General features: G+C 29.5%; 67 protein-coding genes and 1 pseudogene (2 of these 68 running past the window's edge). 57 read left to right on the top strand and 11 right to left on the bottom strand.

Features of this window, described 5'->3' with window-relative positions; translation table 11 throughout:
* Positions 1–213 carry the 3' portion of a phosphoenolpyruvate carboxykinase (ATP) gene (locus tag OCU47_RS10285; RefSeq protein WP_261828512.1) on the top strand. It extends 1536 nt beyond the left edge of the window, so only the last 213 of its 1749 coding nucleotides appear in the window; the start codon falls outside the window, past its left edge; it ends in the stop codon at positions 211–213.
* Positions 214–296: 83 nt separating this feature from the next.
* On the opposite strand, the gene OCU47_RS10280 is transcribed toward OCU47_RS10285, so the two are convergent.
* The 3 genes from OCU47_RS10280 to OCU47_RS10270 all read right to left on the bottom strand — a co-directional run bounded on the left by OCU47_RS10280 (position 297) and on the right by OCU47_RS10270 (position 2019).
* Positions 297–1130, bottom strand: coding sequence for a putative ABC transporter permease (locus OCU47_RS10280; RefSeq protein WP_261828511.1), 834 nt, complete (start codon positions 1128–1130; stop codon positions 297–299).
* 72 nt (positions 1131–1202) lie between these two features.
* Complete coding sequence (locus OCU47_RS10275; protein ID WP_261828510.1) at positions 1203–1409, bottom strand: DUF378 domain-containing protein; 207 nt, start codon at positions 1407–1409, stop codon at positions 1203–1205.
* Positions 1410–1524: 115 nt separating this feature from the next.
* A complete protein-coding gene (locus OCU47_RS10270; protein WP_376778034.1) occupies positions 1525–2019 on the bottom strand; it encodes an Lrp/AsnC ligand binding domain-containing protein in 495 nt (164 codons plus the stop codon).
* A gap of 211 nt (positions 2020–2230) precedes the next feature.
* On the opposite strand from OCU47_RS10270, the gene OCU47_RS10265 reads away from it, so the two are divergent.
* Positions 2231–2584 (top strand): hypothetical protein, encoded by a 354-nt coding sequence (locus tag OCU47_RS10265; protein WP_261828508.1) that lies wholly within the window; start codon positions 2231–2233, stop codon positions 2582–2584.
* Between the two features lie 17 nt (positions 2585–2601).
* Here the strand turns inward: OCU47_RS10265 and OCU47_RS10260 are convergent, their stop codons facing one another.
* A complete protein-coding gene (locus OCU47_RS10260) occupies positions 2602–3606 on the bottom strand; it encodes a hypothetical protein (protein WP_261828507.1) in 1005 nt (334 codons plus the stop codon).
* A 75-nt stretch (positions 3607–3681) separates the two neighbouring features.
* On the opposite strand from OCU47_RS10260, the gene OCU47_RS10255 reads away from it, so the two are divergent.
* The 6 genes from OCU47_RS10255 to OCU47_RS10230 all read left to right on the top strand — a co-directional run bounded on the left by OCU47_RS10255 (position 3682) and on the right by OCU47_RS10230 (position 9400).
* Positions 3682–4179: a gamma carbonic anhydrase family protein gene (locus tag OCU47_RS10255; protein WP_261828506.1), complete on the top strand. Its 498-nt coding sequence runs from the start codon at positions 3682–3684 to the stop codon at positions 4177–4179.
* Between the two features lie 66 nt (positions 4180–4245).
* Complete coding sequence (locus tag OCU47_RS10250) at positions 4246–5220, top strand: ABC transporter ATP-binding protein (protein WP_261828505.1); 975 nt, start codon at positions 4246–4248, stop codon at positions 5218–5220.
* Entirely contained in the window at positions 5217–6020 is an 804-nt protein-coding gene (locus OCU47_RS10245; RefSeq protein WP_261828504.1) for an ABC transporter permease, read from the top strand. The genes OCU47_RS10250 and OCU47_RS10245 overlap by 4 nt, the downstream gene beginning before the upstream one ends.
* Positions 6021–6023: 3 nt before the next feature.
* Positions 6024–6806: an ABC transporter permease gene (locus OCU47_RS10240; RefSeq protein ID WP_261828503.1), complete on the top strand. Its 783-nt coding sequence runs from the start codon at positions 6024–6026 to the stop codon at positions 6804–6806.
* Between the two features lie 157 nt (positions 6807–6963).
* Positions 6964–8343 (top strand): bifunctional metallophosphatase/5'-nucleotidase, encoded by a 1380-nt coding sequence (locus OCU47_RS10235; RefSeq protein ID WP_261828502.1) that lies wholly within the window; start codon positions 6964–6966, stop codon positions 8341–8343.
* Positions 8344–8977: 634 nt separating this feature from the next.
* Positions 8978–9400 carry a YaaR family protein gene (locus OCU47_RS10230; RefSeq protein ID WP_261828501.1) on the top strand — a complete coding sequence of 141 codons (423 nt, stop codon included), beginning with the start codon at positions 8978–8980 and terminating at the stop codon, positions 9398–9400.
* A 76-nt stretch (positions 9401–9476) separates the two neighbouring features.
* Here the strand turns inward: OCU47_RS10230 and OCU47_RS10225 are convergent, their stop codons facing one another.
* Entirely contained in the window at positions 9477–11381 is a 1905-nt protein-coding gene (locus OCU47_RS10225; RefSeq protein ID WP_261828500.1) for an NAD(+) synthase, read from the bottom strand.
* 322 nt (positions 11382–11703) lie between these two features.
* Between OCU47_RS10225 and alr the strand changes: the two genes are divergently transcribed.
* The 5 genes from alr (at position 11704) to OCU47_RS10200 (ending at position 15992) form a co-directional block, all read left to right on the top strand.
* On the top strand, positions 11704–12804 hold the full coding sequence (gene alr, locus OCU47_RS10220; protein WP_261828499.1) for an alanine racemase: 1101 nt from the start codon (positions 11704–11706) through the stop codon (positions 12802–12804).
* A 94-nt stretch (positions 12805–12898) separates the two neighbouring features.
* Positions 12899–13057: a DUF1540 domain-containing protein gene (locus OCU47_RS10215; protein ID WP_261828498.1), complete on the top strand. Its 159-nt coding sequence runs from the start codon at positions 12899–12901 to the stop codon at positions 13055–13057.
* A gap of 227 nt (positions 13058–13284) precedes the next feature.
* A complete protein-coding gene (locus OCU47_RS10210) occupies positions 13285–14631 on the top strand; it encodes an MATE family efflux transporter (protein ID WP_261828497.1) in 1347 nt (448 codons plus the stop codon).
* Positions 14632–14735: 104 nt separating this feature from the next.
* Positions 14736–15299, top strand: a complete 564-nt coding sequence (locus OCU47_RS10205) for an HDIG domain-containing metalloprotein (RefSeq protein WP_261830613.1) — start codon at positions 14736–14738, stop codon at positions 15297–15299.
* A 3-nt stretch (positions 15300–15302) separates the two neighbouring features.
* Positions 15303–15992, top strand: coding sequence for a DUF554 domain-containing protein (locus tag OCU47_RS10200; RefSeq protein ID WP_261828496.1), 690 nt, complete (start codon positions 15303–15305; stop codon positions 15990–15992).
* Between the two features lie 112 nt (positions 15993–16104).
* On the opposite strand, the gene OCU47_RS10195 is transcribed toward OCU47_RS10200, so the two are convergent.
* Positions 16105–16833: a phosphatase gene (locus OCU47_RS10195; RefSeq protein WP_261828495.1), complete on the bottom strand. Its 729-nt coding sequence runs from the start codon at positions 16831–16833 to the stop codon at positions 16105–16107.
* A gap of 282 nt (positions 16834–17115) precedes the next feature.
* Here OCU47_RS10195 and pdxR point away from each other — a divergent pair, with 282 nt between their 5' ends.
* From pdxR to OCU47_RS10155, 8 genes are all read left to right on the top strand, one after another.
* Positions 17116–18558 carry a MocR-like pyridoxine biosynthesis transcription factor PdxR gene (gene pdxR / locus OCU47_RS10190; RefSeq protein WP_261828494.1) on the top strand — a complete coding sequence of 481 codons (1443 nt, stop codon included), beginning with the start codon at positions 17116–17118 and terminating at the stop codon, positions 18556–18558.
* A 76-nt stretch (positions 18559–18634) separates the two neighbouring features.
* Positions 18635–19456, top strand: coding sequence for a pyridoxamine kinase (locus OCU47_RS10185; protein ID WP_261828493.1), 822 nt, complete (start codon positions 18635–18637; stop codon positions 19454–19456).
* A gap of 1 nt (position 19457) precedes the next feature.
* Positions 19458–19964, top strand: a complete 507-nt coding sequence (locus OCU47_RS10180; RefSeq protein WP_261828492.1) for a TIGR04002 family protein — start codon at positions 19458–19460, stop codon at positions 19962–19964.
* Positions 19965–19976: 12 nt separating this feature from the next.
* Entirely contained in the window at positions 19977–20585 is a 609-nt protein-coding gene (locus tag OCU47_RS10175; RefSeq protein ID WP_309297448.1) for a TIGR04100 family radical SAM protein, read from the top strand.
* A 115-nt stretch (positions 20586–20700) separates the two neighbouring features.
* Positions 20701–21198 carry a QueT transporter family protein gene (locus OCU47_RS10170; RefSeq protein ID WP_261828491.1) on the top strand — a complete coding sequence of 166 codons (498 nt, stop codon included), beginning with the start codon at positions 20701–20703 and terminating at the stop codon, positions 21196–21198.
* Positions 21199–21432: 234 nt separating this feature from the next.
* Positions 21433–23811 (top strand): glycoside hydrolase family 31 protein, encoded by a 2379-nt coding sequence (locus tag OCU47_RS10165; RefSeq protein ID WP_261828490.1) that lies wholly within the window; start codon positions 21433–21435, stop codon positions 23809–23811.
* Positions 23812–24166: 355 nt separating this feature from the next.
* Entirely contained in the window at positions 24167–24895 is a 729-nt protein-coding gene (locus tag OCU47_RS10160) for an HAD family hydrolase (RefSeq protein ID WP_261828489.1), read from the top strand.
* 85 nt (positions 24896–24980) lie between these two features.
* Positions 24981–26774: an aminopeptidase P family protein gene (locus tag OCU47_RS10155; RefSeq protein ID WP_261828488.1), complete on the top strand. Its 1794-nt coding sequence runs from the start codon at positions 24981–24983 to the stop codon at positions 26772–26774.
* 128 nt (positions 26775–26902) lie between these two features.
* Here OCU47_RS10155 and OCU47_RS10150 read toward each other — a convergent pair whose 3' ends face one another.
* Both OCU47_RS10150 and OCU47_RS10145 read right to left on the bottom strand, forming a co-directional pair.
* A complete protein-coding gene (locus OCU47_RS10150; protein ID WP_261828487.1) occupies positions 26903–27349 on the bottom strand; it encodes a hypothetical protein in 447 nt (148 codons plus the stop codon).
* A 151-nt stretch (positions 27350–27500) separates the two neighbouring features.
* Positions 27501–28331, bottom strand: a complete 831-nt coding sequence (locus OCU47_RS10145; RefSeq protein ID WP_261828486.1) for an aminoglycoside 6-adenylyltransferase — start codon at positions 28329–28331, stop codon at positions 27501–27503.
* 186 nt (positions 28332–28517) lie between these two features.
* Between OCU47_RS10145 and OCU47_RS10140 the strand changes: the two genes are divergently transcribed.
* The 4 genes and pseudogenes from OCU47_RS10140 (at position 28518) to fic (ending at position 32283) form a co-directional block, all read left to right on the top strand.
* On the top strand, positions 28518–28811 hold the full coding sequence (locus OCU47_RS10140) for a hypothetical protein (protein WP_261828485.1): 294 nt from the start codon (positions 28518–28520) through the stop codon (positions 28809–28811).
* A gap of 615 nt (positions 28812–29426) precedes the next feature.
* Positions 29427–30455: pseudogene (locus OCU47_RS10135) on the top strand (IS1595 family transposase).
* A gap of 119 nt (positions 30456–30574) precedes the next feature.
* Complete coding sequence (locus OCU47_RS10130; RefSeq protein WP_261828484.1) at positions 30575–31204, top strand: class I SAM-dependent methyltransferase; 630 nt, start codon at positions 30575–30577, stop codon at positions 31202–31204.
* 473 nt (positions 31205–31677) lie between these two features.
* Complete coding sequence (gene fic, locus OCU47_RS10125; RefSeq protein ID WP_261828483.1) at positions 31678–32283, top strand: protein adenylyltransferase Fic; 606 nt, start codon at positions 31678–31680, stop codon at positions 32281–32283.
* Between the two features lie 189 nt (positions 32284–32472).
* Here the strand turns inward: fic and OCU47_RS10120 are convergent, their stop codons facing one another.
* Positions 32473–33330: a CAP domain-containing protein gene (locus OCU47_RS10120; protein ID WP_261828482.1), complete on the bottom strand. Its 858-nt coding sequence runs from the start codon at positions 33328–33330 to the stop codon at positions 32473–32475.
* Between the two features lie 819 nt (positions 33331–34149).
* Between OCU47_RS10120 and OCU47_RS10115 the strand changes: the two genes are divergently transcribed.
* From OCU47_RS10115 to OCU47_RS10015, 21 genes are all read left to right on the top strand, one after another.
* Positions 34150–34494: a hypothetical protein gene (locus tag OCU47_RS10115; RefSeq protein ID WP_261828481.1), complete on the top strand. Its 345-nt coding sequence runs from the start codon at positions 34150–34152 to the stop codon at positions 34492–34494.
* A 108-nt stretch (positions 34495–34602) separates the two neighbouring features.
* Positions 34603–34749 carry a DUF4177 domain-containing protein gene (locus OCU47_RS10110; protein ID WP_261828480.1) on the top strand — a complete coding sequence of 49 codons (147 nt, stop codon included), beginning with the start codon at positions 34603–34605 and terminating at the stop codon, positions 34747–34749.
* A gap of 435 nt (positions 34750–35184) precedes the next feature.
* Complete coding sequence (locus OCU47_RS10105) at positions 35185–35934, top strand: CPBP family intramembrane glutamic endopeptidase (protein WP_261828479.1); 750 nt, start codon at positions 35185–35187, stop codon at positions 35932–35934.
* 161 nt (positions 35935–36095) lie between these two features.
* A complete protein-coding gene (locus OCU47_RS10100) occupies positions 36096–36347 on the top strand; it encodes a TIGR04076 family protein (protein ID WP_261828478.1) in 252 nt (83 codons plus the stop codon).
* Between the two features lie 67 nt (positions 36348–36414).
* Positions 36415–37176 (top strand): nucleoside phosphorylase, encoded by a 762-nt coding sequence (locus OCU47_RS10095; RefSeq protein ID WP_261828477.1) that lies wholly within the window; start codon positions 36415–36417, stop codon positions 37174–37176.
* Positions 37177–37221: 45 nt separating this feature from the next.
* On the top strand, positions 37222–37545 hold the full coding sequence (locus tag OCU47_RS10090; RefSeq protein WP_261828476.1) for a DUF3795 domain-containing protein: 324 nt from the start codon (positions 37222–37224) through the stop codon (positions 37543–37545).
* Between the two features lie 43 nt (positions 37546–37588).
* Positions 37589–37747: a hypothetical protein gene (locus OCU47_RS10085; RefSeq protein ID WP_261828475.1), complete on the top strand. Its 159-nt coding sequence runs from the start codon at positions 37589–37591 to the stop codon at positions 37745–37747.
* The gene (tnpA, locus tag OCU47_RS10080) at positions 37738–38136 is read left to right on the top strand and encodes an IS200/IS605 family transposase (protein WP_261828474.1); all 399 of its coding nucleotides are present in this window, start codon (positions 37738–37740) and stop codon (positions 38134–38136) included. The genes OCU47_RS10085 and tnpA overlap by 10 nt, the downstream gene beginning before the upstream one ends.
* 11 nt (positions 38137–38147) lie before the next feature.
* A complete protein-coding gene (gene tnpB, locus OCU47_RS10075; RefSeq protein WP_261828473.1) occupies positions 38148–39233 on the top strand; it encodes an IS200/IS605 family element RNA-guided endonuclease TnpB in 1086 nt (361 codons plus the stop codon).
* A 342-nt stretch (positions 39234–39575) separates the two neighbouring features.
* A complete protein-coding gene (locus OCU47_RS10070) occupies positions 39576–39905 on the top strand; it encodes a hypothetical protein (RefSeq protein ID WP_261828472.1) in 330 nt (109 codons plus the stop codon).
* Positions 39906–39967: 62 nt separating this feature from the next.
* Positions 39968–40534, top strand: a complete 567-nt coding sequence (locus OCU47_RS10065) for a hypothetical protein (RefSeq protein ID WP_261828471.1) — start codon at positions 39968–39970, stop codon at positions 40532–40534.
* Positions 40535–40731: 197 nt separating this feature from the next.
* Positions 40732–41385, top strand: a complete 654-nt coding sequence (locus OCU47_RS10060) for a phage head-tail adapter protein (RefSeq protein WP_261828470.1) — start codon at positions 40732–40734, stop codon at positions 41383–41385.
* Positions 41386–41482: 97 nt separating this feature from the next.
* Positions 41483–41977, top strand: a complete 495-nt coding sequence (locus OCU47_RS10055) for a hypothetical protein (RefSeq protein WP_261828469.1) — start codon at positions 41483–41485, stop codon at positions 41975–41977.
* A gap of 412 nt (positions 41978–42389) precedes the next feature.
* On the top strand, positions 42390–42779 hold the full coding sequence (locus OCU47_RS10050; protein ID WP_261828468.1) for a VOC family protein: 390 nt from the start codon (positions 42390–42392) through the stop codon (positions 42777–42779).
* 26 nt (positions 42780–42805) lie between these two features.
* Positions 42806–43786 (top strand): GNAT family N-acetyltransferase, encoded by a 981-nt coding sequence (locus OCU47_RS10045; RefSeq protein WP_261828467.1) that lies wholly within the window; start codon positions 42806–42808, stop codon positions 43784–43786.
* Between the two features lie 119 nt (positions 43787–43905).
* Entirely contained in the window at positions 43906–44328 is a 423-nt protein-coding gene (locus OCU47_RS10040) for a VOC family protein (protein WP_261828466.1), read from the top strand.
* Positions 44329–44380: 52 nt separating this feature from the next.
* Entirely contained in the window at positions 44381–45055 is a 675-nt protein-coding gene (locus tag OCU47_RS10035; RefSeq protein ID WP_261828465.1) for a hypothetical protein, read from the top strand.
* 12 nt (positions 45056–45067) lie between these two features.
* On the top strand, positions 45068–45589 hold the full coding sequence (locus OCU47_RS10030; RefSeq protein ID WP_261828464.1) for an NUDIX hydrolase: 522 nt from the start codon (positions 45068–45070) through the stop codon (positions 45587–45589).
* A 46-nt stretch (positions 45590–45635) separates the two neighbouring features.
* Positions 45636–45902, top strand: coding sequence for a DUF3781 domain-containing protein (locus tag OCU47_RS10025; RefSeq protein ID WP_261828463.1), 267 nt, complete (start codon positions 45636–45638; stop codon positions 45900–45902).
* 57 nt (positions 45903–45959) lie between these two features.
* Positions 45960–46499 (top strand): flavodoxin family protein, encoded by a 540-nt coding sequence (locus OCU47_RS10020; RefSeq protein WP_261828462.1) that lies wholly within the window; start codon positions 45960–45962, stop codon positions 46497–46499.
* Positions 46500–46766: 267 nt separating this feature from the next.
* Entirely contained in the window at positions 46767–46958 is a 192-nt protein-coding gene (locus tag OCU47_RS10015; protein ID WP_261828461.1) for a hypothetical protein, read from the top strand.
* Between the two features lie 151 nt (positions 46959–47109).
* Here OCU47_RS10015 and OCU47_RS10010 read toward each other — a convergent pair whose 3' ends face one another.
* Together OCU47_RS10010 and OCU47_RS10005 are read right to left on the bottom strand one after the other, a co-directional pair.
* Entirely contained in the window at positions 47110–47568 is a 459-nt protein-coding gene (locus OCU47_RS10010; protein WP_261828460.1) for a DMT family transporter, read from the bottom strand.
* 14 nt (positions 47569–47582) lie between these two features.
* Complete coding sequence (locus OCU47_RS10005) at positions 47583–48005, bottom strand: DMT family transporter (protein WP_261828459.1); 423 nt, start codon at positions 48003–48005, stop codon at positions 47583–47585.
* Positions 48006–48193: 188 nt separating this feature from the next.
* Here OCU47_RS10005 and OCU47_RS10000 point away from each other — a divergent pair, with 188 nt between their 5' ends.
* The 11 genes from OCU47_RS10000 to OCU47_RS09950 form a co-directional block, all read left to right on the top strand.
* The gene (locus tag OCU47_RS10000; protein ID WP_261828458.1) at positions 48194–48886 is read left to right on the top strand and encodes a cyclic nucleotide-binding domain-containing protein; all 693 of its coding nucleotides are present in this window, start codon (positions 48194–48196) and stop codon (positions 48884–48886) included.
* A 150-nt stretch (positions 48887–49036) separates the two neighbouring features.
* On the top strand, positions 49037–50053 hold the full coding sequence (gene galE, locus OCU47_RS09995; RefSeq protein ID WP_261828457.1) for a UDP-glucose 4-epimerase GalE: 1017 nt from the start codon (positions 49037–49039) through the stop codon (positions 50051–50053).
* A 269-nt stretch (positions 50054–50322) separates the two neighbouring features.
* On the top strand, positions 50323–51336 hold the full coding sequence (gene trpS / locus OCU47_RS09990; RefSeq protein ID WP_261828456.1) for a tryptophan--tRNA ligase: 1014 nt from the start codon (positions 50323–50325) through the stop codon (positions 51334–51336).
* A 103-nt stretch (positions 51337–51439) separates the two neighbouring features.
* Positions 51440–52075 (top strand): hypothetical protein, encoded by a 636-nt coding sequence (locus OCU47_RS09985; RefSeq protein ID WP_261828455.1) that lies wholly within the window; start codon positions 51440–51442, stop codon positions 52073–52075.
* Positions 52076–52274: 199 nt separating this feature from the next.
* A complete protein-coding gene (locus OCU47_RS09980) occupies positions 52275–52634 on the top strand; it encodes a C-GCAxxG-C-C family (seleno)protein (RefSeq protein ID WP_261828454.1) in 360 nt (119 codons plus the stop codon).
* A 325-nt stretch (positions 52635–52959) separates the two neighbouring features.
* On the top strand, positions 52960–53760 hold the full coding sequence (locus OCU47_RS09975) for a hypothetical protein (RefSeq protein WP_261828453.1): 801 nt from the start codon (positions 52960–52962) through the stop codon (positions 53758–53760).
* A gap of 22 nt (positions 53761–53782) precedes the next feature.
* Positions 53783–54580 carry a hypothetical protein gene (locus tag OCU47_RS09970; protein WP_261828452.1) on the top strand — a complete coding sequence of 266 codons (798 nt, stop codon included), beginning with the start codon at positions 53783–53785 and terminating at the stop codon, positions 54578–54580.
* Between the two features lie 8 nt (positions 54581–54588).
* The gene (locus OCU47_RS09965) at positions 54589–55224 is read left to right on the top strand and encodes an ABC transporter ATP-binding protein (protein ID WP_261828451.1); all 636 of its coding nucleotides are present in this window, start codon (positions 54589–54591) and stop codon (positions 55222–55224) included.
* Between the two features lie 2 nt (positions 55225–55226).
* A complete protein-coding gene (locus tag OCU47_RS09960) occupies positions 55227–55898 on the top strand; it encodes a hypothetical protein (RefSeq protein ID WP_261828450.1) in 672 nt (223 codons plus the stop codon).
* Between the two features lie 41 nt (positions 55899–55939).
* Entirely contained in the window at positions 55940–56617 is a 678-nt protein-coding gene (locus tag OCU47_RS09955) for an ABC transporter ATP-binding protein (RefSeq protein ID WP_261828449.1), read from the top strand.
* A protein-coding gene (locus OCU47_RS09950; protein WP_261828448.1) for an ABC transporter permease crosses the window boundary here: on the top strand, positions 56607–57671 show its 5' portion. It continues 174 nt past the right edge of the window; only the first 1065 of its 1239 coding nucleotides appear in the window; the start codon lies at positions 56607–56609; its stop codon lies beyond the right edge, outside the window. Before OCU47_RS09955 ends, OCU47_RS09950 begins: the two co-directional genes overlap by 11 nt.

Raw genomic sequence — 57671 nt, 5'->3', positions numbered from 1 at the left:
GGAATAGTGACCTCATATTTTGCAAATCCTTTTGGTCCAGCTCAAAAGATTAAGGAAACTGATGTTATTTTAGATAGATATTTTGATTTATACTTCAAAAATAATATAAAGGTAGGTCAAATAAAAACTTGTCTAGGAATAAAGGGTTCAGAAAAGACAGGTCCAAGAAAAGCAGCAATTCAATTATTTGATATAATTAATAATGAAATTTAATTAGACAAACAAAAAGTCATTCACTGGCAATCAAGCAGTGAATGACTTTTTTATTCTTTAGGAAATTATAATAAAATCAAAATTCATTGGTTTTCCTTACTGGAATTTTTTCCATTATCTTTATTCTTATCCTTTATATTAAATTCTGTTAGCAGTTTGAATTTATTTTGTATTTCCTTAAAGATGACATCAAATTTATTTGATTTAACTGTTGGGAAAGCCTTAATTAATCTAATATGATTAAAATTAAGTTTTTCAAACTGATTTTCGTATTTTACCCTCATAGTGCCAAAGGTATCCTTTGCTTTGGTTTTAGTATTTGAAAATACTTGTTTTGATTTGCCCATTAATTCATCATAGCTAGTAAGCATCTGTGATAAAATCTTATTTAATTGTATTAATGATATTATGGTTAATACAAAGTCACAAATGAAATATACTATTAAAATAGATAATGAATAGAATAATACACTATTAGGGATGAATTCAATTAAAAATTCAAATATTGGTTGTACTATTTTTATTATAAGTACGCAAGCAGCTCCCCACATAAGTGAAAATGGCAAACAAATTCTACCATTAATATTAAATGGATCCTCTGTATAGTCCCACCATTTTGAATTAAATAGTTTTTCTAGTACATAGCTAGTTACGTATTCAATTACGGAAGTAAGTACTGTGGAAGCAATAAAAAGCAAAATTATATTATCTTTAAAAGAATCCACGGACCATAAAATTAAAATAACTCCACTTCCATAAATTGGACAAAATGGACCGAATAAAAAGCCTCTATTTACAAAGTAGCCTCTATGAGTATAAGCGTAGGCAACCTCAAAAATCCAACCGAAGAAAGAATAAATAACAAATAATAAAAATAATTTCATAAAAGACAAGTTAGTTACAATAAAGTTTTCCATTTATAGCTCCTTAAATAATTATATTTTGTAATAAAATAACCCATCCCTAGGTTAAAGGGATGAGTTATTTTATTAATCCATTGAAGAATATCTGTCTTTAGCGAAAAATGATATAGCATATAGTCCGGCAATGCCTACTAATGAATAAATTATACGACTAAAGCCTGTCATGGTACCAAATAAAGCTGCAACTAAGTCAAATTGAAAGAATCCTATAAGACCCCAGTTTACAGCACCTATTATGACTAGAATAAGTGCAATTGTATCTAATGCTTTCATGCATAAACACTCTCCTTCTATATAAGTCTATAAGAATATTTTAACCATGAAATTAAATTCTATACGTGGATTAATATAAAACTATTTCTTTAACTTCAATTACAAGTTTACTAAATTATAATTTAATATTTCTATCTATAGGTTGAGAAAGAGAAATTAAAGTATCTGTTCTTTCAATACCAGAAATGACATTTACTTTATTCATTAAAATATCCTGTAAATCAGTTATGTTCTTGCAAACTAATTTAGCAAATAACGAGTAGTTACCTGTTATTAAATGTAACTCAACAACTTCATTTATTTTTGATAATTCATCACATACTGCTGAGAATGAAGAAGTTTTGTCCACATAAACTCCAACAAAACAACATACGTCATATCCTAATGTAGGTAGATTAAGAAGAATTCTTGTCCCTTTTATAATGCCTAAGTCTTCCATCTTTTTCATTCTTACATGAATTGTACCACCACTTACATGACATATTCTAGCTATTTCTAGATAAGGAGTTCTACAATCCTTTATTAAAATATCAAGTATTTGTAAATCTAATTCATCTAATTGAGAGTTTTGTATACCAGTCAAAAAATCACCTCTTCTGATAAAAATCATAATCTTTTAATTGTATTTTATCAAAAATATAATAAATTTACTACTAATTTTTTAAAAAATATAATTATAAATTCTTTTAATTAATATATTCTTAATAATATAAAAGCATAAATTATGCTAATTGACAAATTAATAATCAATTTTTTCTTGAAAATAAGTAATATTTAACTTAATATTATAAATAGAAGTCTAATGATGGGAGGAAATAAATATGAACACTGTAATCATGATATTAATTGCGATAGCGGCTATTCTTTTTTCGCTTATTGGATATAGTTTTTTAAACATATATGTATTAAGAAAGTTTAAACCAAATAAGTGGATTGTCTTAGCAAGTGCTATTATTATGTTTGCTTGTCCTGTAGTTATAAATGCTATAACTAAAACGCAAAATTTAATAGTTAACTTAGTATTTTCAATTATATTTTTTATTTTAACTCTTTGGTTTTTTGATTTATATAAATATGGACAAAACAAAAAGAATGTTAAGCAAAAAGAAATAAAGATAAAACCAAAGGCAAAACCAAACAGAGCAAAACAATCAAATAATGAAAAAAAGAAGTAGAGTCTAATTAGAGGACTCTACTTCTTTTTTTCTATAAATACAGGTGAACTTATGGATAAAACTGTATTATTACTAACTACTCTGATTAAAAACCATTGTTCATTATAATAAAGTTGTCTTTTGAAAACATACCGTATACATTTTAATGGAACAGTATTTAGTGATTTTATAATGTTACCGCCTTTAGAAATTATATCTACCCCAGTTATTTTATTTTCTGAATCTTCAACAAAAATATAAAATGATAATAAATCATCTTCTTGAGCAGTCAAAGTTTTTCCCATAGGGGTGAAATTTATGGAAAAAAATAACTTTAAAGTTTTTGAGATAGTTGCATAACTTAATCTGGCTTTTAATGATTCTATAAGTAAGTTTGAGTATATATCTTTTGTGATTATGCCTGTATGCCATTGTTTTTGTTCTGATGAGCTTTGAAGGCTAAAAGAACTAATTGCACCTAACTTCCATCCTTTGTCTAGCATATGAAAGTATATGTGTTCATAACTAGAAAAACTTAAATCGTAGCTATAATTTGATATTTCAATTAATCTAAACTTTTCCTTTAGAGAGTTATCTAATGGCAGATTTAGAATACCTGTATGAGGTTTTTTTATACAAATAAAAGTCGTCTTGTCATAATCCAACCAATTTATTAAATCTGCTAGGTTTTTTATACAGCCTTTATAAATAAAGTTACAATCAAAAAAATTAAAATAGCCCAATGGATTAGCTGAGATATTACAAGAAAAAAAACAGGGATAATCTAATTTTTTACTTATATTGTTTAAGTATTCTTTAAGTAAACTTAATATGGATGATTTTTTTTCATTAGAAAATTTAAATTTGGATAAATTAAAATTAGATTGGCAAATACCTAAGAATTTTAAATTACTTCGTAAAAATTTTTTTAATATTGGAGACAATTCTTCAATATTAGATAATTCAAAATTAGGTATTCCAACATAATATTTATAGCTATCAGATTTTTCATCTAGAAAATTACTATTAAAGTCTAAGGTCATATTACTATCCTAAAAATATTGCTATAATTTATAATATTACTAATAACATAAAAACTTACCAGGGAGGAGAAAAAAATGATAATAAATTTTGAAGAGAAGGCGCCTAATATACATGAAACAGTATATGTTGCTAATAATGCTACAATTATAGGTAATGTTACTATTGGAAAGAATTCTAGCGTTTGGTTTAATGCAGTTCTAAGAGGAGATTCAAGTAATATAATTATTGGAGAAAATTCTAATATACAAGATAATTGTGTTATACATATGGATCAAGAGGATGAAGTAAGAATAGGTGATAATGTTACTATAGGTCATGGGGCTATAATTCATGGATGTGTCATAGAAGATAATTGTTTGATTGGTATGGGAGCCATAATATTAAATGGGGCAGTTATAAAGAAAAACTCTATTATAGGAGCAGGAGCTTTAGTTACTCAAAATAAAGTTATACCTGAAAACTCTTTGATTATGGGGTCTCCGGCAAAGGTCAAACGACAACTGACTTCAGAAGAAATATTAAGTAACAGAGAATCTGCTGACTACTATGTGAGCTTAAGTAAAAAATATTGACTATATGGAAATTTAGTAGTAAAATGTAAACCTGTTGCAAAAATATAATAAGTTAGGGGTGAAATTATGATTGAACTTGAAAACGTATGTAAGACTTTTAAAGTCCACAAGAGGAATGCCGGTTTAGGCAAAGCTGTAAAGTCGTTATTTAAAAGGGAGTATGATATGGTTAAAGCGCTAGATAATATATCCTTTAAAATAGCTGATGGAGAAATGGTTGGATATATTGGTCCCAATGGTGCAGGTAAAAGCACAACCATAAAAATAATGAGTGGCATTTTATATCCAGACAAAGGAAAATGCTTAATTAATGACAAAGTTCCATGGCAGGACAGAGTTAGCCATGTGAAAGATATAGGAGTAGTCTTTGGACAGAGAAGTCAACTTTGGTGGGATGTTGCCGTGGGAGACTCTTATGAATTACTTAAAGAAATATACAAGATACCAGATAAGAAATATAAAGATAACTTGATGATGTTAACAGATTTGCTTGACATTGAGGAACTTATTAAAATGCCAACTAGGCAGTTAAGTCTTGGACAACGTATGAGATGCGAAATAGCTGCAGCCTTATTACATAGTCCTAAAATATTATTTCTAGATGAGCCAACCATAGGCCTTGATGCCGTTTCTAAAATTGCAGTGAGAGAATTTATAAAAACTATCAATAAAGAAAATAAAACCACTGTAATCCTAACAACTCATGATACCCAAGATATTGAAGCATTGACTAAAAGAATAGTACTTATAGGAAAAGGAAAGGTTCTTCTAGATGGAAATTTGGAAGATTTAAAACAGAATTTTAGTAAGGAAAGAACTATGAGTTTAGAGTATTCAGGAGAACTTAAAGACTTGCCACAAGGATTACGTATTTTAAGTAAGCAATCAGGAAGGGCAGCTCTTTCAATAGATACAGAGATTATTTCTACGTCAAAAGCCATAAGCAATATTGCTGATATGGTGGACTTACGGGATTTTTCTTTAGATTCAGTTAGTACAGAAGATGTAGTAGTAGGATTGTACAAGGAGTACAAAATATGAAAGCGTACTTCTCATTTTTTAAGATTAGATTTATTAATGGATTGCAGTATAGAGCCGCAGCTTATGCAGGCATAGCTACACAATTAGCTTGGGGATTCATGTATATTATGCTTTATGAAACCTTTTATAAAAGCAATCCCTCTAAAGCTCCCATGGAGTTTTCTCAACTAGCATCCTACATTTGGTTGCAACAAGCCTTCTTAGCACTTTTCATGACTTGGTTTTTAGATAATGATATTTTTGACTTAGTTTCATCAGGGAATGTAGCTTATGAACTTTGCAGACCAATGGATTTATATAATACTTGGTTCTCAAAAAGTTGTGCCAATAGACTTTCTAAGGCATTATTGAGGTTTGGACCAATTTTGTTAATAGCTTTTCTTTTACCTAAACCATATAAATTTTATATACCTAATTCTTTGGAAGAGTTTCTACTATTTATCATATCTATGGTATTAGCACTCCTAGTGGTAGTTGGCTATACAATGTTTATATACATTTGTACCTTTTATACAGTATCTCCTATGGGCGTAAGAATGGTATTTGTTATGATTGCAGATTTTTTTGCTGGTGGCTTAATTCCGTTACCATTGTTACCAGATTGGCTTACTAAATATGTAAATCTAACCCCATTTGCTTCCATGCAGAATATGCCTTTTAGAATTTATAGCGGAAATTTATCTGGCAAAGATGCGTATATTTCAGTAGGTATTCAAGCTTTTTGGGCAGTTATATTAGTTGTTCTTGGTAAGTTAATGATGACAAGAGCACTAAAAAATGTAGTGGTACAAGGAGGTTAGAAAATGAGATTATATTTAAAATATTTATCTGTTCATGTTAGAAGTATGATGGAATATAAGACTTCATTTTTTCTTACCATGATAGGACAAGCACTTACTACTTGTTTTTCTTTTATAGCAATGTATTGTTTATTTGATAGATTTGGAGGAATAAAGGGTTATACCTTTAATCAAGTGTTGTTATGTTTTAGTACAATATGTATGTCCTTTTCTTTAGGAGAGTGTTTTGGAAGAGGCTTTGATAGCTTTTCAAAAATAATATCAAATGGTGAATTTGATAGGATAATGGTAAGACCTAGAAGTGAAATTTTGCAAGTGTTGGGATCTAGGATAGAACTCACTAGAATGGGAAGATTGATACAAGCTATATTTATATTGATTTATGCAATAATAACTTGCAATATTAAATGGAATTTTGGAAAGATAGTAACCTTATTTCTTATGATAGCTGCAGGAACATATTTATTTTTCTGTCTATTTAAAATTTATGCATCATTTTGCTTTTTTACAATTGAGGGATTAGAATTTATGAATATTTTCACGGATGGCGGTAGAGAGATAGCAGCGTATCCTTTGGATATTTATAAAAATTGGGTGCTCAAATTTTTTACTTATATAGTACCTTTAGCTTTTGTAAATTACTATCCATTTCTATTTTTAATAGATAAATGTGGTGGAAATGAAGTATTTTATATGCTGTCTCCATTATTAGTGTTCCTATTTGCAATACCAAGCAAAATTTTATGGTATATAGGAGTACGTCATTACAAATCCACAGGATCTTAAGTTTATTTAAAGAATAAGTAAGTCCATATTCTGGTCTATTTGGACTTGCTATTTATTTTCAGATACTTAATAAAATCAGATTAACTAATGTTAAACCTTATTTGACAGATAATGAGATAAATATTAAAATTGAACAAAATAGATTGGGGGAGATGGAATGAGATTTAAAATACTTCATACAAATGATATTCATAGTAACTTTGAAAACTTTGCGAAAATAGTCACTAAAATTAATGAATTAAAAGATGAGAACACAATAATATTGGATGCAGGTGATTTCGCAGACTTTAAGCGAGTAGAATTACAAGGAACTAATGGAATAGCAGCAGTAGACTTACTTGAAGCCGCAAAATGTGATGCTATATCAATTGGAAACAATGAAACTTTTGGCGGTGTAGATAAGCTAGTAAATATGGCTACGGATGGAAGAGTTAAGTTTATCACAAGCAATATGAATATGCTAGAAGGTGGAGATATACCTGGAGTAAAAAAAAGCTTAATAATTGAAAAAAATAATATTAGATTTTTAATAATAGGGGCTTCACCAAACATTGGGGAATTTAGTGCTTTATGTGGTCTTGAAATAATAGATGATATTGAAGCTATAAGACAAGAAATAGATAAAAATAAAGGTTTTTATGATGTTTGTATATTCTTGTCTCACCTTGGAATGGATAAGGATAAAGAAATAGCCAATTCCATAGAAGAGGTAGATGTTATTATAGGTGGACATTTTCATATATTAATGGAATCACCAGAAGTAATTAATGGTACAATAATTCATACCTCAGGACAATTTGGGGAGCATCTTGGAGTACTTAATATAGATATAGACGAAAATAAAGTTAAGTTAATAGATGGGGAAAACATAAAGGTTGAAACATTTGACATGAACGAAGATATAACAGATATTCTTAAAAGGGATAAGGAAATAGCAATAGAGAATCTTTCAGAACCTTTATACAAGCTGGACAAGACTTTATGGCATGATGTTATGGAAGAAAACCCAATAACAAACCTGCTAGCAGATGGATTATACAAAATGTATGAGTGCGATCTTGGTATAATTAATAGCGGGATTTTAAACGGAGGATTTAAAAAGGGCAAAATGACTAAACTTAAATTCCTTCAAGCTGCTCCATCGCCTTTAAATCCAACATACTTTGAGATTGAGGGAAGATATCTAAAGGCAGCACTTGAAGCTTCCTTTGATGACCAAGTGTTATTAAGTGATGGAAGGGGACCAGGTTTTAGAGGCAAGTATGTTGGTAAATTGCATGTTTCAAACAATGTAAAAATTTTATATAGAAAAAGAAAAATTCAAGATATTATTATTAACGGAAGTAGTCTTGAAGAAAATAAGGTTTATAGAGTAACAAGTTCTGATTACTTGCAAAGAGGTTCAGGCTATATTGCTTTAAAAAATAATAATAATGTAATATACCATGAATGGTATATAAGAGATTTGCTTGAAAAAGAATTAGCAGATGAAGAAATGGTAAATGAATGTTTTAATGATAGATGGATAGAAGCATAATGTATAAGCATTGAGATGTGTAAATTAAACAGATCTCAATGTTTTTTCATTTTAGTTTATCAAGTGAAACTTGATTCAGGTGGGGTTTAATCCCCATCTGAATCTTAGTTGAACTTACACCCTCAAGGGGTACCTCGTCCAGGAGCGTGCAGCCGTTATCTCCAACTTAAGCAGAAAACCTAAATCTATGATTTAGTGTTAATCGGTTAAGCAGATATCTCAAATCTATGATTTGATGATGGTCGCTTACTCTGTGAGTACTCATCTGACTTTAGGAAGAGGAGTTTCATATAAAGTTGGAGTGCTACGGATGCTAGCTATCGGATGAAATTTGCAACAATTAGTTTGTTTGACTATATCTATAAATTGTGTGCTTAAATATTAGCATTAAAACTTCATTAATAATTAGTGGGATAAGGCATAGTAAAATTCCAAATACAGTTTTAAGTTTATAAAACATATAATAAATGCTGAATTATTATGTGTGTTAAAAAAGAATTTATATAAATAGCTTTTCTATTTAAAAAAATTTGATATAATTTATTTAAGACACCTTTAAAAATAAGTAAGTTCATAGGGGATTGTAATTGGACTTTTTATTTATTTTCAGATGCCTAAGTGAGGATGTGATTATATGGAGATAGGTAGAGTTGGGAGCAAACCCACAATGTCTACAGATAGAAAAAAACTGGAAACAAAGAAGGACTTTTCTCAAAGCTTTAACCAAGCCCATCAGAGAAAGTCTCAAGAAGAATTAAAGAAAATGTTAGAAGATATAAATAAGAAGGGTAATAGGTTGGTTATAACTAAATGTTATGCAGATGTATTTGCTTATAAAAAGATGATTAAAGAGTACTTGAGAATGATTTTAGAAGATATGTATTCTGTAAAAAAGGACGTAAGTTTTTGGCAGACTCAATATTTTATTACTGTAGATACTATTGATTCAAAGTTAGAAGAGTTGACACAATCATTGTTAGATCAAGAAAAAGAAAATCTTAACATTGCTGCTACAGTTGATGAAATACAGGGACTTATAGTGGACATTTACAGATAAGAAATTTGTACATAAATTATATATAGAATGGAAACTGCTTATAGATGAGACTATAAGCAGTTTTTGATTTTGATGATTATATAAAACTCTCGTAACTAGCATCAGATGGCATTCTTAAATCACCACGAGGTGAAAGGCTGATAGTACCTACCTTTGGACCATCTGGAAGAGCAGAACGCTTAAACTGTTGAGTAAAGAATCTTCTTATAAATTTATCAAGCCATTTTGAAATTTCCTCATTAGAGTAAACATCTTTAAATGCTTGTTGTGCAAGGAAGAATAATCTCTCCTTTGAAGAACCATGACGCATAAAATGATATAGGAAGAAGTCATGTAGTTCATAAGGACCAACTATATCTTCAGTTTTTTGAGCAATTTCTCCATTAGCATCCTTTGGAAGTAGTTCAGGACTTACAGGTGTTTCTAAAATATCTATTAATGTTTCAGAAGTTAACTTATCTGTTTCATAATCTGCCACATATCTAACTAAGAATCTTACAAGGCTCTTAGGAATTGAGCAGTTTACAGAATACATACTCATATGGTCACCATTATATGTACACCAACCTAAAGCAAGTTCTGATAAATCACCTGTTCCAATTAATAAGCCGCCTTCCTTATTGGCTAAGTCCATTAGTATTTGGGTTCTCTCTCTAGCTTGAACATTCTCATAAGTTACATCATGAATATTTTTATCATGACCAATATCTTTAAAATGTTGAAGGCAAGCATCTACAATGTTGATTTCCCTTAAGTCGCAATTAAGTTCCTTACATAGAGTTACTGCATTGTTATATGTTCTATCAGTAGTTCCAAAACCAGGCATAGTTATAGTAACTATATTTTTTCTTGGCATTTTCAGCATATCAAAAGTTTTAACTATTACTAAAAGTGCAAGGGTAGAATCTAAACCACCAGAGATACCAATAACAGCTTTTTGAGATTTGGTATGTGAAAATCTTTTTGCTAAGGCAGCACATTGTATGTTGAATATTTCCTTGCAACGTTCTTCTCTTTCTTTCTCATTAGAAGGAACGAAAGGATGAGGATTTATATATCTATTGAAATTATTAATAGAAGTTTCTTTGAATTCAAAATTGATTTCACGAACATTTTTATTAAATAAATGTTGAGAATCTCTAAAACTTAAATTCTTTAATCTTTCTGCATCTAGTTTAAATAAGTCAACTACTGTAGTGAGAACTTCATTTTCTCTTTGAAATCTGTTATTTTCTTTTATAATTCCACCATTTTCACCTATAAGCAAGTGACCACTAAATAGTACGTCGGTAGAAGATTCGTAAACACCGCAGGAAGAGTAGATATAGGAAGTTATTGTTCTTGCACTTTGGTTAGCCACAAGAGCTCTTCTATAATCACTTTTACTTACAAGTTCGTTAGAAGCAGAGGTGTTTCCAATAACATTTGCACCATTTAAGGCTAAATAAGAGCTAGGTGGTATTGCAACCCATAAATCTTCACAAATTTCAACTGCATATTTAAAATTCTCATAAGAAAAAATTAAATCTACGCCAAAAGGAATATCTTTTTGGAAAGATAAGTTTACAACTTGACTGGTTATGTTTACTCCTTCAGTGAACCAACGTTTTTCATAGAATTCTGTGTAATTAGGAATGTAGCTTTTAGGAACTATACCTAACAACTTTCCGTCAAAAATTACGTAGGCACAATTATAAAGACAATTTCTTAATAAAAGTGGAGCACCTACAGTAATTAATATATCTTTATCCTTAGAAAAAGTACAAAGATCCTCTAATGCCTTCTCTGATTTTTTTAGTAGTGAGCTTTGAGTAAAAAGATCAGAACAAGTATAAGAGGTAATTGCAAGTTCAGGAAAAACAATGCATTTTGATTCTTCCTTTATAGCATTTTCTATACAGGTTTTTATATTAGTTAAATTAAAATCTATATCAGCTACTTTGGTTATAGGACAACAAGCGCTAACTTTAATAAAATCCATGAATATCATCTCCTTAAGTATATAAGTTGCATCTTTTTAAGAATTTATTTATGTGTTTATATGAAAATCATAGGTAACATTTACTTTGTTTTATATTATTATCTAGTAAATGTCTAATTAAATGTTAAAGGTAAAATGAAAGAAAATCAAGAGTTTAAGAATAAAGAATGGAAATTAGTCTATACTAATAATGCTTAAAGGGCATTACGTAGAACTAAAACTTTTAATTAATTCCTAAAGGATATATAATTAATATGTTATATATCCTATTTTTTTGTCAAAAATCATAATAGATAAACAGGTTTTAGAAAGGAATTAAAGAATGAAGAATTTTTGGTGTGAAGTGTACTTAGATAAACTTTATAATAATTTAAAAATAATAAGAGAAATAGCGGGGGATAAAAAAGTAATTGCAGTAGTAAAAGGCAATGCTTATGGCCTTGGCATACAAGAGATTTCAAAAGCTATTGAGGATAAGGTGGATTATTTTGCAGTGGCAGATATTGAAGAGGCAAAATTACTAAAAACAGAAAAAGAAATATTACTTTTATCACCTTTAATATCAAAAGAAGATTTTAGTACTGATTTAAAAAATATAATATTTACTATTGATAATAAAGAAATTATAAATGACATTCCAGAAGAGTTAGAGGCAAAAGTACATATTTATGTTGATACAGGTATGAATAGAATGGGAGTAAAGGGTGAAGAACTTGGAGATGTCATTTCTCAGATTGAAAATAAATTGCCTAATGTGAAAATAGAAGGAGTTTATACTCATCTTCATCATACTTCTAATGTTAAGTACACATTGAAGCAAATAGATAAGTTTAAATCTTATATAGAACCTTATAAAAATAAATTTAAAATGATACATTGCTTAAACTCATCAGGATTTATAAACGATGAGATAAGAACAGCATGTGATTTTACCAATGCCATAAGAGCAGGAAACATTATTTATGGTTATGATGGTATGGGGAAGGGGCTCACTAGAATATACAATTATTATTCTAAACCAGTGAATGTATGTGAAGTTAAAAAGGGAGAAACTGTAGGTTATGGTTGCTTGTTTAAAGCAAAAAAGACTATGAAAATAGGAATCCTTGGATTTGGAAACATAGAGCATTTTGGTTTTAGCAAGGATTTAAGAAAGAACATTTTTATAGATGTATTAAAAGCTGCTTATAATAGCATAAAGTTTAGACCAGTTATATTTGCAGGTAACAGAGGAATAAGAGTTCTAGGAAGATCAAATATGAACATTACTATAGTAGATATGGCTGGAATTTCTAAGGATGAATTATTAAGGGTGGAAATTAGTCCGATTTTAGCCGATTCAAGAATAAAGAAAATATACTATAACGAAAATAAAGAAGAAGTATTTTTTGATGGTAACATTAGTTTAGCAGGAGATGAATAGAAAATATTCACATAAATTCTAAAATATAATTCCAGAATATTATGCTCAATGATGGGTATATTAATCTCGATGAGATTTTAGGAGGTGAATTAATATGGAAAAGAATCCAAGTATAAAATGTTCAGTTGATGAATGTAAATATCACTCAAATGCTGAAAACTACTGTACTTTATCAGTTATCCAAGTAGGTACACATGAATCTAATCCTACAAAACAAGAATGCACAGACTGTGAATCATTCTCTGTAAAATAGTAAAGATTTAGAAAGTGGTGGTTTAAAATAGAAATCATGAACTAGTAAATAGTCATAATTTCTATTTTTGAATTACCACTTTTTGTTTTTTAATCTTAAGTAAATAAGAGTTTATGTACTGTTGACTTAAATTAACTAATGAAAATACCTGAAATTATAAGTGTAATGGATATTTTCCATAAGTGTTATAATGATAAAAGTTACTATTTTAGAAGAGGAGAGTACATATGCTAATAAGAAAAAATGTTTTAAAGTTAGCTATTCCTATTATGGTGGAGCAGACCTTTGTCATGTTTTTAGGAGTATGTAACACTATGATGGCTGGACATATTGGAGAAGAAGCTGTTTCAGCTATAGGTATGGTAGATTCCATAAATAATATGTTTATTTCATTTTTTGCAGCACTATCAGTTGGAGCAACAGTAGTGGTTTCTCAACAATTAGGAAAAGGGAGAACAAAGAAAGTCAATGAAACAGTTGTACAAGCCCTTGCATCAGGTATTATTGTTTCCGTGGCTGTAACTTTATTATTGTGGATTTTTAGGGTTGGACTAATTAATTCTTTTTATGGATCAGCTGCAGAACTAGTTAAACAAGATGCAAAAATATATTTAGAATTTACTCTTTTTACATATCCATTCATCGCGATTGAGCAAATTGCAAACGGAATTTTAAGAGGTTGTGGTGATACAAAAACTCCAATGTATATTACCATTTTTATGAACTTGATTAATGTACTTTTAGGATTTATTCTTATCTATGGATTGAACTTAGGTGGATTTCATACCAGTTCATTCGGAATAGAAGGAGCAGCAATTGCCATAGCTATTGCAAGATTAGTGGGGACAGTCTTGGTTATTTTAGTGATTTTTAGAGGGAATAGAATAATTAAGATTAAAAACATATTTCCATTTAAATTTGAAATGGAGACGCAAAAAAATATATTCAATATAGGAATTCCAGCTGGAGTAGAACAGTTGCTATTTAATGCAGGAAAATTAATTGTACAAGTCTTTATAGTTACTATGGGAACTGCATCTATTGCTTCTAATACTATAGGAATGTCTATAGCATCTTTATTAAATATTGTTGGCAATTCATTATGTATAGCTGCCACTACCTTAGTTGGTCAATATGTAGGTAGAGATGATGTGAAAGGTGCAAAGGATACGTTGATATACCTTACAAAATTTGCAACAGTTTGTATGGTTGTTTTAGGAATAATCTTTGTTCCTTTAGCACCTATAATGGCTGGGTTATATACAAATAGTAAAGAAGTCATAAAGTTATCCGCTACTTTAATTAGAAGCAACAGTATCGCCATGATATTTTGGCCAATTTCTTTTGTATTATCTTCAGGCCTAAAGGGAGCAGGGGATACCAGATATACTATGATAACTGCCATAATAGGAATGTGGGCTTTTAGAATATTTTCAGGTTATTTACTAGGACTAGTACTTGGTGTTGGTGTTTTAGGAATTTGGATAGCTATGTACATTGATTGGTTTGTTAGAGGTGCGCTATATTGCTATAGATTAAGAGGAACTAAATGGCTTAAGCATAGAATTGCGTAAATCCTTATCCTACAATTAATTACATCAAAATATTATTGATGACAATGCAGATTTTTGTTGTATAATGATATAAAATATTAAATGAATTGGGGGAGGAATAGATGATGGCAGGCAAAGTTGATAGACAAAAGGCTTGGGAGCTTCTTTGTGAATACAATCAAAGTGATGCTCTTAGAAAACATGGTCTTGCTGTAGAAGGGGCTATGAGACATTTTGCAAAATTATACAATGAAGATGAAGATGTTTGGGGCGTAATAGGATTACTGCATGATATAGATTATGAGATGTATCCAGAAGAACACTGTGTTAAATGCCAAGAAATAATGAGAGAACATAACTTACCAGAAAGTTATATTAGAGCAGTAGCATCTCATGGATATGGTATAGTTGTAGATATAAAGCCTGAGAGTAATGCAGAAAAGGTACTTTATACTATAGATGAACTTACAGGTCTTATAGGAGCAGCAGCTTTGATGAGACCCTCAAAAAGTGTAATGGATATAGAAGTTAAATCTGTAAAGAAAAAATTTAAATCGAAGGGATTTGCAGCTGGGGTAGATAGAAATGTAATTTTAAATGGATGTGAAATGATAGATATGCAGCTTGATGATGTTATTGAACATACTATTTTAGGAATGCAGGACGTGGCAGAGGCAATAGGATTATAGAATATGACAGGAACCATAGTAAATAGTTTAGCAATTATTATAGGATGTTTATTAGGGATAGTAATAAAAGACAGGTTAACAGATAAAATAAGTAATACTATAATGCAAGGGTTAGCGTTATGTATCCTGTATATAGGTATTTCAGGAACACTAAAGAGTAAGGATTCAATGATTCCCATGATAATGATAGGATCCATGGTAGTTGGAGCAATCATAGGAGAAATAATAGATATAGACAAGTGGCTTAATAAACTAGGAGAAGTTTTAGAAAAAAAGTTTAAAAAAGAAGGCAATAAGATATCTATTTCAGAAGGTTTTGTTTCATCAAGTTTACTATTTTGTGTAGGGGCTATGGCTATTTTAGGGGCTTTAAACAGTGGCCTTAAAGGAGATAATTCTACACTATATGTAAAATCAATTCTTGATGGAGTAACCTCAATTATACTTGCCTCATCACTAGGAATAGGCGTTATTTTTTCCTCAGTAACTGTGCTGATTTATCAAGGAGCAATAGCATTAAGTTCATCATTATTAGTAGGAGTTCTGAATACTCAAGTAATAGACAATATGACTGCAGTTGGCAGTTTATTAATTGTGGCACTTGGGTTAAATATGTTGAAGGTTACAAAAATAAAGGTAGCCAATTTATTACCAGCAGTAGTGATTCCTATAATTGTAGGTTTATTTATGTAAGATATTCAAATTAGAAAATTATATATTAGAATGTTAAAATAAAAAATAAGAAGAATGAAGTTATATAAATTTCATTCTTCTTATTTTTATATGCACATATAGCGTATAAAAACTATAAATCAGTCAATCTTCCCTTATTTTTCAAATGTGCTATTAATCTTTCAGGATCGTTCATTATTAATTCTTCAGGGAAATTAATTGATTTAAGCATATCTATAGATTCTTTAAACTGTCCAATACTAAAGCAAATATGAGCATCGGAATTTAAAATGATTTTTGCTCCATGTTTTTTGCAAAGCTCAGCAATTTTTGTGCAGTTTGAGTCACTACCTTTTCTTGAGTTACCAAGCATAGAGCTATTATTGATTTCAATCATAATGTCTCTATCTTTAGCTAATTTAACTATTTTTTCATAGTCAAGTTCATAAGCAGGGTTTCCTAGGTGTCCTAATATTTCAATCTTTTCATTGTTTTCCACTGCACTAAATAATGCTTTCATATTACTTTCTAAAGTGTTTGGAGAAAATACATTTTCATGAAAAGATGCGATTAAATAGTCAAGATGAGTTTGATTGTATTCATTTAAATCAATAGTGCCATCTGTATCTAATATATTTGCTTCACAGCCTCTTAATATAGTAACTCCGTTGATAACTCTTGGAACAACCTTAAGGTTTCCAAAGTACCAATAATGAGGAGCATTAGGCATAGCAGGACCGTGTTCAGAGGTTCCTAGAATTTCTATGCCATTCTTAGCACAAAAATCTACATTTTCAAGTAAAGTTGAATAAGCATGCCCACTAACTATAGTATGAGTATGTAAGTCTGATGAGTATTTCATGTTTGCACCACCTTTATATAAATTGTGTTTTAAGCATCTGGAAATGAATAATATGCCTGATATTTATTGCATAGAGGCGCAATTATTTTTCAAAATGCCTTAATACAACATAAAATAAACTTTATTTATTATGTTATACTTTATTTATAGTATATTAAAATATGGTATATAATTCAACAGCAGTACTTTTAAAATCCTTTAACATTAGGTTAAGTATTAATTTAGATTTATATACTTTTAAAATAGTTGAAATAAAAGTTATGAAATTAAGGAGAGAATGCAATGATCTTTTCATCATTTGTTATAAGTGATAAAGAACCTATATATGTACAAATTTGCAATCATATAAAAGATAATATTGAAGCAGGAATGCTGCAGAAAGGTAGTAAATTACCTTCTACTAGAGAAGTTAGCAATGTATTAAAGGTTAGCAGAAATTCAGTAGTAACTGCGTATGAAATCTTAGAAAGTGAAGGCATCATAAAAAGTGTAAAAGGAAAAGGAACCTTTATAGATAAAGTTAGCAGGAACAGTAAGGATAATTTTAATGTTGATTGGAGCTCAATGATTAATGAATATGGGGAAGCTTGTACAAAGTTAGATATATTGAAAACAGAATTGCCATATAAAAAAGGAATGATATCTTTTAAGAGCATTGCTCCAGAAGAGGGCTTATTTGATTTAGAAGAATTTAAAAGGGCATTTTTAAATGTATGCTCCATGGAAGGAGATAAAATATTAAATTATGGTTATGCTAAGGGATATAATAAGTTAATTGATTATTTAATGAAGTATATGCAGGAAAAAGGAGTAAATACTGAAGGAAAGGATATTTTGATTACCAATGGTTTTACAGAAGGATTTGATATAGTATTAAGTTCTTTAACAAAGGCTGGAGATAGCATAATATGTGAAGAGCCTACTCACAATACAGCTATAAAAATTATGAAGACTCATAACTTAAACATAGTAGGAGTACCAATGGATTTAGATGGTATAAACACTAAGGAGTTAGACAAACAAATAAAAGAAACAAATCCTAAGTTAGCATATATTATTCCTTCTTATCATAACCCAACAGGAATTGTTATGAAGGGAGAAAAGAGACAGGAAGTATATAAAATTTGTGAGAAGTATTCAGTTCCAATAATAGAAGATGGTTTTAATGAGGAATTATTATATTCAAGTTCACATGTACCTCCGTTAGTCTCACTTTCTACAGAAGGAAATGGGGTTGTGTATATTGGTAGCTTTTCTAAAATTTTGTTTCCAGGCCTTAGAATTGGCTGGATAATGGCTGATAAGAATTTAATTGGAGCATTAGAAAGTGTAAAAAGAGCTAGAACTATTCATTGTTCCTTTATTGACCAAGCCATTCTGTATCAATATATGAATAGTGGAGCTTTTACTAAGTATGTTAAAAAAGTTAGAAAATATTATAGAGATAAATATAGATTTACTCTTGAAGAAGTAAAGAAAAACATTCCTTATGAATGCATCATGGGTGAAGGAGGGCTACATATATTTATAAAACTTAAAGGAATAAGTTCAAGAGATGTTCTTGCAAAGTGCTATGAAAAAGGAGTCTTATTCATGCCAGGAGATATTTTTTATAGTGGTTCTGGTGGGGAATTTACTATGAGGATAGGCTTCTCAAGAGTAAAAAAAGAAGAGATTAAAAAAGGAATAAAGATAATTGGAGATATAGTAAAAGAAATGTCTTGATAAATTGTACCCGTACATTTTATGTTTTTCTAAGAATTGTGATATAATTCAAGAAAAAATAGGGGGTGGTTTAAATATGGTGAAAGAGGTAAAAAGAGTAGCAGCAATACATGATATGTCAGGCATAGGAAGATGTTCTTTAACAGCAGCCATTCCAATTATTTCAGTTATGGGTGTACAATGTTGTCCATTTCCTACAGCTATACTATCTTGTCAAACCATGTATCCTGAATATTCATTTTTTGATTTTACTGATGAGATGATAAAATATGAAAAAGTATGGCAGAATTTAAATGCAAAGTTTGATTGTATTTATAGCGGCTTTTTAGGTTCGGAGAAACAAATTGATATAGTATTAGAATTTATAGATAGACATGAAGAATCATTTGTGATGATTGATCCAGTTATGGGGGATAATAGAGCTATTTATAAGACATATACAGATGAAATGTGCAGTAAAATGAAAAAATTAGTACAGAAGGCTGATTTAGTTACTCCTAATGTAACAGAAGCTCTTATATTAACAGAGAAACACTTAGATCATGAAGTAACAATTAAAGAGGCAGAATTAATGGCAAGAGAGATTTGTGAGTTAGGACCTAAGCTGATTGTTATAACAGGTATTGAACAAGGTGACCAGATTTGTAACTTGGCTTATAGCAAAAATTCTGACCAAAGCTTTGTTATTAAGAAAAAGTATAATAAGGAATCCTATAGTGGTACTGGAGATATATTTTCTTCAATATTATGTGGAATGCTTTTAAATGGGCACAGTTTAAAAGAAGCAGTAGAAAGAGCAAGCAGCTTTATATATAATGTTGTAAATTATACAAAAAGCTCTGGTGGAAATATTAAAGAGGGAATAATGTTTGAACCTTTCTTAAAGGAGTTGATATAAGTTGAACAATAAGAAAACGAAATTAATAGTTTTAACTGGTTTATTTGCAGCCATTATTTTTATAACTACAGCTTATATACTGCATATACCGACAGGCCCTAATGGGGAGTACATACATCTTGGTGATTCCTTTATATATTTGGCAGCATGCCTTTTACCAACACCTTACGCAATGGTGGCAGGTGCAGTTGGAGGAGCACTTTCAGATGCGTTGTCTCCTGGAGGAGCAGTATATGTAATACCAACTCTAATAATAAAACCATTATTAACTATATTTTTTACATCAAAGAGTAAAAAACTAATTTGTACAAGAAATGTTATAGCAGTATTTTTAGCAGGAGTAACGGGATTAGTTGGATATTGTATTGCAACAACAATTATTACAGGAAACTTTTGGGTTGCATTGCTAGACGTACCACTAGGTTCACTTCAACCTTTAGGTTGTGGTATTGCATTTATAATTTTTGCATTTGCTTTAGATAAAATGAATATTAAGAAGAGATTATAGGAGGAAAAGAAGATGAAGAGTATGACAATTTTATATACAATAGGTGATAGTTTATATGTAAACTTAACAAATAGATGCCCATGTAACTGCACATTCTGTGTAAGACACGAAAAAGATAGTGTGTGTGAAGGTGAAAATCTATGGCTTGAAAGAGAACCTTCAGCAGAAGAGGTTATTGAAGAATTTAAGAAAAGAAATTTAGAGGATTACAAAGAAGTAGTTTTCTGTGGATACGGAGAACCATTAGTTAGAATTGATGAACTTATAGAAGTATCAAAATACATTCGTTCTGTAAGTGATATAAAGATTAGAGTTAACAGTAATGGTTTGGCTGACCTAGTTCATGGTAAAAACACAGCTGAAATGCTTAAAGGATGGGTTGACTCTATTTCAATAAGCTTAAATGCGCCTTCAAAAGAAGAATATAATGAAATTACAAAATCTCAATTTGGATTAAAGGCTTTTGATGGACTTTTAAATTTTGCAAAAGAAGCAAAGAAGAATATAGAGGATGTTCAATTCTCAGTAGTTGATTGTATAACTGAAGATCAAATAGAGAGAAGTAGAAAAATATCAGAAGAACTACAAATTCCACTTAGAGTAAGAAAAATGATAGAGTAATAGTACTATGTTCTTGCCAGTCCACAAAAAATAGAGTATAATTTAACAGTTGAAATTATAAGAGACAGTTCGAAAACCTCCTGTCTTTAAATAAAACTAAGGGGATGTATTAAAAATGAGAAACAGAACAACTCAAAGATTGGCAAGAACAGCATTAGTAGCAGCTATTTATGCTGTAATAACTTTTGCTATTGCACCTTTTGCTTATGGCAGTTTGCAATTTAGAATTTCAGAAGTAATGGTTTTATTAGCTTTCTTTGATCCTTTTTATATAGGAGGATTAACTTTAGGATGTTTTATAGCTAATATATTGAGTCCTAATGGAATGATTGATGCAATTGTTGGAACGTTAGCAACTTTTATAAGTGTTTCAGCTATAAGTCTTACAGCTAAGTATATAAAGAATAGTAAAATATCATTACTTATAGCATCATTATGGCCAACCATATTCAATGCATTGATGATAGGTTGGGAGTTAAATTACATTTCAGGAGCACCATTGGTATTAACCATGTTAGAGGTTGCTTTTGGAGAATTTGTAGTGGTTACTATAATTGGTGTACCTGTATTTACTCTAATAAAGAAACGTTATTTAAAGTTGATAAGAGTTTAATATGTAAACATATATAGAATATATTAAAAGTCAAGTATTTAGTGAAAATACCTAGAGGTTGAGGTATTTATAAATGCTTGACTTTTTGTATTAAAACGAAGTTTGGACTTTATTACAAAATATTACTTATAACTTTGTAATAAATGTATTGTATAAAACCTTTACAAAGGAAAAGTAATATTGTACCATGAAATTATGTTAAACGATTAACGAAAAGGGATGGGAGTGAAAAATATGTTAGGGAAATTACTTAGTTATAATGTAGAAGAAAATAAGATAAAAGTAGCTTTTGAAAAAGGTGAAGGGTATATTACAGTTATTAAATCAGGAATAATAAACTTTTTTGTTCCATTACTAAGAGAAGAAAAATTATCAAAGGCTGTTGAAAATTTAACAGTAGAAAAGTGTGAATTTAATACTACATTAAAAGATGAAGTGTTAACTGTTTCGACAGAAGAAATTAATGTAAAGATATACTCTGATTTTAAAGTTGATGTATATGATAAGGCAGGCAGCCTATTATGTGAAGATTATAGAGGAAAGAGAGAACCTTTTGTAAGAAGAGCTGGAGATTTTAAATTAGCAGAAGATGAAGGACATGAACTTGCTAAAGATTTAAAAGATAAAGTTTATGTAGCAAAAACTATGGAAGAAGATATGTTCTTCTATGGCATGGGGGAGAGAACAGGTTCTTTAAATAAAAGAGGATATCACTATAGAAACTGGAACACTGATAACCCTAATCCACATGGGGAAACCTTCGAACAATTATATAAATCAATTCCGTTTTTAATTAATTTTAGAGAGAATAAAAGTTTTGGATTATTTTTTGATAATACCTTTGAAAGCAGTTTTGATTTAGGAAAAGAAAATCCTAATTACTATTCTTTTGCAAGTGTAGATGGAAATTTAGATTATTACTTTATATATGGACCTTCAGTAAAAGAAGTAATAAAGGGGTATACTCACATTACAGGAACAACACCATTACCTCAGTTATGGACTTTAGGCTACCAACAATGTAGATGGTCTTACACTCCAGAAGCAAGAGTAAGAGAACTTGCAAAGAATTTTAGAGAAAAAGATATTCCTTGTGACACACTTTTCTTAGATATAGATTATATGGATGGTTATAGGGTGTTCACTTGGGATAAGAATAAGTTTGAAAATCCTGAAAAAATGTTAAAAGAATTAAAAGAGCAAGGTTTTAAGGTAGTAACAATAATTGACCCAGGTGTTAAGAAGGATACGGGATATAAGATATATGATGAGGGAATTAAAAAAGGATATTTTGCCACTGATAAAGATAATGTAGTATATGTAAATAAGGTTTGGCCAGGCGACGCTGTATACCCTAACTTTTTAAGTACAGAAGTTAGAAAGTGGTGGGCAGAAAACCAAAAAATAATGACAGAGACAGGAGTATCAGGAATATGGAATGATATGAATGAGCCTGCTAGTTTTAATGGGCCATTACCTGATGATGTTATGTTTAATGAAGATGGTTTGAAAGTTGAGCATAGAGAAATTCATAATGTATATGGACAACTTATGTCAAAGGCTACCTATAATGGACTTAAAGCAGCAACAGGTAAAAGACCTTATGTAATAACAAGAGCTTGCTATGCCGGAATTCAAAAATATTCAACTTGTTGGACAGGTGACAACCAAAGTACTTGGGAACATTTAAGAATGTCACTTCCAATGCTTATGAACTTAGGTTTAAGTGGAGTTGCTTTCTGTGGAACAGATGTAGGTGGATTTGGATTTGATTGTACAGGTGAATTGTTAAGCAGATGGGTGCAGGTAGGAGCATTTACTCCATTATTTAGAAATCATAGCTCAATGGGTACAAGAGATCAAGAACCATGGGCATTTGATGAAACTACTGAAGCAGTGAATAGAAAATATATAAAACTTCGTTATAAATTGTTACCATATTTCTATGACTTAATGAGAGAAGCTGAAAAGTCTGGTTTACCTGTAATTAGACCATTATTCCTTCATTATGAAAATGATAGCAATACTTACGAAGTAAATGATGAATTCTTATGTGGAGAAAACATTCTTGTAGCGCCAGTAATTGAGCAAGGAAGAAAATGCAGAGTTGTATATCTACCTAAAGGAGATAAATGGATAGATTATTGGACTGGTGAGGAATTTGATGGCGGACAAAATATTATAAGAGAAACTCCAATTGATTTATGTCCAATATATATTAAAGCAGGAGCAGTACTTCCTTATTATCCAGAGCAACATTATGTTGGTGAAAAGCAAATTGATACTTTAGAATTACAAGTATTTTTATCAAATAGTGATGAAACAAGCAGTAAATATATTAGTTATGAGGATGATGGAGAAAGCTTTAATTATAGAGATGGAGTTTACAATGAATATGAGATTAGTGTAGAAAAGAAAGAAGTTACTAATATTAATCTTGTAAAAACTCATAATGGATATACTCTAGCATATAAAGATATTAAATTTACAGTAAATAATGCAGAACCAACTGAAGTGATTGTAAATGGAGAAGGTTGTGCCTTCGAAAAAGTTGGAAATGGTGTTGAATTTAAGATTACTGCAAAAGATGATATCAATATAGTTATAAGATAAATTCTATTAAAAAGTCATATATTAGTATTTAGCAAAAATTAATAGGTATAAAATAAGTGGTTATCTCAAAACATTTCTTTATAAGAAGGGTTTAGATAATCACTTTTTATATTTGAGGTGCTTTCTGAAAATAAGTAATTTCATATGTTAATCTATTTTTTGATTCTTAAAATAAATGTTTATATTATTAAGCAGTTAGTATATAATATTCCAAAGCGTATAGATATTTTCCATTAAGGCATCTTCAAAAAATAAGTAAGTATATATGCTAGTCTATTTGTACTTGTTATTTATTTTCAGATGCCTAAGAATTTATATATATTAATAATTTTTAGCACGAAACGGAGGGATAAACATGAAAAAGATCGCAGCATTTTTTGATATTGATGGAACAATATATAGAGAGGGTTTAATTACTGAAGTATTTAAGAAAATAATTAAATATGAGCTAGTAGAAGGAAATAAGTGGTATAAAGAAGTAAGACCTTCATTTATTCAATGGGATAAAAGACAAGGAGATTATGATACCTATTTATTAAAGATGGTAGACATATATACTGAAGCCATTAAAGGAATAAATCAATACCATATTGATTATGTGGCTAAGAAGGTCATAGAGCAAAAAGGTGACAGAGTTTATACTTTTTCTAGAGAGAGGATAAAGTGGCATAAGGATAATGGACACGTAGTAATTGCTATTTCTGGATCACCTATGGAATTAGTTAGAGAAATGTCACTAAAATACAATATGGATGATTATAGAGGAACTATATACCAGATAGACGGAAATAATTTATATAGTGGAGATATAATTCCTATGTGGGATTCTGAAAGTAAGAAAAAGGCTATAGCAGAGCTTACCAAGAAATATGATATAGATTTAGAAAACAGTTATGCTTATGGAGATACTGCAGGTGATTTTAATATGCTTAAATTAGTTGGAAATCCATATGCTATTAATCCTACAAAGGAACTTTTATCACAGATTATGGATAGTGAAGAAATTAAGAAAAAAATAAATGTAATTGTAGAAAGAAAAGATGTAACCTATAAGCTTGATGTAAATTGTCTATCATTAATATAGGCAGAGCTTGTATTGTTTTTCTAATAATATGGGTGTAATATACAATAAGATAGCTTTAAAAATAAATAATTAAGGGGGAATTTTCATGTCTATTAAAGATAGAGTAGAAGAACTACGACAACTAATGGAAAGCAAAGGAATAGATGCATACATAATTCCATCTGCTGATTATCACCAAAGTGAATATGTAGGGGAATTTTTTAAGTCAAGACAGTTTATTTCAGGATTTACAGGATCAGCAGGAACTGTTATTGTAACTAAAGAAGAAGCTGGACTTTGGACTGATGGTAGATATTTTATCCAAGCAGAACAACAACTAGAAAACAGTGGAATAAAGTTGTTCAAAATGGGGGAAGAAGGAGTTCTAACTACAGATGAGTACTTAGTTAAGAATATGAAAGAAAATTCTACTTTGGGTTTTGATGGTAGAGTTATAAGTGCTACTGAAGCTATTAGATTAGAAGAAAAATTAAAATCTAATAAGGTTAAGATTGAACCTAAGTATGATTTGATAAATGATATATGGGAGGATAGACCTTCTATTTCTAAGGAAAAGGCATTTTTACTTGATGTAAAATATGCAGGTAAATCCTTTGAGGAAAAGCTTGTAGAGCTTAGAGAAAAAATAAAAGAAAAAAAGGCTACTATTAATGTTTTAACTAGCCTTGATGATATAGCTTGGTTATTCAACCTAAGAGGTGGAGATGTTCTTTACAATCCAGTTGTATTATCCTATGCTGTTGTAACCTTGGATTCTGTATATTTATTTTTAGATAAAGAAAAATTAAGTACTGAAATTTTAGACAAATTCTCTAAGGAGAATATAATACTTAAAGATTATGAGGAAATAAGTGAATTTGTTAAAAACATAGATAAATCAGAAAAAGTATTATTGGACAAAGCTAAGGTTAACTATTTAATTTATAACAATATACCTAGTGAAGTTGAGAAGATTCAAGAAGTTAATCCAACTACATTGTTGAAAGCAATAAAAAATGACGTTGAGATAAACAATTTAATTAATAGCCACATAAAAGATGGAGTTGCATTCACAAAGTTTATGTATTGGGTAAAAACTAACATAGGCAAGATAGAAATGTCTGAAATAAGTGCAAGCAAAAAGCTTGAAGACTTCAGAAGAGAACAACCAGATTTTATTGAGCCAAGCTTTAGTACAATCATTGGATATAAGGAACATGCAGCAATGATGCATTATAGTCCTACACAAGAAAGTAACTATAAGTTAGAACCAGAGCATATGTTATTAATTGATTCAGGTGGACAATACTTTGATGGTACTACTGATATAACAAGAACTTTAGTTTTAGGAGAATTATCTGATGAACTTAAGTTACACTTCACTGCAGTAGCAAGGTCTATGATAAATTTAGCTAAGGCAAAATTTTTACAAGGGGTAAGAGGGATAAACCTTGATATATTAGCAAGAGGTCCAATTTGGAATCTTGGAATAGATTATAAATGTGGTACAGGGCATGGAGTAGGATTCTTATTAAATGTTCATGAAGGACCAAATGGTTTCAGATGGAAGGCTGCACCAGGCAAGCTTGAAAGTGCTGAACTAGAACCAGGTATGGTTACAACTGATGAACCAGGAATCTATATTGAAGGTTCTCATGGAATAAGAACTGAAAATGAAATAGTTGTAAGATTAGCAGAAAAGAATGAGTATGGTCAATTTATGAACTTTGAAGTAATTACTTATGCTCCAATCGACCTAGATGGCATTGATGCTGAACTTATGAATAAAGAAGAGAAGGAATATTTAAATGCTTATCATAAAACAGTTTATGATAAGGTATCTCCATTCTTAACTGAAGAAGAAAGAGAATGGTTAAAGAGATATACAAGAGCAATATAAACTGATATAAAAAGATTCTGTGGCTACGAAATTATTCAAAGCTACAGAATCTTTTTGTTTTATCTATTTTTTTCTTGACGCTTTGTGCATTATAGTAAAACATTCCTCTAAGTTTTTTGCTGGAGCAGCTAAATTTTTTCTTGATTATCACCAGATAAATATATTGAGCTTAAATCATCAAACATAAAAATCGTAAATTCAGGCTTTGAATCAGTTGAAGCTTCAGTTACTTCTCCCCATAGTACATTATTAGTGTACTCTCCCAGATTGTACCCTTTAAAATTATATTTTTTATCTCCAATCTTTATCGTTCCTATTAAGTCTTTTCTTTTGGTAGAACCTTTAATTAGCTCTCCTGTATATAATGTTCCATCTATTTCTAAGTCTACAGGTGCAGAGCTATTTATTCTATCAGTAGTTACAAATGCATTTTTAAATACCTTATGATATTCTACAGGTCCGCCTACGATATATTTATTAGGGATAATTGGAACAAATAGCACAAACAAAACTAAAAAGGCAATTAGATATTTAATATTTTTTTCCTTAATATCTTCAAGATGAACGTCCCCCATTTTTTATGATAACGTTTAAAAATGTGCTTCTGACTAATTATAACCTGTAATTACATTATATTCAAATATATTTATTGCCGGTACTTTTTTTGTAATAACCTAGAATATCACCATTTCTAGTGAAATTTAATTTTCAATATAACATTAGTATTTAAGAAAGTTGTCTATTAAAAAATGAAATCACTTGTTTTGCTATTGTGTCAGGATAATCTATGCCTTTAGCTTTGCAAACTTCTTCTGCATCTTTTTTGAATAGGATTATACTCTTTTTTATCGTAGCTTCTATATCATCGCAATCTGCATTTGTAAAATATGATTTTAAATGTTGTTGTTTCTCCTTTGGAATGCAGTGTTTAATTTTACTTTCCGATGAACCCCAGTCTAAGGTATCATATTGGCTTAGCAAGAGGTCTACATGTGAATGAAATAGTATATCAATATTCTTAATTAATTTGAAAATATCTTCTCTCTTAAAGTATTTTATCAACATATTGGCATGAAACCAATATGTGTCCATAGCTCGAATAGGATCAGGTCTATAATTATCTGTAGTATAACCCTTAGCAAGAAACTCAGCTACTTCTCCAGTTCTATCAAAAATTATATTATCATTTGTACAACCTTTACAATGTTCTCTGCACATCCATTCTTCAGGATGATCAGCATTAATTATAAAGAAGTCAAACTGATGCAAATTATCACCTAAACGGATTAGACTGCAATAATTTTTATAATGTACATCATTAAAATCTTCACCCCAGAAAATCAAAAGTTCATCTGAAGCTTTAGCAATAACCTTAGCAAGATCTGTGGTAAACTTCTCAAAGTCTTTATCTGATACTAGAAGAATTAAATCATAGTCAGAATAAATATCTTCTGAGCCTCTACCTACAGAACCATAGTGCCATCCTCCCTTGCAACGTTCGTCCTCTTTCAGTATTTCTATTACTTTTTCAAATGTTAACTCTAAATCTTTATGCATAATTTATAACCTCCTCTTTAAGGATTATATTACTCTCTATATCGAAAGAAGTATTGTTACTTATTGGCTTGTTATTGTTAAATATTATCTTTTTAATGGAGTGAAAATAGTTTTTATTGAAAAGTTATAGTTGAGTCTTGTACAATATATAAATAAATAAAAATATATTGAAAGGGCTGAGATGAAGTGAAAATTAATAAATTAGATTTTATGTTATATGTGAAGACTGGAAAATTAAGCTTGATATTATATTTAATTGCTTCATTGATTATACTAATTCCAATATCTATAGCTCTTATTGCGGATATTCATTTTAGTTCAAATTTTAGTAGAGCATCAATAGGAGTAGCGTTTGTTTTTGTTTTAGTCGGAAAACTGCTTTCATTGATAAAAAAGAAAAAAGGAGATAAAAGTATACCTGCAGATGTTGGGCTTATTATAGGAATTACAATTGCATTTATAGCTTATATTTTAAAGTAAGAGCATCTAAAATTAACTCTAAAGTGGCATTTTAGCTATAAATATTTATATATATTACTATTTTTATATTTAAAAATGAAAATATAAATATATAAACAAAACATTTTCCAGCAGTTGCAAGGGCGATTAATTAGCACGTTTACTATGTGGGAATTTTTTGTAGAGTGGGAAAAGAAACTTATTTAAAATTAAGGGCATTAAAGTCAGAAGATAAGTTGAAAAAAATAATATCTATAAAGATTAGTGATAAAAAATATTGTTGATGAGAAATTCTTGTCAGTAATATTTTTTTATGTGTAAATTATAATCTTTCAAATAAAAAATCAAATTGTTTTAAAAAGTAGTGAAGGTATTATTAGAGAGTTATGTTATAATTATCTAATGTGTAAATAGTAAGCTTGAGGTGTGATTATATTGAAAAATACTATGTTGGATATTGAGATAAAAATGATGATACCATTTGATACATTGGCTATATATTCAGATGACGACGACGATGAATATAATATTGAGCCAACATTTGTGAAAATAATGGAACTTTTAAATGTTGAATTTGATGTTCGTAGAATTATTGAAATATTATATAGATATGATAAGTATTTAGGAGGTTGCATTATGCCAAATGTGAAGTCTATATTAAATGATATTGAGAAGTTACCATTACATTAGAAAGAGCAAATACTATCAACTTTAGAAGAAATTCTTGTCTTAGGTTGGCAAGTAAGCCAAGTAGAACAAGAAGTTAAAGAATTTAGATTTTCTAAGGGGAAAGTATGCCCAATTTGTGGCTCTGAAACTATATCAAGAAATGGTAAGTATAATGGTAAACAAAGATATATCTGCAAATCCTGTAAGAAAACTTTTACTGACTTCACTAATTCTGCAACCTATAATAGTAAGAAAACATTGGATAAGTGGCTTAAATACGCTAAGTGCATGATTAATGGTTACTCTATTAGGAAAAGTGCTAAAATCGTAGAAATTAACATAGCAACAAGTTTCTTTTGGAGACATAAAATTCTCGATTGCATAAGTACATTTTTAGGTAAAGGATACGTTGATGGTGTTGTTGAAGCAGATGAAGTATTTTTTGCAGAAAGTTTTAAGGGTACAAAGCCTTCTAACATGCCAAGGCACTCTCGTAAAAGAGGTAAACAACAAGTTAAGAAAAGGGGTATCTCAAAGGAACAAGTCTGTATTGCTACTGCTATTGATAGGCAAGGTAATTTAATTATGGAATTAGCATGTAAAGGTAGAATTACATCTAATGAATTAGAAACATTATATGAGGGGCATATAGGACCTGATTCTATACTTTGTACTGATAGTCATAAAAGTTATATGCAATTTGCAAATGATTTATCATTAGAACACAAACGTATAAAAAGAGGTAAACATAAAGAGGGATTATATCATATTCAACATATTAATGCTCTTCATAGCAATTTAAAGAAATGGATGAATAGATTTAATGGTGTTGCAACAAAATATATGAGTAACTATATTAAGTGGTTCAAATGGCTTCAAATATTTGATACAGATAAAGAGATAGTAAAGGCTAAGAACTTTATGGTTCAAAGCAATGTAACACATTCATATATCAAAGTAAAAGATTTAAAGAATAGAGAGCCAATGTATATATAACATATGTGATATTTTGTAAATTATGTTATAATAATCATTATGCAAAACTATAATCTAATGAAAAATAGTAAATTATGACGAAGTACTGAAAATTTATATTTTGGATGGGGGTCAATGTTGTGGATTCTATTTTATTTAAAAAAAACTTAAAAAAATACTATAATACAGAAGCCAATTTGAGAAATAAGTACGTAATGGAAGAATGGAAAATTAGAATTAGAGACAATTTTTATAATCTTATAAAATCGGAAAATAAAGTAACTTTGCTTGAATTAGGAGCTGGTGTGGGTTATGATAGCCAATTCTTTTTAAACAATGGTTTAACTGTTGTAGCTACCGATATATCGAGTGAGATGGTGAAGAGTTGTAAAGAAAAAGACATTGAAACTTATGAACTCGATTTCTATAATTTATCTAAATTAAGTAAAAGATTTGATTGCATTTGGGCAATGAATACTCTTTTGCACGTTCCTAAAGCAGACCTTCCAAAAGTATTAAATGAAATAAATTCTGTTTTAAATGAAAACGGATTATTCTATATGGGAGTGTGGGGTGGAGAAGATTTTGAAAAGGAGTATGTAAAAGTTGAAGTTTCAAGCTCTCCACGTTTTTTCTCATACCATTCTGAAAGTAAACTTAAAACAACTTTAGGTAAACATTTTCAACTGGTTTCATTTGAGCAGTTTGATGTTGAAAAAGAGGATAAAACAAAAGATACTTTTCAATCAATAATAATGCGAAAAATGTAAGAGTATCACTTACATAGTATAAGCATTATCAGAAGTTTTTTACTTCGTACTGTTCTTTTATTGAGTATTATAGGTGGACAATCCCACCTATAATTTTAAAAGGCTATATTTCAACATCATATTAAAACATAGCCTAATAATAATATAGTATGTTGGGGTACAGCCGATATACGTGTATATGTCAGCTGTACCCGTAATTTTTGTATCAACTCTTTTTACAGAAATAAAAAAGACAAGAATAAAGTTGAAAAACCTCACTTGAAACTGATACAGTGGATTATATGTGTGAAGAACCAAAATAAAAATATAGTGATTTAAGTATTAATTATATTGTATAATAAAAGCATGAAATTTTATCTACAGAATGGATAATGGAAAGGTAGTAATGGTAAAATTCTTATAGGTTGATTTATCACAGTATTTGACTAGTAGGTGAGCAGAAAACCATGGAGAGGTATAATATAGGAGGTTTTATGGCACTTAATAATAAATTACAAATTACAGATTCAGTTGAACTTGCTAGAATGGAAGAAAAATTAAGTAAAAAGAAAGCCATTGAATTATTCCAAAGTGGATATTTAGATAGTTTAGAAGCAGGAAAGTATAATACATTAGCTGAAATTCACAGGTATTTATTTGAAGATATATATGAGTTTACAGGAGTTATGCGTGATGTAAATATTGCAAAAGGTAATTTTAGATTTGCTCCGGTTATGTATTTAAAAGCATCTTTAGAGCATATTGAGTTAATGGCTCAATCAAACTTTGATGAAATAATTGAAAAATATGTTGAAATGAACATTGCACATCCTTTTAGAGAAGGGAATGGAAGAAGTGCACGAATTTGGCTTGATTTAATACTTAAAAAAGAGTTAGGTAAAGTAGTAAACTGGAGTCAAGTTGATAAGAATGACTATTTTCTTGCAATGGAACGTAGTCCTATAAAAGACATTGAGATTAAGTATCTTTTGAAACAAGCATTAACTGATAAAGTCAATGACAGAGAAATTTATATGAAGGGCATTGATACGAGTTATTATTATGAGGGTTATACTGTATATAAGACAGAAGAATTATAATAGCAAGGTGGACCTAAGGTCAGCCAAGGACTCTCGGGGTTGTTAACTTACTCGTTCAAAGCACTTATTTACGCAAAAAGAGCCATGGAAGCATGTACGGCATATATAAACTATATTGTTTATATAGCTAGTCCATCTCCATGGCTTTTAAGTTACATTTTCTTGTGAACGAAATCACCAATCAAAATGTTATTTGTAGAATTCTTGAGTTGCATAATATTTGTCGCCTATTTTGTAAACTCCAATTCCTATACTGATATAGTTTGTTGATAGTATATTTGCTCTATGTCCTGGTGAGTTCATCCAATTTGTCATAAAGTTATCTGCTAAAGTAGAATTACCTGTCACACCTTGAATGTATGCTATATTTTCTCCCCAAGCCATGTAATTAACACCATCAGCCTTCATTTTTTCAGTTATAAGCTGACCTTCAGGATTTTTATGATCAAAGTATCCTCTATCCCCCATGTCTTGAGACTTAAATCTTGCATAATGTTCCATTGTTGAGTTGTAGCTTAATTGTGGAACACCAGCTTTTGCTCTTTCTTGATTAACTTTATTAAATATTAACTGTTCTATTTCTGCAATATATTTATCACTTGCTGTACTACTTGGCGTAACTGTAGTTGCTTTAGTAGCAGTTGAACTGTTAGTACTTGGGTTTGTAGTATTTGTCTTATAGTTGGTTGAATAATTAATATTTGAGTTAGGGCAATTTACAGTTTGACCAGTTGAAGCTATAACTGTAGCAGTTTTATTATCTGTACACTGATTTGATATAGCTTGTACATCTGCTTTTGAATTATTAACACCTGCTACTCCATTTGAAGATACAGGACAATTACTTCCATTACTTGCGTTTGATACAATCTTTACTATATTTGAAGTGTTACTATCTTTTGTATTTGTTGATACTCCAACTACTTTTGAAGCTAGATTTAAAGATTGAGCTTTATTCCCTATATTAGAAATTCCGAAAGCAACCATTCCTAGGCTTAAAATTACTCCTGATGTAGCTAATAATTTTATGATTTTATTATTTTTCATAATTAAATCCTCCTCAGATTTGTATTTTGTAGCCTGTGCCTATAAGATAACATGGAACTCAGACTAAATACAAAGGAGTTTATTGGTAGTATATGAATATTATTTACTCAATTCGTATATTAACTAAGTAAATTAATGGAATACATTTTTTCATAAATCATATTAAATCATTACATATCAATGCGTTAAGCGTACATTTTTCGAAAAACTTTAGAGCTAGATTCATGGTAAATCAAACCATTAAATCTAATAGATACTTATTCAGACTAAGAAAGTTCTTATATTAGTTTATTTTATCCACCTAATGTTTTTACTTTCATTGGTATAGGATAATAATGCTCCCCCTACTTCTATAGTTCTTATTACGGATGTTCATTTTAGTTTGAATTTTAGCAAGATATCAATAGGAGTAGCATTTATTTTTGTTCTAAGTGGAAAACTGATTTCCTTAGTAAAAAAGATAAAAGGCGATTAAAGTATACCTGCAGATGTTGGTTTTATTATAGAAATTATAATTTCATTTATAGTTCATGTTTTAAAGTAAGAGCATCTAAATTTAACTCCAAAGTGGCATTTTAACTATAAATATTTATATATATTACTATTTTTATAGTTAGAAATGAAGAAATGAATATATAAGCAAAACAATTTGGAGCAGCTGCAAGGTAGATTAATTAATATATTAAAATACTATTTTGATGATTTAACCTGGTCTTTAATTAATATTATATGGAATATAATGGAAAATATGATATAATGTTATTTGTTAGTAAGTTTACGATGTGAAAATTTTTTGTAGAGAAGGGAGTAGGAAATAATATGATACAAATAGGGCAAATACGAGAGATATATAAAGATGATAAATATCCTTCAATAAAAGATCTAATTAATAAACCTATTAAGGAAAAGAAAAAAATCATTGAATATATGAAGAAGTGTAAAATAATTGCAGCTGCACCTGCAGTAGTTAGAGATATAGTTAATCCTAACAATAGAGTTCCTGAACTTTTTTATATGAGTGATGGCAAATATGAATGGAGATCTGATGTTATTTATTATGTAGAGAAATATGACATAGAACTACCAGAAGAGTTTATTCAACATATATTAAGTCAAAAAGTGGGTTTAAATGCTAACAGAGTATCCATTAATAAGTTTTTATAATTCGTTAGTCACAAAAGGAGTAGTGTGTAATATTTTGAAATCAATGTTATAATTAGGAAGAAAATTCATTGTAATTTATAAGGAATAAATTTAACTGGAGGCATTGATATGAAAAAATACGAGTATAAATGTGTTCGCATAGGAGGCGGTGCGGAGAAAACCTCAAAAGTATTAACTGAATACGGACAGCAGGGTTGGGAATTAGTATGTATATGGTGGGCTTGGCATTATTTAAAAAGAGAAATAGAAAATTAATGTACTTAGGCATGTTGATAAAAATTTATATATTTTCAACATTATTTGAAACATAGCCCAATAATAATTAATGAAAAACAGGCTAGCTAATGATGTAGTCTGTTTTTTTGTGTGCTGAATGGATGTAAGTTGTATGTAAAGTATTTGTGTTGAGGAGTAAAAGGTGGACAAAAAATGAACATAAGATGGAAAGATCTCATTTTAAGTAGGAATGTAGAAGCGTACCATAAGTAAATGAGGTTCCATTGTAATTTTAGAACGTTTCTATTTTTATGACTAAAGTAATGGGATATTTAAACAAACGTCACTAGAATTGTAGTTACATTTATTGTAAGATGGATTTGTAGGAAATAAGGAGCATTCCTATGATGAAAAAATCTAAGAATAATGAATTATATTATAGAAAGTTAAAGATTATTGAGGGAGAGGATTCTTATGGCAAATTTAATTAGTATGGTAGCAAATATACTTATGATAACTTTTGTATTATTTAGTATATTTTCATGGAAGAAAAGAGGGGTTAAGGCTAAGAATGAGATAGGAATTAAATGGAGAAAAAACTCATGGGTAGACATAATTTCAGGCATAATTATTGGCTTTATAGCTATGTTGGGGATATTTTTTGTGGAAAGAGGATTATCATTTATTAGTGTCACTGCTGTGAATATAGGAAGATTAAGTATTGTGACTTTAAGTCAAATTTTGATAATGGCTGCACTTGAGGAGCTTGCTTGTAGGGGATTAATGCTAAATGGATTAATGATTCTTACAAAAAAGAAGTATATATCAGTGTTAGCTAGTGCAGTTATTTTTGGTATGGCTCATGCAGGAAATCCTCATGCAACAGTTATTTCAATAATTAGTAATAGCTTAGGTGGAGTTATGTATGCAATTGCTTATTTAGAAATGAAAAATTTATTTTTTCCTATTGCACTACACTTTTCATGGAACTTTTTTCAAGGACCTATATTTGGATTTCCTGTAAGTGGACTTAATTTTTCAGGTATGATTTCTCAAAGTATTACTTCAAATAATACTAACTTAATGGGAGGTTTGTATGGTCCTGAGGGTGGAATTATTGGAATAGGATTTAGAATTTTAGTGATAGTACTTACATTTATATATGTCTATATTGTAGTTGGAAAATCAAAAGATAATAGATGCAAATATGATTGTGAATATTAAAAAATAAATGGTGGATTTAACAAAGATATTGTGATGAAGATTACTTTTACAAGTTGAAATATTATATTATAAGCAATAATGAATTGACAAAATATGTTATAATAAGAGAAAATAATACTTTTAAGGTTAGATAAAGTAGCAATTTATGGAGGAGAATAGCTGTGGCTAAGGTTAAGTTGACAGTAGTAGAGAGTAAGTGTAGGTGTGGGTATTGTAAAAAGGGTGATAGTTATATTGTAGATGATTTATGCCCACCAATTTGTCATGAACTATGGAATTGTATGTATCCATTAGTATATGCATTGAAAAATGGTGCAAGCTTGGATTATGGAGATATTCGTTCTCCACAGTTCGATGTAAAGTGTCCAGATGGTGGTAGGGTTTGGATACATGGAGAAATTAGTGAAGAATAAATTATAAATGAATGATGAGAATTTATAATAATGAAAAAAGTTTAGGATAATGTATATAGGTGATATGATGGATAGAAATTATGTAATGACGGAACCAAAAGACTTAGTATGTATTGAGATGAAAAATGCTGGATTTGATTTAGATAATATTAAGATTCCTAAAAGAGTATTTTTATTAGCAGACAGTATTTATGATGCAATGGTTGCGAAAAAATGTGGAACTTATAAGTATCCTTTAGGTGGTAAGTTATATGTATTTAATGATAATACAGATGTAGGATTTATCAAAAGTCAGATGTGTTCACCAGGAATTGCAATACAAGCAGAGGATTTAATTGCTGGTGGTGTGAAAGAATTAATACACATTGGTTTTGCTGGTGGCTTACAATCTGATATGAATGTAGGACAGTGCCTTATTACAGATGGTGCATATAATGATACTGCAATTGCAAGACTTTATGGGTTTGACTATGATTTTATAGAAACATCTAAAGCATTAACAGATGAGCTATATGACTTAATGAAGAATAACTCTATTGATGTTAGGAGAGGAAAGCACTGGACAACTGATGCAGGGTACAGAGAAACATGGGGACAAGTGTTAGATTATAGAAGTAAGGGTGCTTTATGCGTAGAAATGGAGGGAGTTGGCCTTTTTACAATAGCTAAATATAGAAAATGTTTTGCTTCAGCTATTTATGTAGTTACAGATGTACTTAATGAAAATGGCTGGAGTTTAGGATGGGAAGGGAATGAAATAGATAGATCAGTGGAAAAAATAATTAAATTAATAACTTATTATTATAGAAAAGGAAGGAGAGAGGATTAATGAGAGTAGGGTACTTATAATATACCTTCTCATTAAAGATATTATATGGATAATAAAATGATTGGAATGTGTGGTACATACTGTGGTGTATGTGAATGGAAAGATAAAACAAATTGTCCTGGATGCCAAGCGTGCCAAGGTAAACCATTTTGGGGAGAATGCTCAATCGCAAAATGTTCAATCAGTAATGGGTATAATCATTGTGGTAATTGTTCTAATTTACCCTGTGATAAATTAAAAAATGCCTATAATAATGCTGAACATGGTGATAATGGTGAAAGACTAATTAACTTGCAAAATTGGAGAGCAGGAAAAGAAACTTACTTAAAATTGAGAATATTAAAATCAGAAGATAAATCAGAAAATTGATTAATAGTTTGAAGACAAAATAGTAGTGTACGGGGGCATTTAAGTGTGTGATTTAGAAATACGCAATAATGAAGTAGACAAGGCCATAGAAATTATGAGAGAAGTTGCTGAATGGGGAAGAAACAAAGGATTACGTGTTTGGTTAGATGAGTGGCTTACTGCTAATCAATTAATTACCGATGAAGCTCAACCATGGAATTAGATAGTAATAATCATTCAGTGTTCTTGTTGAATTATCATTTGGTATTGGTTATAAAATATAGGCGAAAAGTTATAGATAACAATATATCAAGTAGATTAAAAGAAATATTTGAGTATATATGCCCTAAATATAATATTACTTTAGATGAATGGAATCATGATAAAGATCATGTACACCTATTATTTAGAGGTTCACCTAATACAGATATATCAAAGTTCATCAATGCTTATAAAAGTGCTAGTAGTAGATTGATAAAAAAAGAATACCCTATAGTAAAAAAACAACTATGGAAAGAATACTTTTGGTCAAGGAGCTATTGCCTTATAACAACTGGTGGTGTTCCTATAGATATAGTTAGAAAATATATAGAAAATCAAGGGATGAAATGAGGTGTGGGGAAATGCTTAAAGCTTATAAATATAGACTTTACCCAAATAAAGAACAAAGAATCTATCTAGCAAAAACGTTTGGATGTACTAGATTTGTATATAATAGAATGTTAGCAGATAGAATTAAGTTTTATGATGAAAATAAAGATTTAGATATTAAAGCAATAAAATATCCCACACCAGCACAATATAAAAAGGAATTTTTTTGGCTCAAAGAAGCTGATAGCCTTGCTTTAGCAAATGCACAAATGAATTTAGATAAGGCATACAAAAATTTTTTTAGAGATAAGTCTGTTGGCTTTCCTAAGTTCAAGAAGAAAAATAATGCTAATAGTTATACTACCAATAATCAAAATGGAACAATATATATTGAAAATAATCATATAAAAGTACCTAAATTAAAATCTATGATTAAGCTGGAGCAACATAGAGAATTTATAGGAATAATTAAATCTTGTACTATGTCACAAGTGCCTAGCGGTAAATATTATATATCTATATTAGTTGATACAGAAAATATTCAATTGCCTAAAACAGATAAAAAAATAGGTGTAGATATGGGCTTGAAGGAGTTTGCAATATGCTCAGATGGATATAGAGAACCAAATCCAAAACATCTTAGGAAGTCTGAAAAAAGATTAATCAAATTACAAAGAGACCTATCAAGAAAACAAAAAGGAAGTAACAACAGAAGAAATGCAAGAGTAAAAGTAGCTAAGTTACATGAGAGGATAGCAAATCAAAGGCGAGATTTTTTACACAAGTTATCAATAAAGTTAATTAGAGAAAACCAATCTATAGTTATTGAGGACTTAAAAGTTAAGAATATGCAAAAGAATCATAAGCTAGCTAAAGCTATAAGTGAAGTTAGTTGGTTTGAGTTTAGAACAATGCTTGAATATAAAGCTAAATGGTATGGAAGAAAAATAATAATAGCACCATCCAATTATGCAAGTAGTCAGCTATGTTCAGAATGTGGATATAAGAATCCAGAAGTAAAAAATCTAAAACTTAGAGAATGGATATGTCCTAATTGTGGAACACATCATGATAGAGATATAAATGCTAGTAAAAACTTACTGAAATTAGCTACATAATTTTGGTATTATAGCGAGGTAGGTGCGACCTTTGGAGGGTGGGTAAACTTGCTACAGTAGTAGTATTGACCACGAAGCTCCCACTTCTATAAGTGGGGGTAGTTCACGATAGTTAAAGTAATTGAATTTGATAATGGAAAAGCAATGGCATTATACGAGTTGAGGCTTTAAAAGATAAGAAGTGTTAGATAAATAGTAATTTATTGAGTTGTTTAATATCAATTTATGAAGAAAATTTATAAACAACGAAATGTATAAATCAGAATTTATAGAGATGGTAGAAATGAATAATGTTATTAAAAAACAAAGATTATAGATTAGATTTAGAAAAGAGGTATTACTATGAATTACATTAAAGTAATTACAATATGTGGAAGTATGAGATTTTCAAGAGAAATGATGAGAATTTCAGAGGAATTAGAATTAAAAGATGGATATGCAGTAATTCAATGTGTCTATAATATGGATGGAGAAAAATATGAATGTCTTGACACTGAATTATTAGGCAAAATCCATCGCAGAAAAATAGATATAAGTGATGCTATTTATGTAGTCAATGTTAATGGTTACATTGGTAATAGTACAAGAAATGAAATCGAATATGCAAGGTCATTAGGTAAAGAAATATTATCGCTTGAACCATTAGAATTGGAACAAGTAAAAATACCCTAATGGGTGTGATGGTATAATTTCGATAAGTAATACAAATTAAAATTTCTGGAAAGGAATCAGCGATGGATCAAAATAGTATTTTAAATAAATTACCAAGTGAAATAATACTAAAGAATGGAGTTAATTTAGTATTGGATGAAAAAATTCATCATGGAAAAGAAAATTTATCAGATATTTCTTGGTATCAATACAAAATAGTTAATAACAAAGAATTGGGTATTGTTTATGATAATATTTGTTTAAGTTTATTTCGAATAACAGAATCGGTTAGGATTGAAGCATCTAAAGAAATTATTAAAAAAAGAGTATCAAAAAAAGAAACGGTAAGACCCCATATTGATTATATGTCTGGGAATATTCATCCAAGTAAAGAATATGTAGAAAATCAAAGTAAAATTAGTGAAATACAGCAATTAGTATTGTGTAATGGCCTTGGACCACATACACCTGAAAAACAATTGGATGATGATTTTTATGTATACAAAAATAGCATAAGACAATCAGGAAGCAAGGTGCATAAGGCATGCTATTATCCACTTATTGATAACAATCTTAATTTACAGGATAATTGGAGATATCAATTATTGGAGGAAATATGGAACTTAATAAATTCGCCTAAACATATGTGAATTTATCTTATAAATAACCATACAAATTCCAATTTAATAAAGTAAAAAATTATAGTAAATTATTTTTTATTAATGAGGTATATGTTCTCCACAGCTCGATGTAAGGTGTCCAGATGGTGGTAGGGTTTGGGTACATGGAGAAATTATTTAAGAATTCATAGAAACAGATTGACATAATAATTTTTGGAGGAAATTTTATGAATACTGAATGGTCAGATTTAAACAAAAAAATGAATATAAATATAAAGAAAAAATCTACTTTCTATGAGGGTATTGACATACTGTTAGAGTTAAGAAAAGAATTAATGGAACAAATAATAGGATTCAAAGAATTGTTGAACAGAGAAGATTTTAATGAAATACCTTTTATAAATGCGAAAGGATATCATAATAAAACAATTGCCTATTCGTTGTACCATATTTTTAGAATAGAAGATATAGTATCTAATTCTTTGATTAAAAAAAGAGATCAAATATTTTTAAAAGATAACTATTGTGAAAGAATGAAATCACCTATTATATCGACTGGTAATGAACTGATAAAACAAGAAATTGCAATATTTTCATCAAAACTAAATTTGGATGAACTATATAAATATATTAATGATGTTGATGTTTCGACAACACAATTATTAAAAGAACTTTCATATGATAATATAAAAATAAAAATGACTGAACAAGATAAGGAACTACTTAAGTCATTGGATGTAGTTAGTAATGATGCTATTTGGTTAATTGATTATTGGTGTGATAAAAATATTCAGGGATTAATTCAAATGCCATTTTCACGACATTGGATAATGCATATTGAAGCCAGTCTTCGAATTAAAAATAAAATATACAAAAGCTGATAAATTTATACTCCCAATAACGTCACGTGATCTTTGGAATGAATTGAAATTTAAATAGGATTAAGGGATAAATTATTAATTTGTGGAGGTGATACATATGTTAATGCAACAACCAACTCTAGAAATGGTTGAGAGGTGGAAAGATGTATGGAGGGAATACAAAGACAAATTACTTCCAAATCGGAAGTCTGGCATAGAAGTTGTGGAATATTTAAAAAATAAGTACATTTTAAAGGAACTTAATGATGATAATGCAAAGCAGGTAGTAATTGATAATCTACTATACAACAAGTCACTTGCAGATAAGTTGCCTATGGGAGTAGAGACATCAGTATTTACATTTGTTATAGAAAATAAAGATAATGGGAAATTTCTTTATGAAAATCAAGATGAGATTTTTAAAGGAAATAATATCTTCGTTGGAATTGAGCTAAAATCAGGATTCTTCTGTGTTGAAGGTAGTAGTCTGCTTTGGGATGAATTATATGCATTCCGAGGATTAGATGAAAAGGATATTCGAAATTATTTTTGTGTTGCAGAGTATATTTCGTGTGTAAAAAAAATTGGCCTTCTAGAGGATGTTATACAATAAGTTTTAATTTTAGGATAATTAGTATAAACGATAATTATTACATAAATACTTGTGTATTTTAAGGAGAGACATAAGATGAGAATATTATATATTCAAAATAAAGAATCTAATGAAAAAGTTCTTATTAATTATCGAAGATGTTTAAAATGTAAATAATAATAGAATAGTTATGATTGAGCTATTACAAGATAGGCTAAAGTACTATTTTATAATAGCTTTTTTGTGTTGAGATGGTGTCTTAAGATAAAATATTATGGAAAAATATATGATATATGTATTTGTCTGTAACGAAATGTAGTATAATCTAAAATATCTACAAATAAATAACAAGTCCAAATAGATTAGCAGATGGACTTATTTATTTTTTCAAGATGCATATATAAAAAAAATTGAGCTTTTGGAGTGATTTGTTATGAAAATAGGATTGCAAGCATATATTCAAGGAACTGTTGAAGCAGTAGAATTTTATCAAAGGGCTTTTGGAGCCACTTTAGGGTATAATGTCAAGAATGATGATGGCACCTTTATGCATGCTGAAATAAACTTAGACGGACAACTTTTAATAGCATTGAGTGAAGCATCTAGCAGTGTTGGCATTGAGAATATAAAACGGTATTCCCCAACTGATTATCCAACAATGAATTTTAGTATTTCTTTAGAAAATGAAGAAGCTGTAAAAAAATCCTATGAGGTTTTGATAGAAGGAGGAAACATCTTACTTCCAATAGGACCACTGCCTTGGAGTGCTTGCTGCGCAAATGTTATTGATAAATTTGGGGTGTTTTGGTATATAAGTGTTTAAGCATGAAAATGTAAAAGGAGCGATTAATGGAGTTTAGAAAATTAGAATTAAACTATGTAGATGAAGCAGTTGAATTAGCAATAGAGGAATATAAAAATGAATGTGCCAACAACCAGCAACTGTTAGTTAAAGATTACAGAGATAAATTGAGGATGTTATTAATTGATATTTTTAATAGTAAGTATGGATTAGTGGCAATTGAGGATGAAAAACTTGTTGGATATCTAGTGTTTTTAGGTGGATTCAAGGGGCAGTTTGGAAATGTAAAAGGTTCATTCTCACCGTTGTTTGGAAGTGCATTTGCAGGTAAAAGTAGAAAAAAGACAGCTTCTATGTTATTTGAAAATGTATCTAATGTAATGATAAAAGATGGAATATTTAGCTTTGCAATATGTAAATATGCTCATGATAAAGAGATAGCAGAAGCGCTGATATTCAGTGGTTTTGGAATCCGTTGTAGTGATGCAATAAAAAATTTGGCTTATGTAGATGAAGTGAAGATGGATAGTGGATGTAGATATGAAGAAATTAGCTATCAAAAAGTCAGTATCTTAATAGGGTTAAAAAATGGTCTTTCTGATCATATGAGCGCAAGTCCTATATATATGCCTATAGCACATTTTACAGCTGACGAGTTTGTAGCAAAGTGTGCTAGAATGAAAAGCAGGTTTTTTGTTGCATATGCTGGTAACAGACCTGTGGGGTATATTGAAATCTGTAAAGAAGCTGAAACATTTATTTCAGAAGATCCAGAGGTGCTAAATATCTGTGGAACATACGTTGAGAAACAATGTAGGAATAGCTCAGTTGCAAATGAATTGCTAATGTATACTATGAAAATATTAGCAGACGAAGGGGTTAAGTATTTAGGGGTTGATTGTGAGACTTTAAATCCAACAGCACTTCGATTTTGGAAAAAGAACTTTGAATGCTATACCTATAGCTTTGTTAGACGGGTGGATGAAAGAATTGTAAATTTTTACAATAGTGGCAGTCTGAATGAATAGTAATGTTAAGGTTTTTACTATTGTACAAGTTAGATAAATTCTAAGTTAAGTGTTATTGGGAGATATACAATAATATAATACAGATTTATAAAATATGTGAACTAAAAGGGGGAAAAGCAATGATTCAATCAATTGTGCATATTGCTTTGGTAGTAAAGGATTATGACGAAGCAATAGAATTCTATACACAAAAACTTCATTTCACATTAGTGGAAGATACATATCAACCAGAGCAAGAAAAAAGATGGGTAGTAGTATCTCCACCAGGTTCAAATGGAACAACAATATTACTTGCAAGACCATCTAAGCCAGAACAAGAGCCTTTCATAGGAAATCAAGCAGGGGGGAGAGTTTTTCTTTTCTTAGGAACTGATGATTTTTGGCGTGATTACAATGAAATGAGAGATGTAGGAATAGAATTTGTTAGAGAACCTAAGGAACAGGATTATGGAACGGTTGCAGTATTTAAGGATTTATATGGTAACCTATGGGATTTGGTTGAGTTCAATGAAAATCATCCAATGTCCAAAAGAATTAAATAAAATCTTCTAGAACAAAAACAGTTAGTGTATTGAATTTGAGGAGGGATACTAATTGACTTATGTGTATCACTTTACAAGGAGAGAAAATGTTCCAACAATAATGCAGCAAGGATTGAATGTTGTTTCAAGGTTTAACAAACTTAATAGTAAACTACGAGAAAAGGCTATATATGCTTGGCTTATACCACAACATGATAAGATGGGGTATTTGAACGATGGAGAATATGTATGTTTACAAATAAGAGTTGAACCTCAAGATTGCTTTGTTGCAAATATGGATATTATTTCATCAGCATTTGTTAATTTTATTGGGACAAGCAAACAGGAGAGGAACATATCTTTATCCAAGGAGTTGGTTTCATATTATGATAGTTCAGCAGTACATATTGGTGAATATAAAACTGGTTTGTTTAGAGTTCCTGAAGTAATAATACCATATCATATTGAGTCTAAAGATATAGAAATTTGTCCCAATATAGATTCATATCAGAATTCTAACTTAATTGAAAATGAAATGATTTATAATGAAAATTGGTTTAAAAGAGTACAGTTTTTAGCAAATGATTATACAAATAAAAGAGAAGATATTATGAATATGTTATCAAATACTGGATTAATAAAGAAGATAGCGATGCATGATGATTCTGATGGCTTATTAGCTACATATGAGCTTATAGAAAGCAAAGAATATTTTACTATAAAACTAAGTGAAAAAATAAATATTTAGTGAGGTATGAGTATGGAACTTTGGGATGTATATGATATTAATAGAAATAAAACAAATAAAACTATGGTTCGTGGTGAAGCTTTTGAAAAGGATGCTTATCATCTAGTTATTCATGTATGTATTTTTAATTCTAATGGCCAAATGTTAATTCAGCAAAGGCAACCTTTCAAAGAAGGTTGGCCAAACATGTGGGATATAACAGTAGGAGGAAGTGCTATAAAGGGTGATACAAGTCAATCTGCTGCTGAAAGAGAATTGTTTGAGGAAATAGGATTAAGAGTAGATTTTACAAATAGTAGACCTCATATTAGCATTAACTTTGAAAAAGGATTTGATGATGTGTATCTAATTGAACAAGATGTTGATATCAATGAATTATCCTTGCAGTATGAAGAAGTTCAGAGGGTTAAGTGGGCTTCTAAAGAAGAAATATTTTCAATGATAGAAAGTGGTGAATTTATACCATATTATAAGAGTTTGATACAGTTATTTTTTGATACTCGAAAACAATATGGTTGCCATCAAGAAAAGTGAGAAGATATTGTTGTTTAGCAAATTACAATTTTGTGAGGAGAAATACATGGTAACAAAAATAAATGATGATAAATGCGAATTGAAACAAAACTTAGATAAGTTGCATACAACTGAGTTGGGAGTTGATCGAATTAAAAAGAATCTTTTTTTAGATGTGGACGATGTAGTAAAATGGTGCATGGACAAAATACTAAAATCTAATGCCATAATAGTTAGAAGAGGAAAGAATTGGTATATAGACATAGATGATTGTGAAATAACAGTTAATGCATATAGTTATACTATTATTACCGCTCATAAGATAAAAAAATAGATTGGAATTCTAATGAAATATTATACCGATAAATGGTAATGCGTAGAGGTGAATAGTGTGAGAGTATTAGTAATGAATTGTAGTCCAGTGAGAAATGGAGCAACTGCTGAAATAGTAAATATAGTCTTTGATTGTTTGAAAGTAAGATATGATGTAAGAAGAATATGTATTGATGATTTTGATATTCATTTTTGTAAAGGCTGTAGAACCTGTCATAATACTTCAAAATGTATTCAGCATGATGATATTAATAAGATAATTGAACAATATGAATGGGCAGATATTATTATATCCGTATCACCTTCTTATTGGGCAGATATTCCAGGACAATTTAAGGTTTTCATTGATAGGTGTACACCATGGTGCAATACACATGAACCACATGCAACTATAAGTAGTGGAAAGAAAGGATATTCAATAGCATTAAGAACAGGCCCCAATATGAAGGAATGCAATCGCATTATTGAAAGTATAGAGCATTTTTATGGACATATGGAAATTGAATGCTGTGATAGATTGGGTTTATGTTCAGTGGAATATAAAGAAGCAGTGGAAGAAAGAAAAAATGAAATTATAGAATTTTGTAATACAATATAGATAAGTTTCATTTGAGGAATAGATATATATATCGTTATTGTTTGCGAATGTGAAGTAGAAAATTTATGTGATTGGTAGTGGTTGAAATGTATTTATATCATTATTTTGATAAAACAATTGGACCCTTTGACAACTTATCAGACTTGCCGATTGATGAAGCAAAATCTATTCTTGATTTGATAAAAGTAACAAAACCAAATTCCTTTTATTAAAATTCCTATTGAGGAATTTGATATAAAGACTATTTCATTTACTTAAGGTGATTCAATGCCAGAATTTAGTCCCACAATTAATGATGGTAAAGAATATCGTAAAAAGCTTTATACTTATGATGAGATACTAAAAATTATTGAGAAGTATGGATTGCCGCAGGAGTGGAATGATGATGGAAAATATGGTCCGGAACGATATATTGAAGCTTATATATGGAGTGATGAAACAATTAATAAGTACAGATAATAAGCTCATCAGATACTTAATAAATGCATTTCTCAAATAGGAAACTGTTAAATTCCAATTTACCACATGACATTTCATAAAATATGAATTTAGGGAAGTTACTTTAAAGTAACTTCCCTAAAAAATTATACAATTATAATTTAAATAGCTATTAAGCATTTTTAGCAATTTCTGCATCCTTTTTATCTACAAATACGTTATAAACTAATCCTAATAAAACTAAAACTCCGCCAACAACTTTTCCTGTTGAAAGAACATGTAGTGTGAAATAATCTATGATTATTCCAGCAAAAAGTTGTCCAACAAATAAAAGTACTGTAGCATATAGAGCAGAGATTTTTGGAGTTATGTAGCTAGAAATTCCCACAACAACTACTCCGATAGCACCACCAATATATGCATATACAGGCAAGCCTAAAAACTTGTCAGGAGAATATCTTATAGTGTTGCTGCTAAACATAAAGAAAACTGTTGAAGCTATTAATCCAGTTAAGTAATTATAGAATGTGCCAGGTAAAATACCTATTTTATTAGCTAAGTTTGAGTTTATTATTCTACCTAAAACGTTAGTTAGTCCACTTGCTAAAGCAAGAATTATATTTAATATCATTATAATTCTCCTTTCTAATAAATTGTCATTACAATAAGGCCTACAACCATTATTGCAAATCCAATTAATTTTTTGTTATTGAACTTCACAACTTCCATACCAAAAAGTCCGTAGTGGTCTATTATGATTGAAGTAATTCCTTGTCCAAAAAGACCTAAGGCAACAGATAAGGATGCTCCTAAAGCTATCATTGCAGAATTACAGAATAGTACAGTGAAAACACCTATAAAACCAGCAGTATAAGTGAATAATGATATTGATCTATCAAAAGGAATTTTTAATCTTTTCACAGCTAGTACAAGTAAAATTGCAATTAATCCAACGATGTGAATTATAATAGTTGAAGTATAGTTTCCAAAATTCTTTGAAAGTATAGCATTAAAGCTTACCATTATGGTGACTAAAGCACCTGTTAAAATTGATAAAAAATTGTACATTATATTATGACCTCCTAAAACAACTAATACTAAATTAACATAACAATAAAGATAAATGCTATGACATATGTCACATGCACTTCAATATGTGTTATATTTATAGGTGGTAATTGTATAGTGTTAATTAAAACTTTAGAAATTATATAATGATAAAATCAAGATTATAAATGAAATAAAGGTGAGATTTGATGATAGAAATTATTGATGAGACTAAGCTTGTTTCTTACATTGAAAAGTATAGTTTGAATGATATGTTTACAGAGGATATGAGCTCATATATGCGACTTTGGAAATTTAATAAAGGAGAGCATATTTGCAGATCGGATGAAAATATAACTAAATTGTATTTTTTAGTATCAGGTAAAGCTAAAGTGTATACCATACTAAGTAATGGAAAACAGCTATTGCTTAGCTTTATTAGTCCTTTAGAATTGATAGGTGACCTTGAATGCATAAAGCTAAATCAGTTTCATTGCAATATACAGGTTATACAGGAAGCTTATTGTATATCTATTGATTTAAATATTATTAGAGAGAATCTAATGGATGATGGACGTTTTTTAAGATATATTATAAATAGTTTAGGTGAAAAACTTACTCAAAATACAAATAGCAATTCAATTAATCTCTTATATCCTTTAGAAAATAGATTAGCAAGCTATATTTTAGCTACATCTATTAATGATGAAGGGGAAGAAACCGAAATTATGCAGGATTATAATCTAACTGAAATATCAGAGTTGTTGGGAACAAGTTATAGACATTTATTAAGAACATTGAATAAATTCATTGAAAAAGGAGCAATTGCTAAGAAAAATGCTAGTTATGAGATAGTTAGAAGAGATATTTTGACAGATTTGGCTGGAGATTTATATGAATAAAATGAAAAATTTATAATAATATATATTTAATTAACTGTAAACAATTGTGAATAAATGTTTTATTGCTTGACAAATTCTAGTTGAAAAATGTAAGCTTTAGAAGTAGATAAAAAATAATTATTTAAATCATCAGATTAGGGAGGTCATAAAATGGCAGTATTAATTACAGGTGGAGCAGGTTATATTGGAAGTCATACAGCAATAGAACTTTTAAATGCAGGTTATGAAGTAGTCATAGCAGATAACCTAATAAATAGTAGTGAGATTGTTGTTGATAGAATAAAAGAAATTTCAGGTAAAGATTTTAAGTTTTACAACATAGATGTATTAGATGAAGAAAAAGTTGAGCAAATATTCAAGGAAAATTCTATAGAAGCAACTATTCATTTTGCAGCTTTAAAGGCAGTTGGAGAATCAGTAGAGAAACCTTTAGAATATTACCATAACAATTTAACAAGTACTTTGGTAGTGCTTAAGGTTATGAGAAAATACAACGTGAAGAACTTTGTATTTAGTTCTTCTGCAACAGTATATGGTGATTCTAAGGATGTACCATTTAGAGAAAGCTCACCTTTACAACCAGCAACAAATCCATATGGAAGCACAAAGGTAATGAATGAAAAGATATTAAGAGATTTATATAAAGCAGATAACTCTTGGAATATAGCACTTTTACGTTACTTTAACCCAATTGGAGCTCACGAAAGTGGTCTAATAGGTGAAAATCCAAAGGGAATACCAAACAATTTAATGCCTTATATAACTAAGGTTGCAGTTGGAGAGTTAAAAGAAGTTAAAGTATTTGGTGATGACTATGATACTCCAGACGGAACAGGAGTTAGAGATTACATCCATGTAGTTGATTTAGCTGTTGGTCATGTAAAGGCTCTTGACAAATTAAAAACAAAACCAGGAATAGTAACATATAATCTAGGAACTGGTAAGGGAGTTAGCGTGCTAGAAATGATAAAGGCAGTATCAAAGGCTTGTGGCAAAGATTTACCTTACACTATAGCACCAAGAAGAGCTGGAGATATAGCTGTTTGTTATGCAGATGCATCAAAAGCAAACAAAGAATTAGGATGGACTGCTGAAAGAGATCTAGACGATATGTGTAGAGATTCTTGGAACTGGCAAAGCAAAAATCCAGAAGGATATGTAAAATAGTATAGAGAATAATAAAGAGGTTGTTGTGTTATTATGCAGCAACCTCTTTTTGCATTTATGATAATAGTCAACAATATCTTATTATTACTTATTTGTAAATTGTAAGTTGTTGGCTAAATAGGCAGTTGCTATAGAAATAAATATGTATAAGTGATACAATAATAGAAAAATCAATTAAGCGATATATATTTTTATATGGTTATAGGTTTATATATAAATATTTATAGATTTTATCATGGTTTAAAGCTAGTATGAAAGGAAGAATATAGATGAGTAAAGAAAGAATATTAACAGGGGATAGACCTACAGGAAAACTACATTTAGGACATTATGTAGGATCGTTAAAAAGTAGAGTTGAATTGCAAAATTCAGGGTTGTATGAAAGTTTTATTATGATTGCAGACCAGCAAGCATTAACTGACAATGCTAGAAATCCAGAAAAAATTAGAAAGAGTTTGACAGAAGTTGCTTTAGATTATTTAGCAGTAGGAATAGATCCAACTAAGTCTACAATTTTTGTTCAATCTCAAATACCAGAACTAAATGAATTGACAATGCATTATTTAAATCTTGTAACAGTATCAAGATTGCAACGTAATCCTACAGTTAAAGAAGAGATTAAGCAAAAGAATTTTGAAAATAGTATTCCAGCAGGATTTTTTATTTATCCAGTAAGTCAGGCTGCAGATATTACGGCTTTTAAAGCAACAACTGTACCAGTTGGAGAAGACCAATTGCCAATGATTGAGCAAACTAGAGAAATAGTTAGAAGCTTTAATTCAATTTATGGGGAAATATTAGTTGAACCTAAAGAAGTATTACCTAAGGGGACTTTAGGCAGATTACCAGGAATAGATGGTAAGGCTAAAATGAGTAAATCATTAAACAATGGAATTTATTTATCAGACAGTGAGGATGAAATTAAGAAAAAGGTAATGTCAATGTATACAGATCCAAATCATATAAGGGTAGAGGATCCAGGTCAAGTAGAAAACAATACTGTATTTTTATATCTAGATGCATTCTGCAAGGATGTGGATACGGTTGCTGAAATGAAGGAGCATTATACTCGTGGTGGTTTAGGTGATGTTAAAGTTAAGAGATTCTTAAATGAAGTTTTACAAGCAGAGCTAGAGCCAATAAGAAAAAGAAGAGAGGAATTTGCAAAGGATATTCCTGAAGTGTATAAAATTCTTAAGAACGGCAGTGACGCAGCTAGAGAGGTGGCAGCACAAACCCTTAAAGAAGTTAGAGAAGCTATTGGAATTGAGTATTTTAAATAAATATATAGCTACTACTGAATAAGTAGACAAAAGTTTGATAATATTTAGTATAAGCAATATAAAAGAAATATATTGCTGTAATAAATCTAAAGGATGGTATTAAATGAAGGAAACAACGAAAGAAAATAATGAATTAGAAATAGATTTTCAAGAATTAAGTGCTACTGATGTTTGGGGTAAGATATATAATAAAGAGTTAACATCTAAAAAGACAATATTAGAGTATGTAGAAATTTTAAAGGTTCTAAAGCATTCTAATGCTACTGAAGAACAGATTCAAGAAAACTATAATTTTGTTTATAATAAAATAAATGAAATGGCCAGTACTGTGAAACCAAATACTATAATGTTTTTGAAAAATGCACTTAAAACTCAGCTTGGAAAATATGTTAAAGTGAAAGATCCAGTGGAAAAGAATTATTTCCTGGAATTTTTTATAAAAGCATATCCAGAGCATAATAGAAGAAAAGATTTTACATGGGTATTGATGGATATAAATGCTATTACTGAAGAGCAAATTTGGAATACCCTGGTATACATTAATAGAGAATACTTAAAGAGTCATAATGAATTAATAGAAGAAGAAAAGAGAGATATTATTAATGTTATAGAAAAGTTAGTTCGAAAAAATAATATAAAGTATATTAATAGATTAAAAAGTTTAGATACTCTACTTAGCTTATTAAAAATTAGAATATTGCCATTGAAGCAAGGGTTTGGTGTTAAATCATATAGATAATTAGTTAAATGTTTGTGATTTAATCACAGATAATCTTTAAAGGATTATTATATAATGAGCTTACAAGAAAACATAAATACAAGGATTTGTTGAATTAAGCATCTAACAATAGATTAGTATATGCACTTATTTTTAGAAGATGCTTTATTAGAAAATAAACTATCAGATAAAACAAATATGAAAATTAAGGAGAGTATATATGGAAAGAGTATTGGAACTTCGTAAAGAAGGCTATAATTGTGCAGAATCTATAATTAAAGCATTTAATGAGGAAACTGAATCAGACATTCCAGTATCAATTGCTAGTCCTTTTGGTGGAGGTATGTCTGTAGGGGGAACTTGTGGAGCTATTACAGGAACATTAATGGCTGTAGGAGCATTAAAAGGAAGAAATTCAAGTGAAGAGAAAAATAATTCAAGAGCAATGTCAAAAGACATTATAGATAAAGTAAAAGAAAAGTATGGAACAATAGAATGTATTGAACTTAAGAAAAAAGGTGTTACTTGTGAAGAAATAATTAAATACACCTATGATACATTTAAGGAATGTACAAAATAGAGTTTTCATAAAGTACCTACATGTAGTCTTAAAATAATACTCAATTGAGATTAAACAAAGATAAATAGATAATTTTAGAATTTCGTAGTGAAATGAATTGAAGGTTAGACATTTTTGAATAGATGTCTAACCTTTTTTATTGCATTAGACTTAAAAAGGCTAAAAAGCAAATATTCTACAATGATATAAGGCAGTAATTGACATATACATAGCAATGAATTACAATTTAATATAATATATGAAATTATAGGAAGTTGGGCGCTATAATTATAGATTTTTTATAAACATTTTGAAGTATTTACTACATGGTAATGAGGAGAGCAATATGGTTAACTTAATTAGAGTAGATCTAAAAAATTGCATTAAAAATGATAAATTTAAAATGGTTTTCTTACTTTTTATAGCGCTTTCATTATTGCCTTTTTTTATGATGTGTGCCGATGTATTTGGAGTAACTTCATTAGAATTATTTCCAACAGGAATTATGGGATTGACTTTAGGAAGGACAACACGCCCTGTATTAAATTTTATATTAATAATGTTACCATTAATTGTTTGCTTAATTTACTCTGATTCATATATATTTGAAAGAGATAATAATATATGTATTTACTTTTTTGCAAGAAATAAAAAGAGCAAATATTTTATTTCTAAAATTATTTCAATCTCAATTATAGTGTTTTTAACAGTTTTTTTTGCATTAAGTATAAATGAAGCATTAACATTTTTAGCAATACCGAATACGGGAGTACGGGGATATATGGGATTGCCAGATTATGAGCTTACAAGTAACATAAATCATTTCTTTTTGCAAAGCATCTTGGAAAGCAGTCCATATCTATATAATTTTTTGCTCATCATTATTATATCTGTTTACAGTTCATTCATAGCTATTATTGGTTTTAATATTTCAATTATATTTAGAATCAAAAGGATTACATTATTTATATGTATGTTTTTAGGGGTGCATTTAAGTGAAGTGATTTTACCTATGCAATTTACAATGGAGTCCTATATACAAGCTTTACCATATAAGTTAGAGTATTTTTTTATTACATTATTAGGTTGGTTAATTCTTTGCATCTTTACTGGAGTAGTAGGTATAGGCATTGAAAGCAGAAGATAGATATAGATGGGGGCGAGTGTTTATGAAAACAATTGTATGGAATGACAATAGAATAAAAAGTATATGTGTACTAACATTGATGATAATTCTGATGTTATATATATCTATTACGTTATCATCACAATTACATCATATAACTAAAGATATCAAAGATATGTACTTGTGTTATTTTTCCTATACGTTCATAAATGAGAGCTTTTCTTCATCAAAAATAATTATTTCTGCATTAAATACAATTCTTATTGTTTCTATATTTGCAGATAATCTTTCGTTAGAGTTAGAGAAGAATGCAGCATACATTTTTACTAGAACAAAAAAGATAAAAAAATGGCTTACCAATAAACTAATTTATATATTGTGCAGTATAATAAAAATTCAATTTTGTCAGTTTATAATAGCCTTTGGATATTTTGGTATTTTAGGATATAGAATCAATAACGTAAGTGAATTTATACAAGTTATTTTGAAATTATTTATACTAATTGTGTCAACGCAATATATTGCAGTTATAATAGCAAATTTAGTGAGTTTAAAGACCAATCAGGTTATTGGATATATAGTTAGCATTTCACTAATAATCATTAACTTAATAATCTTTTATAGTATTTATTTTACCAAGAGAGTATTGATTGGAATGATACCTTTTACGCAGTATATGATAACAATTCAAGATACTACCTTAGTTAATAGAAGTGTAAGGTATTTTTCTCATTATATAAAAAATTACTACTTTATTCATGCTTTAATTTTTAATATTGTATTCATAATAATCCTATTTGTATTAGGAAGAAGGAGTATTGAGAAACATGAATTTTATTAGGAGGAAATATGGAATATATAGAAGTTAAAAATGTTTATAAAGTAATAAAAGGTAATATAATTTTAGAGAACATAAATTTAAGTTTAGAGAAAGGAAAAATATATGGGTTTGTAGGGAGCAATGGAGCTGGTAAGACTATGTTATTCAGAACAATTTGTGGATTGATTAGACCTACAGAAGGTGAGGTGGTTATAGATGATAAGATTCTTTCAAAAGAAATAGATTGTCCTAGTTCTTGTGGAGTAATATTAGATACACCAGGATTTTGGGAAAATCAAACTGGATTTGAATGCTTAAAAAATATAGCCAGCATTAAATCAATTATTGATGAAGATACTATATCTTTATGGATGTTAAAACTTGGTCTAAATCCAAAAAATAAGAGAGTATTTAGAAAATATTCATTAGGGATGAAGCAAAAATTAGCATTGGCACAGGCTTTTATGGAGTCGCCAGATTTGCTTATTTTAGATGAACCTACTAATGCTTTAGATGAAGAGAGTATAGATAATTTGAAATTAATTTTAAAAAAAGAAAGAATACGAGGTGCGACCATTCTTATAGCCAGTCATAATAAAAGGGACATTGAGGAACTTTGTGATAAGGTATTCAAAGTAGATTCTGGAAGGATTGCAGAGGTATAGTTATGAAGATATCAAACAAGTTATTTATAGGAATCATAATAGTTTTTATATTAAGTGGTTTAGTTACTGCACTTTTTACTAGAACTTCTATTACTGAATTTCAATTTAAAGATATTTTCAATAAGGCAAGTACATTGCAATATTATCCTTATACAGATGTGAAATTCTCTAATGGTTCATTTGCGGATATAAATAAAGTGCAAGATACTAATTCTATTTATAAGTATATTTTAAAAGGAAAGATGACTGGAAAGAGAAAAATTTTATATGGGACTGTGATAACAGAAATAAAAGTATCAAAGGTATTAAAAGGAAATCTTAAAGACGAGACTATATATATTTATGAACCCATAGCCATAGAAAATAAATCAGTCTGGACATTTGAAGGATATAATTTTATTAAACCCAATAAAGAGTATATATTTTGTCTTACTGATTCCAAGAATAAGAAAGAAAAGAACAGGTATACATTTCTAAATCCGTTTTATGGAAAGTTTCCTTTGACATATAAAGAGGCTGATTTTGGGATTTTCAGTGAAGATCAATTAAGGGGAAAATCAGTTGAAACATATGATAAGTTTTGCAATTTTGAGCAAATCTTTATTTCTAAAGAGAAAAAGGAAAAGTATTTTTCAGAATATAATAAAATTATGAAGCTTGCTAAAACACAATAATGTATCTGAAAATAAATAATTAATGGGGGAGTTTATCAATTATGATAATCAAAGCAAATAATCTTTCAAAGGTATACAAAGGAAAAGTACAAGCTGTTAAGAATGTTACCATTAGCCTTGAAAAAAGTAAATTTTATGCTATCATGGGACATTCTGGTTCTGGCAAAACTACTTTATTGCAATTATTAGGGCTTCTTGATAAAGCGACCAGTGGTGAATTATATATTGATGGTGAAAATGTAGCAAATTTAAATGAGAATGAAAAAGCAAAAATAAGAATGGGGAAAATAGGTTTTGTATTTCAGGCATTTTATTTAAATCCTAAATTAAAGGCATATGAGAATGTAATGCTGCCAATGTATATAAATGAAAATTATCGAAATGATGATTTAAAGGAAAAGGCAATGAACTTATTAGAACAGCTTGGGATGTCTGATAGGGCTAAGCACTACCCAAAGGAACTTTCAGGTGGAGAACAGCAAAGAGTTGCCATTGCCAGATCTCTTGCAAACAATCCAGATTGTATATTTGCAGATGAACCTACTGGTAATTTAGATATTGAAAATGAAATAATAGTTTTTGAGATTTTAAAAAAGTTATCTAGAGAAGGTAAATGTGTTCTTGTAGTAAGTCACAATGAAATTGTAAAGAAATATGCAGATAAACTTTTTTATATGGACAAAGGAATATTACGCGAGGAGATTAGCAATGAAATTTAAATATGTATTGAAGCTTTCTTTTAGTAATTTATCAAGAAGAAAAGTAAAGACAATAATAAGCATTTTATTAATGACTGTCGCATTAACTATATTTATATTAACCTTATCATTTTCCTCCTCCCTCAACCAATATTTTAATTCCAATCTTGAAAATAATGTGGGATGTAGAAGCTTATTTGTAGATTATGATTACAAATTGTATTCTGAAGCCAAAATCATAGATATAGTATCAAAATATCAACATGTTAGTGCAGCAATTCCACAAGGAGATCTTGGGCAACAGATTAGCGCTGACCAATTTGTAGGACAATTTCAGATACCAAACATAGGAAGTAATAATGGTGAGATAATGATCAAAGGAGGGAATAATAAAACTGTTCCTAAAATAATAGCAGGGAGAAACTTCAAGGATGATGAAACGAATGTTGCGATTGTACCAGATAAATTTATACCAGACTCAAGGATAGAGAGTGCCAAAGGAATAAAAGCTGACTCTATTTTAGATGGAAAGTCTTTATTGGGAAAAGAAGTTATAGGAAAGTACAATTCAAATAATAGTAGTAAAACATATAAATTTACTATTGTAGGTGTTTTTGATACAGATAAAAGTAATGAAAATGGGGACATATTTTATGTGCCATATAAGGATATAGACATAATTTATAGAGCTCAGAATGAATCTATAAATAATACAACCGAAGGAGGATATCCTATTGAAATTGTTGTAGATAATTATAAAAATGTGGATGCTGTGATGAACGAGTTGTATAAGAATAATATGGTGCCAAGTGTAAAGGTTAGATTAAATACGCAATTGCCGTTATATATAAATCTTTTAGGTGGTGGATTGTCAGTTGTAATATTTATAGTTGTGCTAATAAATATTGCTATGACCACTATTAATTCTATAAAAGATAGAACTTCAGAGATAGGAATGTTAAAAGCCATTGGGTATAGAAATAAGATAGTTTTATTAATGCTTAATCTTGAGACTATTATTATAGGAATAATAGGCTTTGTTATAGCGATGGGGATTTCGTCAGGAGCGTTGATT

This window comes from Clostridium sp. TW13, assembly GCF_024345225.1.
GTDB lineage: Bacteria > Bacillota > Clostridia > Clostridiales > Clostridiaceae > Inconstantimicrobium > Inconstantimicrobium mannanitabidum.
Note: the sequence above shows the minus strand (reverse complement) of the source record. Positions and strands in the feature narration are given on the sequence as shown.

Bases quoted from the DNA above. Each gene is read 5' to 3' on its own strand.
- OCU47_RS10280 (WP_261828511.1), bottom strand. From the start codon at position 1,130: ATGGAAAACTTTATTGTAACTAACTTGTCTTTTATGAAATTATTTTTA.
- OCU47_RS10275 (WP_261828510.1), bottom strand. From the start codon at position 1,409: ATGAAAGCATTAGATACAATTGCACTTATTCTAGTCATAATAGGTGCT.
- OCU47_RS10270 (WP_376778034.1), bottom strand. From the start codon at position 2,019: ATGATTTTTATCAGAAGAGGTGATTTTTTGACTGGTATACAAAACTCT.
- OCU47_RS10265 (WP_261828508.1), top strand. From the start codon at position 2,231: ATGAACACTGTAATCATGATATTAATTGCGATAGCGGCTATTCTTTTT.
- OCU47_RS10260 (WP_261828507.1), bottom strand. From the start codon at position 3,606: ATGACCTTAGACTTTAATAGTAATTTTCTAGATGAAAAATCTGATAGC.
- OCU47_RS10255 (WP_261828506.1), top strand. From the start codon at position 3,682: ATGATAATAAATTTTGAAGAGAAGGCGCCTAATATACATGAAACAGTA.
- OCU47_RS10250 (WP_261828505.1), top strand. From the start codon at position 4,246: ATGATTGAACTTGAAAACGTATGTAAGACTTTTAAAGTCCACAAGAGG.
- OCU47_RS10245 (WP_261828504.1), top strand. From the start codon at position 5,217: ATGAAAGCGTACTTCTCATTTTTTAAGATTAGATTTATTAATGGATTG.
- OCU47_RS10240 (WP_261828503.1), top strand. From the start codon at position 6,024: ATGAGATTATATTTAAAATATTTATCTGTTCATGTTAGAAGTATGATG.
- OCU47_RS10235 (WP_261828502.1), top strand. From the start codon at position 6,964: ATGAGATTTAAAATACTTCATACAAATGATATTCATAGTAACTTTGAA.
- OCU47_RS10230 (WP_261828501.1), top strand. From the start codon at position 8,978: ATGGAGATAGGTAGAGTTGGGAGCAAACCCACAATGTCTACAGATAGA.
- OCU47_RS10225 (WP_261828500.1), bottom strand. From the start codon at position 11,381: ATGGATTTTATTAAAGTTAGCGCTTGTTGTCCTATAACCAAAGTAGCT.
- alr (WP_261828499.1), top strand. From the start codon at position 11,704: ATGAAGAATTTTTGGTGTGAAGTGTACTTAGATAAACTTTATAATAAT.
- OCU47_RS10215 (WP_261828498.1), top strand. From the start codon at position 12,899: ATGGAAAAGAATCCAAGTATAAAATGTTCAGTTGATGAATGTAAATAT.
- OCU47_RS10210 (WP_261828497.1), top strand. From the start codon at position 13,285: ATGCTAATAAGAAAAAATGTTTTAAAGTTAGCTATTCCTATTATGGTG.
- OCU47_RS10205 (WP_261830613.1), top strand. From the start codon at position 14,736: ATGGCAGGCAAAGTTGATAGACAAAAGGCTTGGGAGCTTCTTTGTGAA.
- OCU47_RS10200 (WP_261828496.1), top strand. From the start codon at position 15,303: ATGACAGGAACCATAGTAAATAGTTTAGCAATTATTATAGGATGTTTA.
- OCU47_RS10195 (WP_261828495.1), bottom strand. From the start codon at position 16,833: ATGAAATACTCATCAGACTTACATACTCATACTATAGTTAGTGGGCAT.
- pdxR (WP_261828494.1), top strand. From the start codon at position 17,116: ATGATCTTTTCATCATTTGTTATAAGTGATAAAGAACCTATATATGTA.
- OCU47_RS10185 (WP_261828493.1), top strand. From the start codon at position 18,635: ATGGTGAAAGAGGTAAAAAGAGTAGCAGCAATACATGATATGTCAGGC.
- OCU47_RS10175 (WP_309297448.1), top strand. From the start codon at position 19,977: ATGAAGAGTATGACAATTTTATATACAATAGGTGATAGTTTATATGTA.
- OCU47_RS10170 (WP_261828491.1), top strand. From the start codon at position 20,701: ATGAGAAACAGAACAACTCAAAGATTGGCAAGAACAGCATTAGTAGCA.
- OCU47_RS10165 (WP_261828490.1), top strand. From the start codon at position 21,433: ATGTTAGGGAAATTACTTAGTTATAATGTAGAAGAAAATAAGATAAAA.
- OCU47_RS10160 (WP_261828489.1), top strand. From the start codon at position 24,167: ATGAAAAAGATCGCAGCATTTTTTGATATTGATGGAACAATATATAGA.
- OCU47_RS10155 (WP_261828488.1), top strand. From the start codon at position 24,981: ATGTCTATTAAAGATAGAGTAGAAGAACTACGACAACTAATGGAAAGC.
- OCU47_RS10150 (WP_261828487.1), bottom strand. From the start codon at position 27,349: ATGGGGGACGTTCATCTTGAAGATATTAAGGAAAAAAATATTAAATAT.
- OCU47_RS10145 (WP_261828486.1), bottom strand. From the start codon at position 28,331: ATGCATAAAGATTTAGAGTTAACATTTGAAAAAGTAATAGAAATACTG.
- fic (WP_261828483.1), top strand. From the start codon at position 31,678: ATGGCACTTAATAATAAATTACAAATTACAGATTCAGTTGAACTTGCT.
- OCU47_RS10120 (WP_261828482.1), bottom strand. From the start codon at position 33,330: ATGAAAAATAATAAAATCATAAAATTATTAGCTACATCAGGAGTAATT.
- OCU47_RS10115 (WP_261828481.1), top strand. From the start codon at position 34,150: ATGATACAAATAGGGCAAATACGAGAGATATATAAAGATGATAAATAT.
- OCU47_RS10110 (WP_261828480.1), top strand. From the start codon at position 34,603: ATGAAAAAATACGAGTATAAATGTGTTCGCATAGGAGGCGGTGCGGAG.
- OCU47_RS10105 (WP_261828479.1), top strand. From the start codon at position 35,185: ATGGCAAATTTAATTAGTATGGTAGCAAATATACTTATGATAACTTTT.
- OCU47_RS10095 (WP_261828477.1), top strand. From the start codon at position 36,415: ATGGATAGAAATTATGTAATGACGGAACCAAAAGACTTAGTATGTATT.
- OCU47_RS10090 (WP_261828476.1), top strand. From the start codon at position 37,222: ATGGATAATAAAATGATTGGAATGTGTGGTACATACTGTGGTGTATGT.
- tnpA (WP_261828474.1), top strand. From the start codon at position 37,738: ATGGAATTAGATAGTAATAATCATTCAGTGTTCTTGTTGAATTATCAT.
- tnpB (WP_261828473.1), top strand. From the start codon at position 38,148: ATGCTTAAAGCTTATAAATATAGACTTTACCCAAATAAAGAACAAAGA.
- OCU47_RS10070 (WP_261828472.1), top strand. From the start codon at position 39,576: ATGAATTACATTAAAGTAATTACAATATGTGGAAGTATGAGATTTTCA.
- OCU47_RS10065 (WP_261828471.1), top strand. From the start codon at position 39,968: ATGGATCAAAATAGTATTTTAAATAAATTACCAAGTGAAATAATACTA.
- OCU47_RS10060 (WP_261828470.1), top strand. From the start codon at position 40,732: ATGAATACTGAATGGTCAGATTTAAACAAAAAAATGAATATAAATATA.
- OCU47_RS10055 (WP_261828469.1), top strand. From the start codon at position 41,483: ATGTTAATGCAACAACCAACTCTAGAAATGGTTGAGAGGTGGAAAGAT.
- OCU47_RS10050 (WP_261828468.1), top strand. From the start codon at position 42,390: ATGAAAATAGGATTGCAAGCATATATTCAAGGAACTGTTGAAGCAGTA.
- OCU47_RS10045 (WP_261828467.1), top strand. From the start codon at position 42,806: ATGGAGTTTAGAAAATTAGAATTAAACTATGTAGATGAAGCAGTTGAA.
- OCU47_RS10040 (WP_261828466.1), top strand. From the start codon at position 43,906: ATGATTCAATCAATTGTGCATATTGCTTTGGTAGTAAAGGATTATGAC.
- OCU47_RS10030 (WP_261828464.1), top strand. From the start codon at position 45,068: ATGGAACTTTGGGATGTATATGATATTAATAGAAATAAAACAAATAAA.
- OCU47_RS10025 (WP_261828463.1), top strand. From the start codon at position 45,636: ATGGTAACAAAAATAAATGATGATAAATGCGAATTGAAACAAAACTTA.
- OCU47_RS10015 (WP_261828461.1), top strand. From the start codon at position 46,767: ATGCCAGAATTTAGTCCCACAATTAATGATGGTAAAGAATATCGTAAA.
- OCU47_RS10010 (WP_261828460.1), bottom strand. From the start codon at position 47,568: ATGATATTAAATATAATTCTTGCTTTAGCAAGTGGACTAACTAACGTT.
- OCU47_RS10005 (WP_261828459.1), bottom strand. From the start codon at position 48,005: ATGTACAATTTTTTATCAATTTTAACAGGTGCTTTAGTCACCATAATG.
- OCU47_RS10000 (WP_261828458.1), top strand. From the start codon at position 48,194: ATGATAGAAATTATTGATGAGACTAAGCTTGTTTCTTACATTGAAAAG.
- galE (WP_261828457.1), top strand. From the start codon at position 49,037: ATGGCAGTATTAATTACAGGTGGAGCAGGTTATATTGGAAGTCATACA.
- trpS (WP_261828456.1), top strand. From the start codon at position 50,323: ATGAGTAAAGAAAGAATATTAACAGGGGATAGACCTACAGGAAAACTA.
- OCU47_RS09985 (WP_261828455.1), top strand. From the start codon at position 51,440: ATGAAGGAAACAACGAAAGAAAATAATGAATTAGAAATAGATTTTCAA.
- OCU47_RS09980 (WP_261828454.1), top strand. From the start codon at position 52,275: ATGGAAAGAGTATTGGAACTTCGTAAAGAAGGCTATAATTGTGCAGAA.
- OCU47_RS09975 (WP_261828453.1), top strand. From the start codon at position 52,960: ATGGTTAACTTAATTAGAGTAGATCTAAAAAATTGCATTAAAAATGAT.
- OCU47_RS09970 (WP_261828452.1), top strand. From the start codon at position 53,783: ATGAAAACAATTGTATGGAATGACAATAGAATAAAAAGTATATGTGTA.
- OCU47_RS09965 (WP_261828451.1), top strand. From the start codon at position 54,589: ATGGAATATATAGAAGTTAAAAATGTTTATAAAGTAATAAAAGGTAAT.
- OCU47_RS09960 (WP_261828450.1), top strand. From the start codon at position 55,227: ATGAAGATATCAAACAAGTTATTTATAGGAATCATAATAGTTTTTATA.
- OCU47_RS09955 (WP_261828449.1), top strand. From the start codon at position 55,940: ATGATAATCAAAGCAAATAATCTTTCAAAGGTATACAAAGGAAAAGTA.